Annotated in this window: 60 protein-coding genes (2 of these 60 running past the window's edge); 55 read left to right on the top strand and 5 right to left on the bottom strand. The window is 40.8% G+C overall.

What is annotated here, in order from left to right; genetic code table 11:
• Positions 1–1,996: the 5' portion of an AAA family ATPase gene (locus tag IGJ17_RS09615; protein WP_429961298.1), read on the bottom strand. It extends 266 nt beyond the left edge of the window; only the first 1,996 of its 2,262 coding nucleotides appear in the window; its start codon is at positions 1,994–1,996; the stop codon falls past the left edge of the window.
• 271 nt (positions 1,997–2,267) lie between these two features.
• Between IGJ17_RS09615 and IGJ17_RS09610 the strand changes: the two genes are divergently transcribed.
• The 7 genes from IGJ17_RS09610 (at position 2,268) to IGJ17_RS09580 (ending at position 8,417) form a co-directional block, all read left to right on the top strand.
• Positions 2,268–2,459 (top strand): hypothetical protein, encoded by a 192-nt coding sequence (locus IGJ17_RS09610; protein WP_005235564.1) that lies wholly within the window; start codon positions 2,268–2,270, stop codon positions 2,457–2,459.
• A gap of 160 nt (positions 2,460–2,619) precedes the next feature.
• Entirely contained in the window at positions 2,620–2,886 is a 267-nt protein-coding gene (locus IGJ17_RS09605) for a phosphocarrier protein HPr (RefSeq protein WP_003126335.1), read from the top strand.
• Positions 2,886–4,613 carry a phosphoenolpyruvate--protein phosphotransferase gene (gene ptsP / locus IGJ17_RS09600; RefSeq protein WP_008378209.1) on the top strand — a complete coding sequence of 576 codons (1,728 nt, stop codon included), beginning with the start codon at positions 2,886–2,888 and terminating at the stop codon, positions 4,611–4,613. Before IGJ17_RS09605 ends, ptsP begins: the two co-directional genes overlap by 1 nt.
• Positions 4,614–4,878: 265 nt before the next feature.
• A complete protein-coding gene (locus IGJ17_RS09595) occupies positions 4,879–5,889 on the top strand; it encodes a glycosyltransferase (RefSeq protein ID WP_005235568.1) in 1,011 nt (336 codons plus the stop codon).
• Positions 5,890–5,920: 31 nt separating this feature from the next.
• Positions 5,921–7,153 (top strand): glycosyltransferase family 4 protein, encoded by a 1,233-nt coding sequence (locus IGJ17_RS09590; protein WP_005235570.1) that lies wholly within the window; start codon positions 5,921–5,923, stop codon positions 7,151–7,153.
• 74 nt (positions 7,154–7,227) lie between these two features.
• A complete protein-coding gene (locus tag IGJ17_RS09585) occupies positions 7,228–8,103 on the top strand; it encodes an NAD(P)-dependent oxidoreductase (RefSeq protein ID WP_005235572.1) in 876 nt (291 codons plus the stop codon).
• Positions 8,104–8,186: 83 nt separating this feature from the next.
• The gene (locus IGJ17_RS09580; RefSeq protein WP_005225886.1) at positions 8,187–8,417 is read left to right on the top strand and encodes a YkuJ family protein; all 231 of its coding nucleotides are present in this window, start codon (positions 8,187–8,189) and stop codon (positions 8,415–8,417) included.
• A 68-nt stretch (positions 8,418–8,485) separates the two neighbouring features.
• On the opposite strand, the gene IGJ17_RS09575 is transcribed toward IGJ17_RS09580, so the two are convergent.
• Positions 8,486–9,427 (bottom strand): GIY-YIG nuclease family protein, encoded by a 942-nt coding sequence (locus tag IGJ17_RS09575; RefSeq protein WP_086332433.1) that lies wholly within the window; start codon positions 9,425–9,427, stop codon positions 8,486–8,488.
• 320 nt (positions 9,428–9,747) lie between these two features.
• On the opposite strand from IGJ17_RS09575, the gene fabT reads away from it, so the two are divergent.
• The 24 genes from fabT (at position 9,748) to IGJ17_RS09455 (ending at position 28,441) form a co-directional block, all read left to right on the top strand.
• Entirely contained in the window at positions 9,748–10,188 is a 441-nt protein-coding gene (gene fabT, locus IGJ17_RS09570) for a fatty acid biosynthesis transcriptional regulator FabT (protein WP_008378199.1), read from the top strand.
• Between the two features lie 9 nt (positions 10,189–10,197).
• Complete coding sequence (locus IGJ17_RS09565; RefSeq protein WP_086332432.1) at positions 10,198–11,160, top strand: beta-ketoacyl-ACP synthase III; 963 nt, start codon at positions 10,198–10,200, stop codon at positions 11,158–11,160.
• Between the two features lie 52 nt (positions 11,161–11,212).
• Positions 11,213–11,437 (top strand): acyl carrier protein, encoded by a 225-nt coding sequence (locus tag IGJ17_RS09560; RefSeq protein WP_005225890.1) that lies wholly within the window; start codon positions 11,213–11,215, stop codon positions 11,435–11,437.
• A 123-nt stretch (positions 11,438–11,560) separates the two neighbouring features.
• Positions 11,561–12,484, top strand: a complete 924-nt coding sequence (fabD, locus tag IGJ17_RS09555) for an ACP S-malonyltransferase (RefSeq protein WP_042890931.1) — start codon at positions 11,561–11,563, stop codon at positions 12,482–12,484.
• A gap of 9 nt (positions 12,485–12,493) precedes the next feature.
• A complete protein-coding gene (gene fabG, locus IGJ17_RS09550) occupies positions 12,494–13,231 on the top strand; it encodes a 3-oxoacyl-[acyl-carrier-protein] reductase (RefSeq protein WP_086316198.1) in 738 nt (245 codons plus the stop codon).
• A 12-nt stretch (positions 13,232–13,243) separates the two neighbouring features.
• Positions 13,244–14,482 (top strand): beta-ketoacyl-ACP synthase II, encoded by a 1,239-nt coding sequence (fabF, locus tag IGJ17_RS09545; RefSeq protein WP_016610185.1) that lies wholly within the window; start codon positions 13,244–13,246, stop codon positions 14,480–14,482.
• The gene (accB, locus tag IGJ17_RS09540; protein WP_016612188.1) at positions 14,483–14,965 is read left to right on the top strand and encodes an acetyl-CoA carboxylase biotin carboxyl carrier protein; all 483 of its coding nucleotides are present in this window, start codon (positions 14,483–14,485) and stop codon (positions 14,963–14,965) included.
• A gap of 4 nt (positions 14,966–14,969) precedes the next feature.
• Positions 14,970–15,398, top strand: a complete 429-nt coding sequence (gene fabZ / locus IGJ17_RS09535; protein WP_005225895.1) for a 3-hydroxyacyl-ACP dehydratase FabZ — start codon at positions 14,970–14,972, stop codon at positions 15,396–15,398.
• Between the two features lie 7 nt (positions 15,399–15,405).
• Positions 15,406–16,770, top strand: coding sequence for an acetyl-CoA carboxylase biotin carboxylase subunit (locus IGJ17_RS09530; RefSeq protein WP_005235585.1), 1,365 nt, complete (start codon positions 15,406–15,408; stop codon positions 16,768–16,770).
• A gap of 12 nt (positions 16,771–16,782) precedes the next feature.
• Positions 16,783–17,652, top strand: coding sequence for an acetyl-CoA carboxylase, carboxyltransferase subunit beta (gene accD, locus IGJ17_RS09525; protein ID WP_429961297.1), 870 nt, complete (start codon positions 16,783–16,785; stop codon positions 17,650–17,652).
• Positions 17,645–18,430 (top strand): acetyl-CoA carboxylase carboxyl transferase subunit alpha, encoded by a 786-nt coding sequence (locus IGJ17_RS09520; protein WP_005235587.1) that lies wholly within the window; start codon positions 17,645–17,647, stop codon positions 18,428–18,430. The genes accD and IGJ17_RS09520 overlap by 8 nt, the downstream gene beginning before the upstream one ends.
• Before the next feature lie 190 nt (positions 18,431–18,620).
• Complete coding sequence (locus IGJ17_RS09515; RefSeq protein ID WP_005235588.1) at positions 18,621–19,466, top strand: transporter substrate-binding domain-containing protein; 846 nt, start codon at positions 18,621–18,623, stop codon at positions 19,464–19,466.
• A 22-nt stretch (positions 19,467–19,488) separates the two neighbouring features.
• On the top strand, positions 19,489–20,178 hold the full coding sequence (locus IGJ17_RS09510; RefSeq protein WP_005225900.1) for an amino acid ABC transporter permease: 690 nt from the start codon (positions 19,489–19,491) through the stop codon (positions 20,176–20,178).
• A 16-nt stretch (positions 20,179–20,194) separates the two neighbouring features.
• On the top strand, positions 20,195–20,920 hold the full coding sequence (locus IGJ17_RS09505) for an amino acid ABC transporter ATP-binding protein (RefSeq protein ID WP_016612186.1): 726 nt from the start codon (positions 20,195–20,197) through the stop codon (positions 20,918–20,920).
• Positions 20,921–21,280: 360 nt separating this feature from the next.
• Positions 21,281–21,805, top strand: a complete 525-nt coding sequence (locus IGJ17_RS09500) for a YqeG family HAD IIIA-type phosphatase (protein ID WP_008378174.1) — start codon at positions 21,281–21,283, stop codon at positions 21,803–21,805.
• 1 nt (position 21,806) lies between these two features.
• Complete coding sequence (gene yqeH / locus IGJ17_RS09495) at positions 21,807–22,925, top strand: ribosome biogenesis GTPase YqeH (RefSeq protein ID WP_008378172.1); 1,119 nt, start codon at positions 21,807–21,809, stop codon at positions 22,923–22,925.
• A 15-nt stretch (positions 22,926–22,940) separates the two neighbouring features.
• Entirely contained in the window at positions 22,941–23,252 is a 312-nt protein-coding gene (gene yhbY / locus IGJ17_RS09490) for a ribosome assembly RNA-binding protein YhbY (protein ID WP_429961296.1), read from the top strand.
• 12 nt (positions 23,253–23,264) lie between these two features.
• Positions 23,265–23,906 carry a nicotinate-nucleotide adenylyltransferase gene (locus IGJ17_RS09485; RefSeq protein ID WP_429961295.1) on the top strand — a complete coding sequence of 214 codons (642 nt, stop codon included), beginning with the start codon at positions 23,265–23,267 and terminating at the stop codon, positions 23,904–23,906.
• Entirely contained in the window at positions 23,896–24,495 is a 600-nt protein-coding gene (gene yqeK / locus IGJ17_RS09480) for a bis(5'-nucleosyl)-tetraphosphatase (symmetrical) YqeK (RefSeq protein WP_005235599.1), read from the top strand. Before IGJ17_RS09485 ends, yqeK begins: the two co-directional genes overlap by 11 nt.
• A gap of 11 nt (positions 24,496–24,506) precedes the next feature.
• Entirely contained in the window at positions 24,507–24,848 is a 342-nt protein-coding gene (gene rsfS / locus IGJ17_RS09475) for a ribosome silencing factor (protein ID WP_034878521.1), read from the top strand.
• Positions 24,848–25,576: a class I SAM-dependent DNA methyltransferase gene (locus IGJ17_RS09470; protein WP_016612181.1), complete on the top strand. Its 729-nt coding sequence runs from the start codon at positions 24,848–24,850 to the stop codon at positions 25,574–25,576. The genes rsfS and IGJ17_RS09470 overlap by 1 nt, the downstream gene beginning before the upstream one ends.
• 27 nt (positions 25,577–25,603) lie before the next feature.
• Positions 25,604–26,770, top strand: a complete 1,167-nt coding sequence (locus tag IGJ17_RS09465) for a nucleotidyltransferase (protein ID WP_086332427.1) — start codon at positions 25,604–25,606, stop codon at positions 26,768–26,770.
• Between the two features lie 79 nt (positions 26,771–26,849).
• Positions 26,850–27,572: a YebC/PmpR family DNA-binding transcriptional regulator gene (locus IGJ17_RS09460; protein WP_005225911.1), complete on the top strand. Its 723-nt coding sequence runs from the start codon at positions 26,850–26,852 to the stop codon at positions 27,570–27,572.
• A gap of 209 nt (positions 27,573–27,781) precedes the next feature.
• Entirely contained in the window at positions 27,782–28,441 is a 660-nt protein-coding gene (locus IGJ17_RS09455) for a hypothetical protein (protein WP_034872543.1), read from the top strand.
• Positions 28,442–28,503: 62 nt separating this feature from the next.
• Here IGJ17_RS09455 and helD read toward each other — a convergent pair whose 3' ends face one another.
• On the bottom strand, positions 28,504–30,786 hold the full coding sequence (gene helD, locus IGJ17_RS09450; RefSeq protein ID WP_429961294.1) for an RNA polymerase recycling motor HelD: 2,283 nt from the start codon (positions 30,784–30,786) through the stop codon (positions 28,504–28,506).
• Between the two features lie 140 nt (positions 30,787–30,926).
• Here helD and IGJ17_RS09445 point away from each other — a divergent pair, with 140 nt between their 5' ends.
• The 12 genes from IGJ17_RS09445 to rbfA all read left to right on the top strand — a co-directional run bounded on the left by IGJ17_RS09445 (position 30,927) and on the right by rbfA (position 41,410).
• Complete coding sequence (locus tag IGJ17_RS09445) at positions 30,927–31,799, top strand: aminoglycoside 6-adenylyltransferase (RefSeq protein WP_086332425.1); 873 nt, start codon at positions 30,927–30,929, stop codon at positions 31,797–31,799.
• Positions 31,769–32,266 carry an ASCH domain-containing protein gene (locus tag IGJ17_RS09440; protein ID WP_005235615.1) on the top strand — a complete coding sequence of 166 codons (498 nt, stop codon included), beginning with the start codon at positions 31,769–31,771 and terminating at the stop codon, positions 32,264–32,266. Before IGJ17_RS09445 ends, IGJ17_RS09440 begins: the two co-directional genes overlap by 31 nt.
• 88 nt (positions 32,267–32,354) lie before the next feature.
• Positions 32,355–32,531, top strand: a complete 177-nt coding sequence (locus tag IGJ17_RS09435) for a 2-hydroxymuconate tautomerase (protein ID WP_005225916.1) — start codon at positions 32,355–32,357, stop codon at positions 32,529–32,531.
• Positions 32,532–32,842: 311 nt separating this feature from the next.
• The gene (gene thrS, locus IGJ17_RS09430; protein ID WP_005235617.1) at positions 32,843–34,783 is read left to right on the top strand and encodes a threonine--tRNA ligase; all 1,941 of its coding nucleotides are present in this window, start codon (positions 32,843–32,845) and stop codon (positions 34,781–34,783) included.
• A 174-nt stretch (positions 34,784–34,957) separates the two neighbouring features.
• Entirely contained in the window at positions 34,958–35,392 is a 435-nt protein-coding gene (locus IGJ17_RS09425; protein ID WP_008378150.1) for a DUF4234 domain-containing protein, read from the top strand.
• The gene (locus IGJ17_RS09420) at positions 35,377–35,730 is read left to right on the top strand and encodes a DUF2752 domain-containing protein (protein ID WP_034695542.1); all 354 of its coding nucleotides are present in this window, start codon (positions 35,377–35,379) and stop codon (positions 35,728–35,730) included. The genes IGJ17_RS09425 and IGJ17_RS09420 overlap by 16 nt, the downstream gene beginning before the upstream one ends.
• 207 nt (positions 35,731–35,937) lie before the next feature.
• A complete protein-coding gene (rimP, locus tag IGJ17_RS09415) occupies positions 35,938–36,411 on the top strand; it encodes a ribosome maturation factor RimP (RefSeq protein ID WP_008378146.1) in 474 nt (157 codons plus the stop codon).
• A gap of 21 nt (positions 36,412–36,432) precedes the next feature.
• Positions 36,433–37,647, top strand: a complete 1,215-nt coding sequence (gene nusA, locus IGJ17_RS09410) for a transcription termination factor NusA (protein WP_008378144.1) — start codon at positions 36,433–36,435, stop codon at positions 37,645–37,647.
• 16 nt (positions 37,648–37,663) lie between these two features.
• On the top strand, positions 37,664–37,960 hold the full coding sequence (rnpM, locus tag IGJ17_RS09405) for an RNase P modulator RnpM (protein ID WP_005225922.1): 297 nt from the start codon (positions 37,664–37,666) through the stop codon (positions 37,958–37,960).
• Complete coding sequence (locus IGJ17_RS09400; RefSeq protein ID WP_005235626.1) at positions 37,953–38,255, top strand: YlxQ-related RNA-binding protein; 303 nt, start codon at positions 37,953–37,955, stop codon at positions 38,253–38,255. The genes rnpM and IGJ17_RS09400 overlap by 8 nt, the downstream gene beginning before the upstream one ends.
• A gap of 12 nt (positions 38,256–38,267) precedes the next feature.
• Positions 38,268–41,027, top strand: a complete 2,760-nt coding sequence (gene infB / locus IGJ17_RS09395; protein WP_061054241.1) for a translation initiation factor IF-2 — start codon at positions 38,268–38,270, stop codon at positions 41,025–41,027.
• Positions 41,028–41,059: 32 nt separating this feature from the next.
• On the top strand, positions 41,060–41,410 hold the full coding sequence (gene rbfA / locus IGJ17_RS09390) for a 30S ribosome-binding factor RbfA (protein WP_005225925.1): 351 nt from the start codon (positions 41,060–41,062) through the stop codon (positions 41,408–41,410).
• 51 nt (positions 41,411–41,461) lie between these two features.
• On the opposite strand, the gene IGJ17_RS09385 is transcribed toward rbfA, so the two are convergent.
• Positions 41,462–42,040: a phosphatase PAP2 family protein gene (locus IGJ17_RS09385; protein ID WP_005235629.1), complete on the bottom strand. Its 579-nt coding sequence runs from the start codon at positions 42,038–42,040 to the stop codon at positions 41,462–41,464.
• Positions 42,041–42,162: 122 nt separating this feature from the next.
• Between IGJ17_RS09385 and truB the strand changes: the two genes are divergently transcribed.
• From truB to iadA, 4 genes are all read left to right on the top strand, one after another.
• Positions 42,163–43,089, top strand: a complete 927-nt coding sequence (gene truB / locus IGJ17_RS09380) for a tRNA pseudouridine(55) synthase TruB (protein ID WP_016610162.1) — start codon at positions 42,163–42,165, stop codon at positions 43,087–43,089.
• 2 nt (positions 43,090–43,091) lie between these two features.
• Positions 43,092–44,045 carry a riboflavin biosynthesis protein RibF gene (gene ribF / locus IGJ17_RS09375; protein ID WP_008378129.1) on the top strand — a complete coding sequence of 318 codons (954 nt, stop codon included), beginning with the start codon at positions 43,092–43,094 and terminating at the stop codon, positions 44,043–44,045.
• A gap of 239 nt (positions 44,046–44,284) precedes the next feature.
• On the top strand, positions 44,285–45,976 hold the full coding sequence (gene yfcC, locus IGJ17_RS09370; RefSeq protein WP_429961629.1) for a putative basic amino acid antiporter YfcC: 1,692 nt from the start codon (positions 44,285–44,287) through the stop codon (positions 45,974–45,976).
• Positions 45,977–46,006: 30 nt separating this feature from the next.
• Positions 46,007–47,191 (top strand): beta-aspartyl-peptidase, encoded by a 1,185-nt coding sequence (iadA, locus tag IGJ17_RS09365; RefSeq protein ID WP_016620344.1) that lies wholly within the window; start codon positions 46,007–46,009, stop codon positions 47,189–47,191.
• Positions 47,192–47,327: 136 nt separating this feature from the next.
• Here the strand turns inward: iadA and IGJ17_RS09360 are convergent, their stop codons facing one another.
• Entirely contained in the window at positions 47,328–48,194 is an 867-nt protein-coding gene (locus tag IGJ17_RS09360) for an aldo/keto reductase (RefSeq protein WP_005235638.1), read from the bottom strand.
• 117 nt (positions 48,195–48,311) lie between these two features.
• On the opposite strand from IGJ17_RS09360, the gene IGJ17_RS09355 reads away from it, so the two are divergent.
• The 8 genes from IGJ17_RS09355 to IGJ17_RS09320 form a co-directional block, all read left to right on the top strand.
• Complete coding sequence (locus tag IGJ17_RS09355) at positions 48,312–48,959, top strand: hypothetical protein (RefSeq protein WP_429961293.1); 648 nt, start codon at positions 48,312–48,314, stop codon at positions 48,957–48,959.
• A gap of 1,014 nt (positions 48,960–49,973) precedes the next feature.
• A complete protein-coding gene (locus IGJ17_RS09350; protein WP_429961292.1) occupies positions 49,974–50,672 on the top strand; it encodes a hypothetical protein in 699 nt (232 codons plus the stop codon).
• A gap of 144 nt (positions 50,673–50,816) precedes the next feature.
• Positions 50,817–51,143 carry a hypothetical protein gene (locus IGJ17_RS09345; RefSeq protein ID WP_086373025.1) on the top strand — a complete coding sequence of 109 codons (327 nt, stop codon included), beginning with the start codon at positions 50,817–50,819 and terminating at the stop codon, positions 51,141–51,143.
• Positions 51,144–51,148: 5 nt separating this feature from the next.
• Complete coding sequence (locus IGJ17_RS09340; RefSeq protein WP_429961291.1) at positions 51,149–51,688, top strand: hypothetical protein; 540 nt, start codon at positions 51,149–51,151, stop codon at positions 51,686–51,688.
• Complete coding sequence (locus IGJ17_RS09335; RefSeq protein WP_429961290.1) at positions 51,648–52,916, top strand: hypothetical protein; 1,269 nt, start codon at positions 51,648–51,650, stop codon at positions 52,914–52,916. The genes IGJ17_RS09340 and IGJ17_RS09335 overlap by 41 nt, the downstream gene beginning before the upstream one ends.
• 225 nt (positions 52,917–53,141) lie before the next feature.
• Positions 53,142–54,353: a DNA (cytosine-5-)-methyltransferase gene (dcm, locus tag IGJ17_RS09330; RefSeq protein WP_086373022.1), complete on the top strand. Its 1,212-nt coding sequence runs from the start codon at positions 53,142–53,144 to the stop codon at positions 54,351–54,353.
• A complete protein-coding gene (locus tag IGJ17_RS09325; protein ID WP_429961289.1) occupies positions 54,354–57,101 on the top strand; it encodes a Z1 domain-containing protein in 2,748 nt (915 codons plus the stop codon). It begins immediately after the preceding gene.
• Between the two features lie 28 nt (positions 57,102–57,129).
• A protein-coding gene (locus tag IGJ17_RS09320; protein ID WP_429961288.1) for a hypothetical protein crosses the window boundary here: on the top strand, positions 57,130–57,671 show its start. 1,399 nt of this gene lie beyond the right edge of the window; only the first 542 of its 1,941 coding nucleotides appear in the window; it begins with the start codon at positions 57,130–57,132; its stop codon lies beyond the right edge, outside the window.

The following is a 57,671-nucleotide window of genomic DNA, read 5'->3' as shown; positions in this document are numbered from 1 at the left end:
GCAGTTTTTGTTGGCTAAGGGTTTGATTGACTTCATGCAGCATGAGAGACACGATCGATAACAAGTTTTCCTTGCTTAAAGCTTTAAATTCGATGATGCCGTCAAAGCGGTTGAGAAACTCTGGTGTAAAGTAATTATTCAATTGATTCAAAACGGAACGAGTGATACCTTCACGCGCCGCACCGAAGCCAACGTTAGCTTCAACTTTGCCGGTTCCGGCATTACTTGTCATGATGATCAAGGTGTCCTTAAAGCTGACGGTACGTCCTTGAGCATCGGTCAAGCGACCATCATCGAGAATTTGCAAGAACATATGCAATACATCAGGATGGGCTTTTTCTACTTCATCTAATAGAATCAAGCTGTAAGGATTCCGACGAACTTTTTCAGTCAATTGACCTGCTTCTTCATAGCCAACATAGCCTGGAGGAGAACCAATCAATTTGGATACACTGTGTTTCTCCATGTATTCTGACATGTCGAAACGAATCATTGATTCTTCAGAACCAAACATTTCATAAGCTAATTGTTTTGCTAATTCGGTTTTCCCGACACCGGTTGGACCGACGAATAGGAAAGAGCCGATCGGACGGTTTTGTTTGCCTAAACCGACCCGATTTCTGCGGATCGCTTTTGCAACTTTGTCGATTGCTTCGTCTTGACCAATAACTTTAGCTTTCAAGTCATCCGCAAGATTCCTCAACTGGGTTTGTTCTTTTTCTTTTAATTCCCCAACAGGGATATTTGTCCGTTCTTCAACAATTTGTTCCATGTCTTTTTCGGTGATGACAGGCGTTTCTTCTTCGCTGATTTGACGTTCTTTCATTTTTTGAAGCTTGTTGATTTGATCGCGATAGTAAGCAGCTTTTTCAAAATCTTCTTCTCGAGAGGCAGCTTGTTTTTGTTCTTCCGCTTCTTGTAATTTCTTTTCGATCGTTTTTGGATCAACGATTTGGATCGTCAAGTTTTTCTTCGAACCTGTTTCATCTAGCAGATCGATCGCTTTATCAGGCAAGAATCGATCTTGAATGTAACGGTTAGAAAGGGTAGCGGCAGCTGCGATCGCTTCATCCGTATATTTCACATGATGGTAATCTTCATAACGCGGTTGTAGGCCTTTTAAAATACGAATGGTTTCTTCCACAGAAGGTTCATCCACACGTACTGGTTGCAAACGCCGTTCTAAAGCGGCGTCTTTTTCGATAATGCGGTATTCATTTAACGTCGTTGCTCCGACCATTTGTAGTTCTCCACGGGCAAGAGCTGGTTTTAAGATGTTTCCAGCATCCATATTTCCGTCGCCGGCTGCACCAGCGCCAACGATTTCATGGACTTCATCGATAAACAAGATCACATTTTCCGCTTGCTTGATTTCTTCGATCAATTTTTGGATGCGTTCTTCAAATTGGCCACGAATACCTGTGCCTTGAACAAGCGACGCAACGTCCAAACGAATAACTTCTTTTTCCATCAATTTTTGTGGCACATCACCATCAACGATTTTTTGGGCTAACCCTTCAACGACGGCAGTTTTCCCAACCCCAGGTTCACCAATCAATACCGGATTATTTTTGGTTCGGCGATTAAGGATCTCGATCACGCGTTTGATTTCTGAATCACGACCGACCACTGGATCGACTTCACCATCACGAGCCATTTGAGTGATATTGATGCCATATTCTCCCAGCAGACCCGCAGGTGCTTGGTTATTGCGTGGTGGTTGCCCGCCAACAAAACCGTTACCGCCAGTTTGTGTCGGTGGGGTTTGTTCATAAGGGGTATTTCCTTGCTGCATTTGACGAGACATTTGACGGAATAAATCATCAAGATTGCCAAATCCAAAAGGATCTTGCGCCATTGCAGCTGCAGCATTCCCAGATTGTGCTTTTAATTTTTGGTAACAACTTTGACAATAATCGAGTTGTTTTCTTTGACCATTGACATTGGCATATAAATGAATTGAAGCTTCATTTTTGCCGCAATTTTGACAAAGCATAGATTCACGACCTTTCATATTTGTTCCAACAACCCTATTTTACGGCGCATTTGATTGCTTGTAAAAGAAAAGGGGCTGTGGGCAAAGTAACGGTCACCTTCAAGGTAATGTGTTATTGACCTTTACTGACCATAATTCTATTATACTAACTTTTTGTCAGACTGCAAGAATTTTACCTTTAAAAATTTTCCCTTCGATTTCACTTATAGAAGCGGTCTTTTAAATAAAAAGTAATTCCTATATAATAGAAAGAAAGAGGTGAGAATAGACGTTGGAGAACAGAGATTTTGCTGCAGAAGTAGTACGTTTACGCAATGGAGAGATCCAAGAATTGATTGTCCAACAGCCGGAATTTCTGGCGTTTAGAGATGTCTGGCTCCAGTTGGAAGACCGGTCTTCTTTTGTCGGAGAAGCGGGGTTAAATGGGAAGATCATCTACCGTTACGTGCAAGAAAATAAATAGGACATTTATTTCAATCGTTTATTTAAGAGAAAACGGTTGTCTATCGAGGAAAAAAATGGTAATCTTAACAGTTGAAAGGGCGATTTTTTTCGGGTATCATTGCATGCATGGAAATTTTGCCTTCACACAAAAAAACGTATCATAAAGGAGATTGATCAATATGGAAAAGAAAGATTTTCACGTAGTTGCTGAGACAGGGATTCACGCACGTCCAGCTACATTATTGGTTCAAACAGCAAGCAAATTCAACTCTGATATCAACTTAGAGTACAAAGGTAAATCAGTAAACCTTAAATCAATCATGGGCGTAATGTCATTAGGTGTTGGCCAAGGTTCTGATGTAACTATCACTGCTGAAGGTGCTGACGAAGCAGATGCAATCGCTGCAATCGTAGAAACAATGAAAAAAGAAGGTTTGTCTGAATAATGGTTGAGATGCTAAAAGGAATTGCTGCTAGTGATGGTGTAGCCGTTGCGAAAGCCTACCTGTTAGTACAACCTGATTTATCTTTTTCAAAAGTATCAGTTGAAGATACTGCAGCAGAGGAAGCACGCTTAGATGATGCGTTAGCGAAGTCAACAGCGGAATTACAACAAATCCGCGACAAAGCAGCGCAAACTTTAGGTGAAGCAGAAGCACAAGTATTTGATGCTCATTTAATGGTTCTTTCAGATCCTGAGATGATCGGTCAAATCAAACAAAACGTGACAGATAACAAAGTCAATGCAGAAGCTGCATTGAAAGAAGTTACTGACATGTATATTGGTATGTTTGAAGCAATGGATGACAATGCTTACATGCAAGAACGGGCAGCTGACATCAAAGATGTTGCTAAACGTATCTTGGCGCATTTGTTGAATGTGACTTTGCCTAATCCTTCAATGATCAACGAAGAAGTAGTCGTTGTTGCGCATGACTTGACACCAAGTGATACCGCACAATTAGACCGCAACTTTGTTAAAGCTTTTGTAACAGATATCGGTGGACGTACTTCTCATTCCGCAATCATGGCACGTTCTCTTGAAATCCCAGCAATCGTTGGAACGATGGAGATCACTGCAAAAGTGAAAGCGGGCGACATCTTAGCTGTTAACGGCATTATCGGTGACGTTATCGTCAACCCGACAGATGACCAAGCGGCTGAATTTGTTGAAGCTGGGAAAGCCTACGCAGATCAAAAAGCAGAGTGGGAAAAATTAAAAGATGCTGAAACAGTTACGGCTGATGGCAAGCACTTTGAATTAGCTGCGAACATTGGTACACCAAAAGATTTAGAAGGTGTCCACAACAATGGTGCAGAAGCAGTCGGTTTATACCGGACTGAATTCTTGTACATGGATTCTCCTGATTTCCCAACAGAAGAAGACCAATATAAAGCGTATAAAGCAGTTCTAGAAGGAATGGCTGGAAAACCAGTGGTTGTCCGCACAATGGATATCGGTGGCGATAAAGAACTTCCTTACTTAAAATTGCCTCATGAAATGAATCCTTTCTTAGGCTATCGTGCATTGCGTATCAGCTTGTCTGAACTTGGGGACGACATGTTCCGTACCCAACTTCGTGCGTTGTTACGTGCTTCTGCTCATGGTAACTTACGTATTATGTTCCCAATGGTGGCAACATTGAAAGAGTTCCGTACAGCGAAGAAAATGTATGAAGAAGAGCGTCAAAAATTGATTGACGAAGGCGTTGAGATTTCTAACGAGATCCAAGTCGGAATCATGATCGAAATTCCAGCAGCAGCTGTCTTAGCAGACAAGTTTGCGAAGGAAGTTGACTTCTTCAGTATTGGTACCAATGACTTGATCCAATACACAATGGCTGCAGACCGCATGAATGAACGCGTGTCTTACTTGTACCAACCATACAACCCATCCATCTTACGCTTGATCAAAAACGTGATCGATTCAGCGCATGCTGAAGGCAAATGGGCTGGTATGTGTGGAGAAATGGCCGGCGATCAAACTGCTGTGCCACTTCTAGTAGGTATGGGCTTAGATGAGTTCTCAATGAGTGCAACATCTGTTCTGAAAACACGTAGCTTAATGAAACGTTTGTCAACCACTGACATGCAAGAATTAGCAAAACGTGCTTTAGAAGATTGCGATACAATGGAAGAAGTTGTAGAGTTAATCGAACAGTATGTAAAATAATCATTTCTAGGCAACAAGCAATTTTTGCTTGTTGCCTTTTTTTGTTTTAAGAAGACATTTTGTTTGATTTGACTTGCAACAACTTACTACTTTTTTCAGAAAACGAACAGTTTTGTCATATCTTGGAATTAAGCTATGATTCCCTGAGCTTTTCCCGTATCATGGTTAAATGGGGAACAAAATCTAGGACCATGGTAGGAGTATCTCTGCGATCGCCTATGGTATACTAATATCAGATATAAGCATTTCCAAGGAGGAATCATCTTTGAAAGTACTTCTTTATTTTGAAGGAGAAAAATTATTAGCTAAATCAGGTATCGGTCGCGCATTGGCCCATCAGCAACGAGCGCTGACATCTGTCGGGATTCCTTTTACTCTTGATAAAAATGATGAGGATTATGACATTCTTCACATCAACACGTATGGAATCAATAGTATGCATATGGTCAATAAAGCCAAAAGACAAGGAAAAAAAGTGATTTACCATGCCCATTCTACAGAAGAGGATTTTCGAAATTCATTTATCGGTTCAAATCAGCTTTCGCCATTATATAAAAAATATTTGATCAATCTTTATTCCAGAGCCGATCAATTGATCACCCCGACCCCTTATTCGAAAGAACTTTTGGAAGGGTATGGTATCCAAGTGCCGATCGAAGCGATCTCAAACGGGATCGATCTTGACAAATATCAGCCGGATCATGAGAAAGAAAAAGCCTTTCGTGAGTATTTTCAGCTTTTACCTGATCAAAAAGTCATTATATCGGTCGGTTTGTTTTTTGAACGAAAAGGCATTCTTGATTTTGTAGAGATAGCTAGACAATTGCCTGAATATACGTTTATCTGGTTTGGTCATACACCAATGATGACGATTCCTAAGCAGATCCGCGACCTTGTCAATGAAGACCATCCAGAAAATGTGCTGTTTCCCGGCTATATCAAAGGAGACATCATCGAAGGGGCATATTCAGCGGCTGATCTGTTCTTCTTTCCTTCCTATGAAGAAACAGAAGGGATCGTGGTCCTTGAGGCGTTAGCCAGCCACCAAAATGTGCTTGTTCGGGATATTCCAGTATATAAAGGGTGGCTAAGCAATGGGCACAATGCATACATGGAGAAAACCAATCAAGGGTTTATCGAGAAAATCAAAGGAATCGTAGATGGCACGTTGCCACAGTTAAGTGAAGCGGGTTATGAAACGGCCAAGCAAAAGAGTATTGATGAAATCGGATATGAGTTAAAAGAAGTTTATACAAAAGTGATGAATACGGAATAAAGAAACTAATGTAAAGTTTGGAGGTACCGTTTTGAAAATCGGATTTTTTACAGACACCTACTTCCCCCAGGTAAGTGGTGTGGCGACATCGATCAAGACATTGAAAGAAGAGCTTGAGAAAAAAGGCCATAAAGTGTATATCTTTACTACGACCGATCCCAATGCTGATCTGGACGAAGAAGATATCATTCGCATGCCAAGTGTCCCGTTTGTGTCCTTCAAAGATCGGCGAATCGTAGTGCGCGGCATGTTGTATGCCTATTTGATCGCCAAAGAGTTAGAGTTGGAATTGATCCATACCCATACCGAGTTTGGCTCTGGGATGTTAGGGAAAATGGTGGGGCGCAAATTGCAAATTCCTGTGATCCATACCTACCATACGATGTATGAAGACTACTTGCACTACATCGCCAATGGGAAGGTCTTACGGCCGTCTCACGTGAAATATCTTTCGCGGCTATTTGCCAACCACTCGACAGGTGTTGTTTGTCCAAGTGAACGAGTCATCGATACGCTGAGGGGGTATGGTGTGGTTTCACCGATGCGGATCATCCCCACAGGGATCGAAGTCGAGAAGTTTCGTCGACCGGACATTACATCTGAAATGAAAAAAGAATTGCGGGAGAAATTAGGCATCACTGAGGATCAACCCATGCTGCTTTCCCTCAGTCGTATTTCTTATGAAAAGAATATCCAAGCGATCATCGATGGGATGCCGGAAATTCTAACCAAGATTCCTGATGCGCAATTAGTGATCGTTGGGAAAGGTCCGCATAAAGAAAAATTAGAAGAAAAAGTGGTGGATATGGCGCTAACTGACCATGTTCAATTTGTCGGCGAAGTGGCGAATGATAAAGTGGCGATCTATTACCACGCTGCCGATTACTTCGTCAGTGCCTCTACTTCAGAAACACAAGGACTGACATACACGGAAGCAATGGCTGCTGGGACCCCATTAGTCGTTGAAGGCAATGATTACTTAAACACCTTGATCGATGATCCATCGTTAGGCGTCACCTTTGAGAGTGATCGGGATTTCGCAAAAGCATTTATTGATTATTATGAACAAAAGATTCCTGCTGATCCCGAAGTTCTTTCTAGGAAGATGTACGAGATCTCGGCATTACGCTTTGGTGAGTCGATGCTGTCTTTCTACCATGATATGGTTGCCTATTATGAAACCGAACGCATCGAGAAAGAAACCGAGCAGACGTTAGAAAAATTCAAAGTAAAATTAAAGGCATTTCGCCGAACGATCGATTAAACAGAAAATTTTCGCAAGTTCATGTTTTTAGCGTATACTAAAGACATGAACTTTTTTATTTTGGAGGGATCTGCATGAAATTAGGATTTATCGGTACTGGTGTCATGGGTCAAGCGATGGTTGGTCATCTCTTAGCTGCAGGACATACAGTGAATGTTTACAATCGGACGAAAGCAAAAACAGATGAACTCGTTGCGAATGGAGCAATTTGGTGTGACACCCCAACAGAAGTTGCATCAGAAAGTGAAATCATCTTTACAATGGTTGGGTATCCATCCGACGTTGAAGAGGTTTACTATGGGCCTCAAGGGATTTTTCAAACGGCTGTGACGGGCAAAACATTGGTGGATTTTACAACCAGCACACCTGATTTGGCAGAACGAATCTACCAGACAGCGAAGGAAAAAGGAGCAGCGAGTATTGATGCGCCAGTTTCTGGTGGTGATCTTGGTGCGAGAAACGCCACGCTAACGATTATGGTTGGTGGCGATGAAGAAGCTTACCAACAAGTAAAACCACTTTTTGAAGTATTAGGAAAGACGTTTCAACTTCAAGGAGGGGCTGGAAAGGGTCAGCATACGAAAATGGCCAATCAGATCATGATTGCCGGAACCATGACGGGGATGACAGAAATGCTGGTCTATGCGAACCAAGCGGGTCTAGATTTACCACGAGTGATTGACACCCTTTCTGGCGGTGGTGCAGCCAATTGGTCCATGACGAATTACAGTCCACGTATCCTAAAAGAGGATTATTCACCAGGTTTTTTTGTCAAACATTTCATCAAAGATCTGGGGATCGCTCTGGATGAAGCCAAGAAGATGGGATTGGATTTGCCAAGCACCACTTTAGCTAAAAAATTGTATGATCAGTTGGCTGAAAAAGGCTATGAAAATGACGGAACGCAGGCGCTGATTAAACTTTGGTGGCAAGATGGAAAAAAATCTTAAAATGACAAAAAAAATACGAAAAATCAATGCAAGATAGAGGATGTTTTGATACAATATAACGGACAGAAAAAGGAGGCTTACGAATGAAAAGTTCGCAATTAGTCGCTATCATCAAACGTTTAGAAGCGATGGTCGAAGCGCAAGACAATGAAGTTCAAGTACGTCGTTTTGAAAAAGAAGGCGTCGAAAAATGTACCGTTACTTATGACAATTCGACAGAAACGTTTGAATTAACGGAAGCAGAATCAAGTCAATCTTATCAATTTGATAATGTTGATATTGTAGCCATGGAAATCTATGATTTGATCCAATAAGAATGAGTGGGACGTTCGTCGTCGCTTTCTCATTTCTATACAGCAAGCCTACTTAGGCTTGCTGTTTTTTATTTTTCTGCTGCTTTTTCTTGGCGATACAGGTGATTAAGGATGATCCCTAATGGATCGAGATCTTCCGGGGCTAAAGGAAGCGCAGCGCTTGATGGCGGAAGTGGCTGGAATGTTTCTTCGGGAGAAAGAATGTTTGTTTGGATCAACTTACCAAAGCTGACTTGATAGTATTTGAGTTGAGTCGTCTGTGATACTGGCTCCTCTAAGTCAAGGGGAATCGAAAAAATCACTTCCGGTTCTTGAATGAACTGATTGACCCTCACGATTTCTTGGTAAAAGCTTTCTGCTAAATGGATCTCTCGCTGCAGTACACTAGCTTGTTCAAACAATAAGTGATCAATCAGGTATGCCAAGCGTTTTTTAAGGAGTGAAAAACAGTCGGTCTTCTTTCCTGCAAAAAAACAGCCGATCTCTCGCCACTTCTCTTCCAAGGAATACGCCTCCATTTGAGGGAGTTGCTTACGTAAGGTTAATAGCGTCAGTTCGTTGACAGTCGGCAATTGAAACGTTTCTGACAATAATTGAAACAACACAGGCAATTTTTTTGTTTGTCGAAAGGGGCCATAACTGCCAATTTGTGGTGTTTGAGTGATCGTGAAGCTATGATTCGTCAAATCAACAAAGCAATAGTTCGCTGAATGGTTCATTTGGCGGTTGTAGATAGGATGAAAAGCTTGGATCAAACGACATTCAAGTAATAGTGCATCCAATTCGGTATCTGTTTCGATAGTTTCAAAATCAACGACATTATAAACAAGTCGAAGTACCTTATTGGCATGCTGCTGGTTTTTTCGGAAGTAGGAAACGACACGCTGCTTCAATGATTTGGCTTTTCCCACATACAAGACTTCGTTGTGTTGATCTTTCATTAGATAAACGCCAGGCTTTTCAGGCAGTGCATTTGCTTTGTTTTTTAGAAACTCTTTGTTCGGATTCATCGATCTTTCCTCTCCTTCCTTCAAAGAGTAGCAGATGAGAGCGGAGAGAGCAACGTTTGCTGGCCGTTGACAAGAAAAAAATAGGAATAGAGTGGAGACAACGCAATGATAAACTTTGACATTCAAAGGAAATTTCTCTATAACGGAAACGGATTGTTTTGTCAACTCGCAGCTTTTAGAATCTTAGAAAATCAGTTCTCAAATAAAAATGTGCTTAAAAATAAAAAAAGTTCGAAAAAATTCTTGCATTTCTCAATAACTTCCGATATAGTTTGACTATCAAATGATTTGATTATCAAAGTATTCGGATGGTGAAGGTTATGGAACCCAATTTAGAAACAGTTAATGACTACTTAGTCAGCGTCTTTAATGACATCTTAGTGATTGAAGAATCTGAATTGAAAAAATCTCAATTCAAAGACCTTTCAATTACCGAAATGCATACCATCGAAGCCATCGGGATGTACAAAAAAAAGACCACGACTGAAGTTGCCAAAGAGCTTTCGATCACTGTTGGGACTTTGACCATCGCGATCAATCGTTTGGTGAAAAAAGAATATGTAGAACGGATTCGCAGTGAAGATGATCGGCGAGTCGTCAAACTAGGTTTGACGAAAAAAGGAAAACTCCTTTATCGTGTTCATCAGCATTTTCATCGTGAGATGGTGAAAGGTGTCTTGAGTCAGATGTCTCCTGAAGAGGAACAGGCACTGTTGAAAGCACTGAAAAATCTGCATGACTTTTTACAAGATTATAAGTGAGAATAATGGATGAATATGTTTGGAAAAATTACCGCGACTGCAAGTTATGTTCCAGAAAAAATCGTAACAAATGATGATCTATCAAATTTGATGGATACTTCAGATGAATGGATTCATTCTCGCACGGGAATCAAACAAAGAAGAGTCGCTGTTGGCGAAAACACTTCTGACCTTTGTATTCGCGTCGCTCAAACGCTCTTGCAAGATGCTCAGCTTTCAGCAGAAAGTCTGGATTTTATCTTGGTAGCGACGATCACACCGGATTTCAATACACCGGCGGTTGCTTGCCAAGTCCAAGGGGCGATTGGGGCAGTCAATGCCTTTGCTTTTGATATCAGTGCAGCATGTGCTGGTTTCGTTTATGCATTGTCTATGGCTGAAAAACTGATTCGAACAGGCTCTAAAAAAGGATTGGTCATCGGTGGAGAAGTACTTTCAAAGGTCTTGGATTGGAACGACCGTTCGACGGCTGTTTTATTCGGAGATGGTGCCGGTGGTCTATTGCTGGAAGCATCTTCAGAGCAGCATTTGCTCAAAGAGTCTTTAAAAGCAGATGGGACGCGAGGCATGTCCTTAACATCTGGTTTTCGGACGAATGAGAATCCTTTTTCACAAAACGTTCCGGCGTATAGTGCTTGTATGCAAATGATTGGACGAGAAATCTTTGATTTTGCGACGCGTGATGTGGTCGCCTCGATCAATGATCTGATACAAGATGAAGCAATTGATTATTTTTTGCTTCACCAAGCAAATTCACGCATTTTAGACAAAGTTGCTCGCAAGCTGAAGCAACCCCGTGAGAAATTTTTGCAAAATATGCAAGATTATGGCAATACTTCGGCAGCCTCGATTCCGTTATTGCTAGATGAAGAAATCAAACGAGGTACACTGTCCCTTGGCAGTGGTCAAAAAGTGGTGTTCTCAGGTTTTGGCGGCGGATTGACATGGGGAACTATGTTAGCCACCTTATAACTTGTTCACGAAACAAAATTACTATTGAAAAACACATTGGAGGAATATACACATGGTATTCGAAAAAATTCAAGAAATCGTAGCAGAAGAATTAGGAAAAGAAAAAGAAGAAATTAAATTGAACACGAACATCCAAGAAGATTTAGAAGCAGACAGCTTGGATCTTTTCCAAATCATTAACGAGATCGAAGATGAATTCGATGTGAAGATCGAAACAGAAGATGGTATCACAACCGTTGAAGATCTAGTTAAATATGTAGAAAAACAACAAGCATAAAACAAAGGCTAGGCAGACAGCCTAGCCTTTCCTTTTTAAGAACGTGTTTTTGCTGATTCATAGACGAACTGCAAGAAGCCATGTTCTCCAACAACAACGAACAAAGTAATGAAGGAGTGCAAGATGAAGACAGCCTTTTTATTTAGCGGTCAAGGTGCACAGTACCCCAAAATGGGGGAAGAGCTCTATCACCAAGAAGCAATCGTTCGTGAGACGTTTGAACAATCCAGCACTATTCTAGGATATGATATGGCCGAGTTATGCTTTACTGAAAACGAACGTTTAAACCAGACGGAATATACACAGCCTGCCATTTTAACAGTAAGCACGGCTTTTTGGCGACTTTTGGATGCGCAAGGAATCGAAGCAGATGCTGTTGCTGGCTTAAGTTTAGGTGAATATACAGCCTTAGTCGCTAGTGGTGCGCTTGATTTCCAGACCGCAGTCGCATTGGTGCAAAAGCGCGGTCGGTATATGGCAAGTGCGGCGCCTGCAGGTGTTGGGAAAATGGTCGCTGTGATGAACACACCCGCTGAAACGATTGAAGAAATCTGTAAAGAAGCAAGTCAAGTCGGGATCGTGACACCAGCGAATTACAATACGCCGCAGCAGATCGTTATTGGCGGTGAAGCGCCGGCAGTGGATAAAGCGGTGGAATTGTTACAAGCTGCTGGAACCAAACGGGTGATTCCTTTAAATGTCAGCGGTCCTTTCCATACTGCTTTGTTGGAACTGGCATCGCAGCAATTAGCACAGGAATTAGCTCAAATTACCTTTGATGAGTTGCAAGTACCTGTCATCAGCAATACGACCGCGCAGCCGATGCAGCAAGACCAAATCAAGGAACTGTTGACGCTGCAAGTGAAATCACCAGTGCGTTTTTACGAAAGCATTGCGACACTGAAGGAACTTGGCATCCAACAAGTCATCGAGATCGGACCAGGAAAAGTATTGAGCGGTTTTATGAAGAAAATAGACAAAGAAATCCAGACTGCGCGTGTAGAAGATAGCCAAACGTTGGCAGATACACTAGCCCGATTCAACTAGGAGGAATTTATGGATCTGCAAAATAAAAACGTCTTTGTAACTGGTAGCTCGCGAGGGATCGGTTTTACTATCGCGGAAGCCTTTGCCAAAGAAGGAGCGAATATCGTTTTAAATGGACGAAAAGAAATTCCCCAGTCACTGATCGATCGCATCACCAGCTACGGCGTGAAATGTGTAGCAATCAATGGGGACATTTCTGATTTTGATCAAGCGGCAGCCATGCTTTCGGAAGCAGAAGCGGCAGTCGGACCGATCCACATTTTAGTCAATAATGCCGGGATCACGAATGACAAATTATTGTTGAGAATGAAACCGGAAGATTTTGATTCCGTGATCAAAATCAATTTGACTGGTACCTTCAATATGACGCAGCACGCGCTGAAAATAATGATGAAGTTGCGAGAAGGCCGCATCATCAATTTGACGAGTGTGGTCGGCTTGACGGGAAATATCGGGCAAGCCAACTATGCGGCAAGTAAAGCTGGCGTGATCGGTTTTACGAAATCTGCCGCTCGTGAAGGTGCCGCTCGGGGGATCACCTGCAATGCGATCGCCCCAGGTTTTATCGAAACAGAGATGACTGAAGTGCTGTCGGATAAAGTCAAAGAACAATCATTGGCAAATATTCCGTTACAGCGTTTTGGTTCCACACAGGATGTTGCGCAAACAGCAGTCTTTTTAGCAAAAAGCCCCTACATCACTGGTCAGGTGATCAGTGTAGACGGCGGGATGGCAATGCAAGGGTAGGAGGAAGAATAGATGAATCGAGTAGTAGTTACAGGATACGGCGTCACTTCTCCAATCGGAAATGACCCAGAAACATTTTTAGCAAGTTTACAAAACGGGACCAACGGCATCGGCCCGATTACAAAATTTGACGCAGAAGCAACAGGGATCTCAGTTGCCGCTGAAGTCAAAGATTTTCCGTTAGAAAAGTACTTCGTTAAAAAAGATACGAAGCGGATGGATCTTTTTTCCATTTATGGAATTTATGCGGCGTTAGAAGCGATGGAAATGGCGAAGTTAGATACAGAAACCATTGATGTGGATCGTTTTGGCGTGATGGTTGGTTCGGGGATCGGCGGCTTGCCAACGATTCAAGACCAAGTGATTCGAATGCATGACAAAGGAGCAAATCGGGTATCACCAATGTTCGTACCGATGTCGATCGTAAATATGGTTGCCGGCAACATTGCGTTACGGGTAGGTGCGAAAGGCATTTGTACGACGACTGTTTCCGCCTGTGCTTCTGGTACCCATTCAATCGGTGAAGCTTTCCGAAACATCAAGCATGGCTATGCAGATGTCATGATCGCTGGTGGTTCAGAAGCGACGATCTGTGAAATCGGTATTGCTGGTTTTGCTTCTCTGACGGCGTTAACCACTGAATCAGACCCTGACAAAGCTTCCGTTCCGTTTGATAAAAATCGTAGTGGATTTGTCATGGGTGAAGGCGCTGGCGTCTTCATTTTAGAATCATTGGCGCATGCACAAAAACGTGGGGCAACGATTTTAGGTGAAGTCGTAGGGTACGGTGCGAACTGTGATGCCTACCATATGACTGCGCCAAACCCTGATGGATCAGGTGCTGGAAAAGCAATGAAATTAGCGATGCAAGAAGCGGCGATTACCCCAGCTGAAGTTGGTTACATCAATGCCCACGGTACAAGCACGCCCGCCAATGACAGTGCAGAAGCGACATCGATCCAATACGGATTGGGCGAAGACTATAAAAAACCATATGTCAGCAGTACAAAGTCAATGACTGGTCATTTGCTTGGGGCGGCTGGTGGAATCGAAGCCATTGCTTCACTATTAGCATTACAACATCAATTTATTCCACCAACCATCAACGTGACAGAACAAGATCCTGAGATCGACTTGAACGTTGTTATCAATCAAAGCCAACCAGCAGAATTGACCTATGCCATGAGTAATTCACTTGGGTTTGGCGGTCATAATGCAGTGATCTTGCTGAAACGTTGGGAGGAAGCGTAATTGGAAACACATGAGATAAAAGAGCTGCTCAGCCAATTCGATCAATCGACGTTAACTGAGCTTCAATTAAAAAAAGAGACGTTTGAACTTTATTTTAATAAAAATACGACAAGTGGGCTACAAAATGCACAATCTACACCTGCGCCTGCTCCTGCAGCGAATGCTGCGCCAACTCCTGTTGTACCAACGCCTGCTGTCTCAGCGACACCTGACACAGTAGAAGCGGCGAAACCTGTCTTAGAGGGCAAAGAAGTTGTCTCGCCGTTAGTGGGTGTCGTTTATTTGAAACCAAGTCCTGACAAAGATAACTTTAAGCAAATCGGCGATCACGTGAAAAAAGGCGATATTCTTTGTATCGTTGAAGCGATGAAAGTCATGAATGAAATCGTCAGCGACGTCGATGGCGAATTGGTTGAAGTCTTGGTTGAAAGCGAACAAATCGTTGAATTCAATCAACCATTATTCCGTGTGAAAGAAGGGTAAAGCAATGAGCGCATTAACGATTCAAGAAATCAAAGAAATCATCCCTCATCGTTATCCGATGCTTTTAGTGGATCGCGTTGAGGAGTTAGAAGAAGGCAAACGGGTCGTTGCGAAGAAAAACGTTACCATTAATGAGCCGTTTTTCCAAGGCCATTTTCCCCATGAACCAGTGATGCCTGGAGTATTGATCGTGGAAGCAATGGCGCAAGCAGGTGCTGTGGCATTATTGTCATTGGAAGACTTTCGTGGGAAAACTGCCTACTTTGGCGGTTTAGACAAAGCAAAATTCAGAAAAAAAGTAACACCAGGCGATACCTTGATCTTAGAAGTAGAAATAATCAAAGTAAAATCTGCAGCCGGCATCGGCAAAGGAATTGCCTATGTTGATGGGAAAAAAGTGGCGGAAGCAGAATTGACTTTCATGATTGGATAGGTGAGACATGTTTTCTAAAGTATTGATCGCAAACCGTGGCGAAATCGCCGTACGTATCATTCGCGCTTGTCGCGAATTAGGTATTCAAACGGTCGCCGTTTATTCAGAAGCAGATAAAGAAGCGTTGCACACAGAGCTTGCCGATGAAGCGATTTGTATCGGACCTGCCAAAGCAGCTGACTCTTATTTGAATGTACAGCAGATCCTAAGCGCTGCGATCGTCACAAAGGCTGAGGCGATCCATCCCGGCTTTGGCTTTCTTTCAGAGAATAGCCGCTTTGCTGCGATGTGCGAGGAATGCAATATCGTCTTTATTGGGCCAAAGAGTGAGACTATCGATGCAATGGGAAACAAAATCAATGCAAGACGCTTGATGATCGAAGCAGAAGTACCGGTCATTCCCGGAAGCAAAGGCGCGATTTCTGATGTGGAAGAAGCTTTAACGATCGCTGAAGAGATTGGTTACCCGGTCATGCTCAAAGCAGCAGCCGGCGGTGGCGGTAAAGGGATACGGAAAGTCGCCGATAAAGAAGCGTTACCACATCATTTTGCTTCGGCACAGCAAGAGGCGAAAGCGGCATTTGGCAACGATGAAATGTACATTGAAAAAATCATTTATCCTGCTCGACACATAGAAGTGCAAGTGTTAGGTGATTCTTTTGGTAATATTATCCACCTTGGTGAACGCGATTGCTCGCTGCAACGCAACAACCAAAAAGTGTTGGAAGAATCTCCTTCTGTGGTGATTTCTGAAAGCAAACGAGCAGAGCTAGGAGAAGCAGCGGTACGTGCCGCACAAGCGGTAGGGTATCGAAATGCCGGCACGATCGAGTTTTTAATGGCAGACACTGGGGCGTTTTATTTCATGGAAATGAACACTCGAATCCAAGTGGAACACCCCATCACTGAAATGGTGACGAACATTGATCTAGTCAAAAAACAACTCGAAGTTGCTAGTGGCGAACCGCTAGGCTTGACACAAGCAGACATCAAGATGACAGGTGCGGCAATCGAATGTCGGATCAATGCAGAAAATCCAGCCTTCAATTTTGCACCGTCACCAGGCAAGATCAACAATTTATTTCTGCCTGGTGGAGGCTTGGGTGTACGGGTAGACAGTGCCATGTATTCCGGCTATACGATCCCGCCTTATTATGATTCCATGATCGCTAAAGTGATCGTTCACGGCGAGAACCGTTTTGAAGCATTGATGAAAATGCAGCGGGCGTTAGCTGAATTAGTGACCGATGGTGTCATTACGAATGCAGAATTCCAAATGGACTTGATCAGTCACCCGAAAGTGATTGCGGGAGACTATACAACCGCCTTTTTACAAGAGGAATTTTTGCCAAATTGGACACCTGAACAATAGGAGGGAAGTTGAGTGGCTTTATTTAAGAAAAAAAACTACATTCGCATCAATCCTAATCGAGGTCAGCTGCCAACGAACGAACCAGTCGTCCCAGATAATCTTTGGGCGAAATGTCCTAGTTGCAAACGAACGCTTTATACGAAGGAGATGGGGGCAGAAAAAGTCTGTCCCCACTGCGGGTATAATTTCCGGATCAGCGCCTGGGAACGGATCGCTATCACGATTGATGAAAAAAGTTTTGAAGAATGGGACACAGATGTTACCACAAAAGATCCCCTTGATTTCCCAGGGTACCTGGATAAAGTCGCACAAATGCAAGAAAAAACTGGTTTGCATGAGGCTGTTCTAACGGGAGAAGCCAAAGTTCGAGGATTGCCGTTAGCAATCGGTGTCATGGATGCGAATTTCATCATGGGCAGTATGGGAACGGTCGTGGGGGAGAAAATCACCCGTTTGTTTGAACGTGCGATCGAAAAACAGCTACCAGTTGTTCTTTTTACCGCTTCGGGTGGGGCTCGGATGCAAGAAGGGATTTTGTCACTGATGCAAATGGCGAAGATCTCCGCGGCAGTAAAACGCCACAGTAAAGCTGGCTTGTTTTATCTAACGGTTTTAACGGACCCGACCACCGGTGGCGTTACCGCTAGTTTTGCGATGGAAGGGGATATCATCCTGGCAGAACCGCAAGCATTGATCGGTTTTGCTGGACGACGTGTGATTGAACAAACCATTCGTCAGGAACTACCTGAAGATTTTCAAAAGGCAGAGTTCCTGTTAGATCATGGCTTTGTCGATCAAATCGTTCCACGGACGAACTTGCGGGAGAAAATCCACCATTTGATTTCTTTGCATACGCGGAAAGGATGTAATCGCAATGACTAGAGCAGCCCACGAAATCGTTGAACTCGCTCGCAGCAAAGACCGCTTGACGGCACTGGATTACTTTGAAGGCATTTTTTCTGAGTTTGAAGAGTTTCATGGAGACCGTCTGTTTGGCGAAGATGAAGCCGTTGTTGGCGGGATAGCTTGTTTAGATGGCAAGCCAGTGACCGTGATCGGTATTCAAAAAGGCCGTAATCTACCTGAAAATTTACGCAGAAACTTTGGCTCACCACATCCTGAAGGCTATCGAAAAGCGTTACGCTTAATGAAGCAAGCAGAAAAATTTCAGCGACCTGTGGTCACATTGATCAATACAGCAGGGGCGTTTTGTGGTATTGGCGCGGAAGAACGGGGAGAAGGTGAAGCGATTGCCCGTAACTTGATGGAAATGTCCGATTTAACGGTGCCGATCTTGGCAATCATCATTGGTGAAGGCGGCAGCGGCGGTGCTTTAGCACTGGCTTTAGGGGATGAAGTGTGGATGATGGAACACTCGATCTATGCCATTTTATCTCCCGAAGGCTTTGCTTCGATCCTATGGAAAGATGGTAGCCGGGCCAAAGAAGCTGCTGGTTTAATGAAGATCACTGCCCAAGAACTATTTGAATTAGGCGTTATTGAAAAAGTGATTGCTGAAACCCATGAAGAGGCCTTTTTACCGAAAGAGCAATTGATGGAACAGATGAAAGCGGCAATTTCAACGAAACTCGCTGAACTTTCTACGTTGCAAACAGAAGAATTGCTTGAGGCAAGGTATCAGCGTTTTCGCCGATTTTAACAACTAGGATATCCACTCTGATTAGAGAGAGGGTATCCTAGTATTTTTTTATTAAAAGTGTTATTGAATAAATCGTGCAAATGACGAAGTTTTTAGTTTAAAATTTAATTATTCTGTGCTATTATGTATATATTCTGAATATAAGAAGATTATATTGCATAAATATTTGTTTTGAAGAGGAGCGTTTTTAATGAAAAAATTATTTGGAGCACTTGTTGTATTGACGGGGATTTTGGTTTTAGGAGCTTGTGGAAATGGCGGCTCATCGAGTACTGGCAGTTCTAGTGCCAGCGGTTCGGCGGATAACCAATTGGAAGCCATCAAAGCAGCCGGTGTGTTAAATGTGGCAACTTCTGCTGACTTTGCCCCCTTTGAATTTCATGCCTTGATTGATGGCAAAGATACGATCGTGGGCGCAGATATCGATATGGTCAATGAGATCGCTGATCGTCTTGGTGTCGAAGTGAATATTTTGGACCTTGATTTCAATGCTGTCTTGACTGCTTTGCAACAAGGAAAAGCCGATATCGCTGTTTCAGGCATCTCAGCAACTGACGAACGTAAACAGACTTTTGATTTCACCGATAACTATTTTACACCAGAACAAAAAGTAGTTGTTAATAAAAACAATGAGTCGGCATTTGATTCAATCGAAAGCTTGTCTGGCAAAAAGGTAGGCGCTCAAAAAGGCTCGATCCAAGAAATGATCGTTCAAGACCAATTAGCGGATTCGCAATTGGTTTCCATCGCCAAAGTTCCGAATCTAGTCAATGAATTGAAACAAGGATCGATCGACGGTTTGGTGCTTGAAAGTGCGGTGGCTGAATCGTATGTTGCACAAAATGATGACCTCGTGATCACTGATGTAGCATTAGAAGCGTCTGAAGGCGATTCTTATGCAATTGCTTTACCTAAAGGGAGTACCGAACTACAAGAAGAGCTAAACAGTATTTTGAAAGAATTGATTGAAGATGGTACAATCGATGAGTATGTACAAAAGAACACAGATCTAGCCAACGAAAATGCGGCGCAATAGATAGAACGGAGTAGACACAATTATGGATTTATCCTTTTTAGCGATATATTACCCTTATTTTCTTTCTGGTGTGGTGATCACCATCGTGATCTCTATCATCACCGTGATCTTTGGAACGATTCTAGGGGTGATTTTTGCCCTAATGAAATTATCAAAAGTGACGCCTTTGCGCTGGTTTGCTAATGCGTATATTGAAGTCATCCGCGGCACACCAATGTTGGTGCAGATATTGATCGCTTTTGGTCTTTTGCAAGGCATGTTTGCCTTGCCGACAGTCTCGATCGGTGTGTTGAGTCTTGATTTTGGGCGGTTATTTCCTGGGATCATTGCGCTCTCGCTTAATTCTGGGGCATATGTTGCTGAGATCGTCCGAGGGGGAATCAATGCCGTTGATTACGGTCAAACAGAAGCGGCTGGTTCTTTAGGGCTGCGGCCTTTTCAAACGATGCGTTATGTCGTATTGCCACAAGCACTACGCAACATCTTGCCGCCACTAGGCAATGAATTTATCGTTTTGATCAAGGATTCCTCTTTGCTTTCAACGATCGGCATCTACGAGCTGATGAACAGTGCGCAGATCGTTGTCACCAGTTCTTTCCAACCATTAACGCCTTTCTATGTGGCGGCGGTCATTTATTTCATCTTGACGTTTACGACTTCGCGACTATTGAGTTTATGGGAAAAGAAACTAGGAAAAGGCTATCGTCGTTAAAAGGAGAAGACAAGCTATGATGTTAGATATTCAAGAGTTACACAAAACCTTTGGCAGCAATCAAGTGCTGAAAGGGATCACAACGACGATCGAGCAAGGAGAAGTCGTTGTGGTGATTGGACCATCTGGTTCAGGAAAAAGCACGTTCTTACGCTGTTTAAACTTACTAGAAGTACCGACAAGCGGAAAAATCTTTTTTGAAGGAACCGATATTACCGATCCAAAGAATGATTTGTATAAGATGCGGGAAAAAATGGGCATGGTTTTTCAAAATTTCAATCTTTTCCCGAATATGACGGTTTTAGAAAACATTACTTTGTCCCCGACGAAAGTCAAAAAGGTAGCAAAACCAGCTGCTGAAACACTAGCAAAGCAACTATTGAATGATGTAGGTCTGCCTGATAAGGCAAACTCCTATCCACAAAGTCTATCTGGTGGACAAATGCAACGGATCGCTATTGCACGTGCCTTGGCGATGGAACCGGATGTGATGCTCTTTGATGAACCGACTTCTGCGTTAGACCCTGAAATGGTTGGCGAAGTATTGTCTGTCATGCAGCGTTTGGCTCAGCAAGGAATGACGATGGTCATCGTCACTCATGAAATGGGCTTTGCGAAGGAAGTCGCGGATCGGATTTTATTTATGGATCAGGGAATCATTATGGAGGAAGGAACGCCAGAACAGCTCTTTGATCATCCGAAAAACCCGAGAACCATTGATTTTTTAAGTAAAGTATTGTAAAATGCGAGAAGCTCGCAGTTGCAAATGACAATTTTGGACTTTTTCTAAGCATCCTTTCAGTAAAAGGATGCTTTTTTGACGGAAAAAAAGACTACTTTAAAGAAGTGATGGAACAAACTGTTGTTTCGACACCTTCGTTTTTCAGTTCTTTTACAAGAAACCTGCAGAAACTAGCGCACTTGCTAGTATTCAAAAAGATTCTATTGTATAATTACAGGTTGAAGAGGTCTGATCCTTTTAGAAACTGCCTGCTTGCTTGTCAACAGCTAGTACGGTTTCTTTTTAAAGATCGACTATGTGGATCGATGACTAGTCGCCGACTTTTAACATGCGAAGAAATCAGATAGTAAAGGAGATTCTATGTTTTCAAATTATAAACCGACTTGGATGGTCGATGCGATTTATAAAATCACCCCTAGCCAACTAAAGGCACAGGGGATCAAAGGGATTTTGACCGATCTTGATAATACCTTGATTGCTTGGAATAATCCTGATGGAACCGAAGAATTAAAAAACTGGTTATTGGAAATGAAAAACGCTGGCATACCGGTGATTGTCGTTTCTAACAACAATAGTGAACGCGTGGCACGGGCTGTTGCGCCTTTTGGTTTAAAGTACGTACACCGCGCATTAAAACCTTTTTCAAGAGGGATCAAACAAGGGTATCAGCAATTAGGCTTGAAAAAAGAAGAGGTTGTCATGATCGGCGATCAGATTATGACGGATGTACGAGGTGCCAATCGTGCTGGTGTTCGCAGCATTCTAGTGAAACCAGTGATCCCAACGGATTCTTGGAAAACCCAGTTTAATCGAGCAGCAGAAAGAAAAATCATGAACTATTTATTGAAACACAACCCAGAGTTAAAATGGCGTGGAGGAATTTAATATGACAGAAGGAATCGAAGAAATTCACTGTATCGGCTGCGGGGCATTGATTCAAACAACAAATCCTAACGAATTGGGGTACACCCCGCAATCTGCATTAGAAAAAGGACTTGAATCAGGAGAAGTCTATTGTCAACGCTGCTTCCGCTTGCGCCATTACAATGAGATCCAAGATGTCGCGCTGACAGACGATGATTTCCTACGTTTGCTGAATGAAATCGGGGAAAAAGACGCCTTGATCGTTAATGTCGTCGATATTTTTGACTTTAATGGTTCATTGATCCCAGGACTGCACCGCTTTGTTGGTGATAATCCTGTTTTATTAGTGGGCAACAAGGTGGATATTTTACCGAAATCTTTGAAAAAATCGAAAATGACCCAATGGATGAAGGAACGGGCTTACGAAGTCGGTTTAAGACCCGTCGATGTATTGTTGACGAGTGCCAAGAAACCGGGTGAAACCCAAGCGTTGCTACAAGCGATCGAAACGTATCGTGAAGGTCGTGATGTGTATGTGGTTGGTGTGACGAATGTTGGAAAATCAACATTGATCAATCAAATCATCAAACAAACAGCAGGGATCAACGAGCTGATCACCACTTCGCGATTTCCTGGAACTACATTGGATAAAATTGAGATTCCATTGGACGACGGGCACTTTTTGATCGACACACCAGGAATCATTCATCGTCATCAAATGGCACACTATTTAGGTAAAAAAGATCTGAAAATCGTGGCACCAGCCAAAGAAATTAAACCGAAAGTGTATCAATTGAACCCTGAACAAACCTTGTTCTTAGGGGGACTTGCCCGTTTTGATTTCATACAAGGAGAACGAAGTTCGTTTGTTGCCTATGTAGCGAATGATGTAGCGATCCATCGGACCAAATTAAGTAAAGCCGATGAATTTTATGAGAAACATGTTGGTGGGCTGCTGCAGCCGCCACGAGCAGATGAAGTGGCGGATTTTCCTGAACTCGTCCGTTTCGAATTTTCAATCAAAGAAAAAACCGATATCGTTTTTGCTGGACTTGGCTGGATCACGATCACCAAACCATGTGTCATCGCCGGGTGGGCGCCAAAAGGTGTCGATGTGCTTAGACGTAAAGCATTAGTATAAGGAAGAAGGAAGATTATGGACTTACGAGGAAAACAAAAAAAATTTTTACGAAGTGAAGCGCACCATCTAAACCCGATTTTTCAAATCGGCAAAGGCGGCTTGAATGACGCGATGATGGCGCAAATTGAAGAAGCACTAGAAAAACGAGAATTGATCAAAGTCTCATTACTCCAAAATACCGATGAGGTTGCTGACGAAGCAGCTGAAACGATCCTTGAGAAAGTTGGCTGTGAAGTGGTTCAGATCATCGGACGAGTGATCGTTTTATTCAAACCGTCTAGTAAAGAAAAATACCAAACGATTTCAAGCAAAGTTCGTTCAATTTAGGAGGGAGAAGGCATGCAAGGACAAACATTTGGAAAGGTACAAACGGTTTTAGAGACACAAACACAAGAACTTGTACCGAAAAAGCAAGTGGGCATTCTTGGTGGAAATTTTAATCCAGTACACTACGCACATCTGGTCATGGGTGAGCAAGTAGGGCAAGCATTAGGGCTGGATAAAGTTTATTTAATGCCTGAGTATTTACCGCCTCATGTTGATGAGAAAAAGACAATTCCCGCTGAGCATCGTTTAGCGATGTTGAAGTTGGCGATCGCCGATAATCCGCGATTTGCTGTAGAGACCATTGAGTTGGAACGAAAAGGTAAGAGTTATACGGTTGATACGATGCGGGAATTGACAGCTAAGAATCCAGATACTAATTATTATTTTATCATTGGCGGGGATATGGTGAACTATTTACCAAAATGGCATCAAATCGATGAGCTGATGGAATTGGTAACTTTTGTGGGGGTTCGCCGCCCGGAAGTGCCGATCGATAGCCCATACCCGATTATTTGGATCGATATTCCTCTAATGGATGTCAGCTCAACAACAATTCGTAAAAAAGTGCAACAAGGTTGTTCGGTTCGCTACTTATTGCCTGATAATGTGTTACACTATATTCAAGAAAAGGGGTTGTACTTGGATGAAGAGTGAACACTACACACAAGCAGAACGGGAACTTTTGATGCAAAAGGTCCAAATGCAGATGAGTCAAAAGCGCTTTGAGCATGTGTTAGGTGTCGAAAAAACGGCCGTTGCCCTTGCGGAAAAATATGGCGCTTCACCGGTCAAAGCCAGCATCGCTGCTTTGACTCATGATTATGCCAAAGAACGCAGCGATGAAGAATTTCGATTAGTCATTCGTAGAGATGGATTTGAATTGGATCTCTTGAACTGGAACAATGCTATCTGGCATGGACTCGTCGGTGCTGATTTCGTTCAACGAGAATTAGAGATCGATGATGATGAAATCTTACAAGCGATCCGTTTGCACACAACCGGAGCTGCCAAGATGAGCCTACTAGATAAAATCATCTATGTGGCAGATTATATCGAACCCGGGCGTACGTTTCCTGGAGTCGTTGAGGCTAGGGAAATCGCAATGATCGACTTAGATGCCGCTGTTGCTTACGAAACGAAACATACCTTGCTTCATTTGATCGAAACAGAAGCAGTTATCTACCCAAAAACGATCGAAACCTACAATTTTTGGGTAGCCAAATATAGGAGGGAATTACCATAGATAGTCAGAAAATATTAGAAATTGCTGTAAAAGCCGCCGATTCAAAACATGCCGAAGATATTATGGCATTAGATGTGCGGGAAATCTCTTTGCTAGCAGATTACTTTGTGATCTGTTCAGGAAATAGTGAACGTCAAATCAATGCGATCATTGATGAAGTCATCGATAAAGAAGAAGAAAGTCAAGTATCTGTTCGCCGTGTCGAAGGAAAAGATGGTGGAAAATGGGTCTTGATCGACTTAGGTGACGTAATCGTTCACGTATTCAGTGCCTCAGAACGTGCTTTTTACAACCTAGAAAAATTATGGTCTGATGCGCCGCTTGTGGATCTTAATGAATGGGTCGTGGCGTAATGGCTTACGAAACCTTCGCATTTGTCTATGACGAAGTAATGGATTCCAGTCTCTATAAAAAGTGGCTGGATTTTTCTTGTCGTCATTTAGGAAAAAGAAAACAGCTGTTAGAATTGGCTTGTGGAACCGGTGCGTTAGCCGTTGAATTTGCCAAGGCTGGTTTTGATGTGACTGGGTTAGATCTTTCAGAAGAGATGCTGATGATCGCTAGTCAACGGGCTGAAAAAGAAGAGGCGGCTGTGCAATTTGTTGCGGGTGACATGCTGGATCTCGTAGATATTGGCACCTATCAAGCTATTACTTGCTATTCTGACTCTCTTTGCTACATGGAAGATGAGCAGAGTGTGCAGCAAGTGTTTGATGGTGTTTACAGTTGTTTAGAAGAAGATGGCGTCTTTTTATTTGATGTGCATTCCTTATATCAAATCAATGAAGTGTTTCCTGATTATAGCTACCATTACCAGACGGATGAATTTGCCTTTCTTTGGGAAAGCTATCAAGGAGAAAAAGACCATAGCATTGAACATTTCTTGACCTTTTTTGTTGCACAAGAGAATGGGTTGTTTGAACGCTTAGATGAGCTTCATCAAGAAAGAACCTATCCTCTCGAAAGCTATTTAAGAATGTTAGAAAATGCTGGTTTTGCTAATGTTGAATGCTACGCTGATTTTATCGATACAAAACCAAATGAAAAAAGCCGTCGCTGGTTTTTTGTCTGCCATAAGTAACCGTTATGTAAAACAGGAGGGATGTCGATGAAGGCTTGCGGACTAGTCGTAGAATATAACCCTTTTCACCATGGCCACCAATACCATGTGGACAAAGCCAGGCAAGAAACCAACGCTGATGTCATTGTAGCCGTGATGAGTGGGAATTTTTTACAGCGTGGCGAACCAGCAATCATCGATAAATGGCAACGAGCCCAAGCGGCATTGCAAAATGGCGTCGATTTGGTCGTTGAACTGCCATCCGCTTGGGCCGTCCAGTCTGCTGATTTTTTTGCAGCGGGAGCGATTAGGATCTTACAAAATCTGCAATGTGATTCTTTGTGTTTTGGAACAGATGCGAAACAACCCTTTGACTATGCAAAGTTCGCTCAGTTTGAAAAAGAAAATCAGCGGATGATCGATGACGCATTTCAACGCATAGCTAGGCAAAATGCTACCTATAGTCAAAAAATGAGTATGGTCCTCAGTGAGCTTTATCCTGAGTACCATGCAGAAAAAGACCAGCCGAATCATCTGTTGGGTATGGCGTATGCACGGGAAGTGTTGTGTTATGAAAAACCAATGAGGCTTGTTCCCATCCAACGAATTGCGGCCTCTTATCATTCAGAACAATTTGAGCATCCAACGATCGCTAGTGCCACAGCCATTCGTCAAGGTCTCAAACAAGGTGAAGCTGTTGTGGATTTTGTTCCTGAAGCAACACAAAAATTTCTTTCGCAAACAACAGTCGACTGGGAAACCTTTTGGCCGTATCTTCAATACCAGATCATTTCTGCCCCCCTCGAAAAATTAGCTGCTATTTACCAGATGGAAGAAGGACTAGAATATCGACTAAAACAATATGTGACTGCGGCGGATTCGTTTGCAGATTTTATCAAGTTGTTAAAGACAAAACGCTATACCCAAACGAGACTGCAGCGTCTTGCTTGTTATGTATTGTTCCAAGTGACAAAAGCTGAAATGAAGGAAGCCCAAGCACATCCCTTTATTCGAGTCTTAGGCTATACAAAGCAAGGGCAGCACTATTTAAAAGAAGTCAAAAAAGAGCTGACCCTTCCGCTGATCGCTAAATTCGGTAAGAAAGAAGCACAGCGCTACGGCTTGTCATTGCGGATCGACCAGATCTATCAGCAAGGGAATCCTCAAATCACAGAACAAAATTTTCGAAGAATTCCGCTTTTTATTGATAAATAAGTGAAAATTACTTCACAGAACGCCATTTGACAAGTATAATGAATAAGGATTTTTAAAAACAAGAAAGCGAAGTGAAATCATGGGTCGTAAATGGGCAAATATCGTAGCGAAAAAAACTGCTAAAGATGCAAACAATAGCCGAGTTTATGCAAAATTTGGAATCGAAATCTACGCAGCAGCAAAATCGGGTGATCCTGATCCTCACGCGAACCAAAAATTACGCTTTGTTATCGAACGTGCGAAAACCTACAATGTGCCAAAACACATTATTGACCGTGCGATTGAAAAAGCCAAAGGTTCTGGCGATGAACAATACTCAGAACTTCGATATGAAGGATTTGGACCAAATGGATCAATGGTGATCGTCGATACTTTGACAAACAACGTCAACCGTACCGCAGCCGATGTTCGGGCCGCTTTTGGTAAAAACGGCGGGAATATGGGTGTTTCTGGGGCAGTTGCTTATATGTTTGATAACACAGCATTATTTGGCTTTGCTGGTGACGATGCTGATGAGATCTTAGAATACTTGATGGACAAGGAGATCGATGTTCGTGATGTTGTTGAAGAAGATGGACAAATTATCGTTCACGGTGAACCAAGTGACTTCCATGCCATTCAGGAAGCCTTGAAAGAAAAAGGAATCACCGAATTTTCAATTGCTGAAATGCAAATGATTCCTCAAAATGAAGTAACCTTGACTGGCGATGATCTAGAAAAATTCGAAAAAATGATCGATGTATTAGAAGATCTTGAAGATGTTCAAAATGTCTATCACAATGTGGCAGACGCTGAAGAATAAGACATACTGGCAGCCTAGAGGTGATCTGGCTGCCAGTTTTTGGTGTTTTTTTCATCAACCTTCCGTTGTTTAGTCAAGTGAAAAAACAAGAGAGCGAGAAGCACTTCTCTTGAAAATTCTTCAATATTCATCGTCTTTTCAGTTGGTTTCCAGACATTTTATATGTTATGATTTACTACATAAGCAAACAACTCGTTAGGGGGGCAGACATGGAAGAAAAAATCGTTTTAGAGCCATTTAATCGAATCTTAAGTGGTTTTGAAAAGCTAGCAGAAGTGTCTGTATCGATTTCTGACTGCTCGGCTCTTTGTCGGAAATATCAAAAGTATGGGGTGGAAGGGTATCGTCTAGGCGATTATCGTGGTTCTTCTTATTTGAATCGTTATTTAAATGTCGTCGTTGATCGCGCACCCTTGTTAATTTATAAAGAGCGATTCTTGATTCCTTTGGTCTTTCGCATGTCGGAATACTCTGAACGGCTCTTTATCGATGATTATCGAATGGAAGGGTTCTTCTTGCTGTTGGATTGGCTTTTAGAACACCGACCAGAAAAAGCAATTATTGATTATAAGCGAACGCGTGCTTTACCTCACAGAAAAGAATTGGTAATCGATAGTTCTTATGTGCTTTTTCGATTGACGGAAATTCTCGACGGTGCTGGTTTTCCTCTTAGTCGCTTTACAACGATCGAGGAATTTAGTCAATGGAATCGTACCCATCGTTTGATCGATAATGGCAGTATCGGACGTCATACAAAATTATTTGTTCCAGAAGATCCGGAACACGTTTCTGAGCTGCAGATGATTTTAACAATCGTTGGGATGCGTTATCCAGAAACCCGCTTATTTATTGGCGAATTAAAAGGCTAAAAAACATCACAATCGGCTGGTTTCATTTGAGAATCAGTCGAAAGTGATGTTTTTTTGTTAGGTTATTCGTCAATCCGTGATGCTTCTTGAAACTGATAAGTGGCAGGATCAGCTTTCACTAGAAGCGGCAATTCTTCTTGGGTAAGGACGGTCAACTGATGCATCGCCCGTGTCGCCATTGTATAAAAAATCAATTGGTCTTGTTCAGTCGCGAAAGTGGCACCTGGTGTCCAGACAAATACTTGGTCAAACTCTAGCCCTTTTGCTAAAAAGGCCGGGAAGATCATGACATTGCGTTTCATGAAGTCTTCTTCAGAGGTGATCAGCTGCACTTGTTCCTGCATTGTTTCTGTCAGCTGGGCATATAACTGCTGGCAATCCTTTGCGGTTTTACAAATGATCGCGGTGCGCCAACGCTGATTCTCCGCTGCCTTTCGAATACTGGTTTCTAGGAAAGCCAGATTTTCAGATTCAGTTCCTTTAACAATTGTTGGTACCGCACCTTTACGAGCCGTCAATTCCACTTGATCACTGCCAACTAAAAATTGATTGGCGAAATCTGTGATTTCCTTAGTCGAACGATAGCTGGTTTTCAATTGATAACGTTTCACGCTTTCGTGGGGGAATAATTCTGCTAATGCTCCGACGATCGTTTCATTGCCATAAACTTTTTGGTTCAAATCGCCGCACAGGGTGATACCAGCCTTTGGATAAAGCTGACGCAGCAGAGCCACTTGTGCTGGTGGAAAATCCTGCATTTCATCGATAAAGATAAACCGAGCTTTTTCTTCGACGTGAACAGGATAAAGCTGTTTGATCAGTAAGAAAAACAAAACGGCGTCTTCTTGTTTGATTTGTCTTTGGCGCATTCCTTGGCGAATGTTGGCAATACTTTGCTGCCAAGCCGCAGCCTCGATGCCAGTTTCTTTGACTGCAGCAGACTCAACCGATTGTAAAAAGTGTAAGTATTGCTTGGCTTGGTTGATAAACTGAAAGTTTTTCACTCCCCGCGTCAAGGAACGGAACTTCTTACGGACGATCTGCTGTCTGAGTTTCTTCCGCAAACGGTGTTCGTTTTCTTCGCTGTATTCTTGATGAGGATCGTTGGTAAATACTTGTTGCAATTGCTCTTCGGTCGCTTCTTTGACCCAGTCTTTTTTGGCTTCATCTTTTTCCAAGCCGCCGATTTTTTTTAATAATTTTGTTTGAAGCAGTTGGGTTCTTTGGTAAATCGGCAATTCATGATTGGTTTCTTGGTACCAGCGGCGAATCTGTTCTTTTGTCAAATAGGTTTGCCCTTGGATTTTTAGATCACGGAACAAGGGGCCGATCGGTGCAATCGAACGGACATAACGGTTGATTTTTTCCACCAAGAAAAGACTACTTTTGATTTTTTCAATGGCATCATCGTCGCCGCTTAAAAAGTTCTCTTCTTGTTGGGTTTCTTTTGTTACTTCATAGCCAGTCAGAATCAATTGGATAAAGTGGTGGAAGGTTCTTGTGGGCACTTCACTTTCCCCTAATGAAGGCAGGACCATGGATATATAGTCAGAAAACAAATGATTGGGTGAAAACAGCAAGACTTGTTTTTCGTCCAGCCATTTGCGATTCCGGTAAAGTAAAAAGGCGACCCGCTGCAATAAAGCAGAGGTTTTCCCACTTCCAGCAATCCCTTCGATCAGTAAAAATTTATTGGTGGTATCACGAATAATTTGGTTCTGTGCTTTTTGGATCGTTGAAACGATGTTACGCATTTGAGAAGAAGAGGCCTCATCCAAGATTTCCAATAAAAATTCGTCATTGATGATCTCCGAAGTATCGACCATCGATAAGATCTCACCATTTTGAATTTTAAACTGGCGTTTTAAGAGCAGCTCTACCGTAAAACGGTCGGTGTCTGTTTCGTAGAATGTTTCACCAAGTTCTCCTTCATAGTAAAGATTAGCGATCGGTGCGCGCCAGTCAATGACGATCGTTTCTTCCTCTTTGTCTCGTAAAGAAGCGATCCCTAAATAGAGGGTCTCGGTTTCTTGCTCTTCTTTGAAATCGATTCGAGCAAAGTAGGGATTGCCTGCCATCGTTGTTAGGGTTTTGACGCGTTTTTCTTGTGATTCTGCGGTTTGATACTTGATCAGCAGTTCTTGTTCATGCTGCTGGTACTCGATAACTGATTCATAAAAGGCTTCACTGTCGCCTCCGCGAATTTTCTTATCGGCGATTTCTTTTAATTGATCATCCATTTTAGCGGCTAATTCTTGTTTTTGCTGCGAAAGGATCGCTTGTTCTCTGTGGATCAGAGCAATGGTCTCATTGATATGTTGTTGTTCTTTTTGACGTTCGTTCACGAAGGATCCTCCTTAAAAAAATTGCGACATAAAATTATAGCATATTTTCCCTGTGAATGTCGTGGAAAAAAAGAAACTATGCTAATATTTATAAAAAGAGCTTAGGTGTTCAAAAACGAAACGAAATAGAGGTGGAAAAGGTGAGAGAAGAAGCAGAATTGCGCCAATTGATCCTGTCTGTTGGGAAACGTGTTGGGGCACGTGCCATCGGTTTATCTGGTTCACGGACCGATCCACAGGCGCCAAAAGATATTTTGCAGGATTTTGACGTGGTCTTCGTGATGGAGGATATTCAGCCTTTGGTCGATGATTCTTCATGGTTAGAAGCCTTTGGATCAATCATGATCAGGCAAACACCGGAAGCTAGCACGATTTATCCACCCAGCTTGGGTGGTTGTTTTACCTACTTAATGCATTTTCAAGACGGAGCACGAATCGATCTCATGCTTTGTCCTCTTGCACTGGTCGATCGTCTTGCTAAAGAACCAGGCTTGCAGCCGCTGCTTGATCCAGACCAATTACTAAGTTTTGCTAATCAAGCAAATCATTCGCATTACTGGATCAAGCGCCCGACCCAAGCCGCTTTTCAAGAACACTGCAACGAATTTTGGTGGGTAAGCACGTATGTCGTGAAAGGGCTGCTTCGAAAGCAACTAATTTATGCTACGGATCATTTATACACCATTTGTTGGCAAGAATTGTTATGGATAGAAGATTTGTTTGTTGCCCATGCTCAGCAATTTCAGGTGAGTACTGGGAAAAATCATAAATACCTGCAGTCGTTTCTAACGGAAAAGGAGTGGCGGGAATTGACCTCATTGCTTGATTTTTCCACGATCACTGCTTGCGGTCAGTCCCTTTTGAAGATGCAAAAACGATTTGATAAGCAAGCAAAGAAAATCAGCGAGAAATTAGGGTTGGCCTATGATTGGCAAGAAGCTGAGAATGTCCAAACATATACGAAGTATTGGAGTGAAAAAAATTGGCAGATGAGACCAGAGAACCAAAAATAAAAGACAGTCAGATTCAAGCGTTTTGGCAGCGGTTTTTAAAAGCAAATCCAAGAAATCAATCTTCTCTGACCTATGAAGATGCTTGGTCCTTTGGTGATACTTCAGAAATGGCGGATGAACTGGCAGCACTTGTTTTAGCTGGCAAAAAGACAGCGACGACCTCCGCCGCTGCGCTCTATGAAATCGAGCAAGAAGCATTGCCACAATCAGAAACGTATAGTGTCCTTTTAGATGGTTCGGATGTACCAAGAGCTGTTCTTTATTTAGAGTCAGTGTCGATCGTGCCATTTGATGAAGTGACAGCAGCGTTTGCCTTTTTAGAAGGGGAAGGAGATCGCACTTTGGCTTATTGGCGCCGTGTTCATGAAGCTTTTTTTCGACGAGCTTATGCCTCAGCGGGGTTGTCTTTTCACGATCAAATGCTATGCGTTTGTGAAAAGTTTTCTGTCGTGTATCAGGAGGAATAAAGACACGTTTTTCTTTGGAAATCATGGGAATAGCTTTTGTCTTTTTGAAAAAGGTGTATAATCAAAAGCAAACAAAGGAGGAAATCGTATGCCATTTATTCATGTCGAACTAGTTGAAGGGCGTTCGCAAGAACAACTGACGAATATGATGAAAGAAATCACTGAGGCGGTCCATAAAAATACGGGTGCCCCTAAGGAGCATATCCATGTCATCATCAATGAAATGAAGCAAGGAACCTATGCTGTGAATGGCGATTGGAAATAATTCTCTTGCTTTTTCTTGTAGGTAGTGGTTTAATTGAGCCATAATCGATCAATAAAAAAGACACCTGAGTTTGAGAGTCTTCGATAAGAGAGGGAAATCTTGGCTGAAAATTTCCTGGAAGAAAACCAAAGGATGACCACTTTTTTTAGACCTCTGTCGAAACGGAGGCGGTTGAACCGTTATCTCATGAAGAGGAAAACAGACTTTTTCTGTTTTCGAACAATAGGTGGAACCACGAGTGATCGTCCTAGTATCGTAACCGATACTAGGACTTTTTTATTGATTGAAATCATTCAAAGGAGGACATTCATATGTCATTATTTATTACATTTCCTGATGGCGCAAAAAAAGAATTTGCTGTTGGGGTAACAACTAAAGAGATTGCTGAAAGTATCTCGAAAAGTCTTGCAAAAAAAGCCTTAGCTGGAAAAGTCAATGGACAACTGATCGATCTTTCACGTCCGATCGAAGAAGATGCAACGATTGAGATCGTGACACCCGATCATGAAGACGCCTTAGGTTTACTTCGTCATTCGACAGCTCATTTAATGGCTCAAGCCATGCGCAGACTCTATCCATCGATCCATTTTGGAGTAGGACCTGCAATTGATTCTGGTTTTTACTATGACACAGACAATGGGGAAAACCCAGTAACTGCGGAAGATCTACCAGCAATCGAAGCAGAAATGATGAAAATCATTAAAGAAAATCTGCCAATTGAACGACGTGTATTAACAAAAGAGGAAGCTTTGGCTCTTTTTGCTGAAGATCCATACAAAGTTGAGTTGATCACAGAATTACCAGATGACGAAACGATTACTGCCTATCAGCAAGGAGAATTTGTTGACTTATGCCGCGGCCCTCATGTCCCATCGACAGGTCGTATCCAAGTGTACAAATTGTTATCAGTAGCCGGAGCCTATTGGCGTGGAAGTTCTGATAATCAAATGATGCAAAGGGTATATGGAACAGCCTTTTTCGATAAGAAAGACTTGAAGGAATTTATTCGTTTACGAGAAGAAGCAAAAGAACGCGATCATCGTAAATTAGGGAAAGAATTAGAATTGTTTATGTTGTCCCCTGAAGTCGGCGCGGGTTTGCCTTTCTGGTTGCCAAAAGGAGCAACGATCCGTCGTACGATCGAGCGTTATATCGTGGATAAAGAAGTTAGCCTTGGGTACCAACACGTATACACACCAATCATGGCAAACGTGGATTTATACAAAACATCAGGGCACTGGGATCATTACCACGAGGACATGTTCCCACCAATGGATATGGGGGATGGCGAAATGCTGGTTCTACGACCAATGAATTGCCCACATCACATGATGGTTTACAAAAATGACATCCATTCGTATCGTGAACTACCAATTCGGATCGCTGAATTAGGAATGATGCACCGCTATGAAAAATCAGGGGCACTATCAGGGTTGCAACGGGTTCGGGAAATGACCTTAAATGATGGTCATACATTTGTTCGTCCTGATCAAATCAAAGAAGAATTCAAACGGACACTGGATCTTATGGTGGGCGTTTACGAAGACTTTAATATTACTGACTATCGTTTCCGTTTAAGTTATCGCGATCCACAAAACAAAGACAAATATTTTGATGACGATGCGATGTGGGAAAATGCGCAAACAATGCTAAAAGCGGCCATGGATGAATTAGAATTGGATTATTTTGAAGCTGACGGTGAAGCAGCTTTCTACGGACCTAAACTAGATGTCCAAGTGAAAACAGCTTTAGGTATGGAAGAAACCTTGTCAACGATCCAATTGGATTTCTTATTGCCTGAACGGTTTGATCTAACATATGTTGGTGAAGATGGCGAAAACAACCACCGTCCAGTGGTGATCCACCGCGGCATCGTTTCAACGATGGAACGTTTTGTGGCTTATCTGACGGAAGTCTATAAAGGCGCATTCCCAACGTGGTTGGCGCCGATCCAAGCATCGATCATTCCAGTTTCAGTCGAAGCTCACAGTGACTATGCTTACGAAATCAAAGAACGCTTGCAGGCACAAGGACTGCGGGTAGAAGTGGATGACCGCAACGAAAAAATGGGGTATAAGATCCGCGCATCACAAACCCAAAAAATTCCTTATCAAATTGTTGTTGGGGATCAAGAAGTCAATGATGCGACAGTCAATATCCGTCGCTACGGCAGCAAGGAGACCCAAGTCGAAGAATTGAATCTGTTTGTTGATGCAATGGCTGCTGAAGTGAAAAATTATAGTCGAGCATAGCTTTTGGTTCAAAGAAAACGAATGATTTTATAGTATAGGCACCTGCTTTCAGCAGGTGCCATTTACCTTTTTTAATCTATATAAAATAAAATAATTAGATTTTTTTTGTTTTTGTGAATAAAATCGTGTATAATTAGTATGTGATAAAAAGGAATAAACTAGAAGGAGTTTGTGATGAATTATAATTACGGAGTTAGAAAGAAATCGGTTGTATCGGTCATTTTATTAACATTTATTACTTGTGGCATTTATACATTCTTTTGGATGTACCAAACAACCAAAGAGCTGGCAGAATACAGCGGGGATAATCGTCTTTCGCCAGAGACGTCGATTTTACTCACGATCCTTACTTGTGGATTGTATCAAATTTATTGGTGGTACCGAATTGCGGATATCTTTATGAGTGCACAACAACGAGCGAATATGCCTCGTCTGAGTGACAACAAAATTCTTTTTGTCGTCTTGAGCCTGTTTGCTTTTGATTTCATCAACATGGCGATTTTACAAGGTGATATGAACCAAATGTGGGAAGCGGCTGATCAAAATGCCATGACCTCATCTAACAATACAAACGATTCGTCTGATTCAGATGATTGGGTAGATTATTGATTTGTCCGTTTAAATGGTTAACGGGGTTTCCTTGTCCAGGTTGTGGCATGACGCGCGCCTACTTGCACTTATTTCAGGGTGATCTTGAAGGTGCGCTGCATTTTCATCCCTTGTTTTGGTTAGTGCCGATCGTATTCGGAATCGTTTTATTCAAAAAAAATCCGAAAATCAGCAAACTTTACTACAGTCACAACCTGTGGGTGACATTGACACTTTTGGTACTAGTGGTTTATGGTGGTCGGCTCTGGCTTCATTTCCCACATGACGCGCCAATGGACTTTGATCCAGAGAGCATTTTCCCACAACTACTACGTCGGATTGGTCAAGTGATTCACTAACAGCCATTCACCCAAGCATTAAAAATCTTTAAGAAAATGCTTTGTTTTTTTCTGAAAGCGAAGGGAACATGCGACAGTAGTTGAATCTTTATGAAAATTGTGTTATATTTACAATGTAATGATACTTAGAGTGAGTGAGCGGTTTTTTCGCTCACTCTTTTTAATGGAATGAAGTTCGTTTCGTTGAGAAATAAAGGAGGCGATGTTGTGAGTACGGTAGTGGAAACTGTTACAGATATAGTGACCCCTATTCTGGATGCGCAAAAATTTGAATTAGTTGAAGTAGAATTCGTGAAGGAAGGGAAAAATTGGTTTCTTCGTGTGTTCATTGATAAAGAAGGCGGAATCGATATCGAGGAATGTGCCTTTGTCAGTGAACAACTTAGTGAACAATTAGACCAATGCGAACCTGATCCTATTCCACAGGCCTATTTCTTGGAAGTTTCTTCCCCTGGCGCCGAGCGTCCATTGAAGAAAGAAGCAGATTATCAACGGGCAGTCGGCGAGTACATTCATGTTTCTTTATATCAACCGATTGATGGAGAAAAACAGTTCGAAGGCTTTTTACAGTCATTCGATGAAAATCAGCTAGTTATGAAGACCCGAATCAAAACCAGAGAAAAAGAACGAACGATCGACCGGAAAAATATTGCCAAAGCTCGTTTAGCCATTCAATTTTAAACACGGAGGAATGAAAGAATCATGAGTAAAGAAATGTTGAATGCATTGGATGCATTAGAAGCAGAGAAAGGCATTTCAAAAGAGATTGTCATCGATGCCTTGGAAGCGGCATTGGTTTCAGCGTACAAACGTCATTACGGGCAAGCACAAAATGTGGAAGTAGAATTTGATCAGAAAAAAGGCAATATCCACGTCTATGCAGTCAAAGAAGTGACAGAAGAAGTCATGGACTCGCAACTAGAGGTTTCATTAAAAGAAGCGATGACAATCAACCCCGCTTATGAAATCGGCGACAAAATCCGCTTTGAAGTAACGCCTAAAGACTTTGGTCGTATTGCGGCGCAAACGGCAAAACAAGTCATTTTGCAACGGGTCCGTGAAGCGGAAAGAAACATTATCTATAACGAATTTAGTGCGTACGAAAAAGACATTTTGCAAGGAATCGTTGAACGCCAAGACAATCGTTATATCTATGTAAACTTAGGCAAAATTGAAGCCGTGCTTTCAAAACAAGACCAAATGCCAAATGAGTTTTATCAACCCCATGATCGGATCAAAGTATTCGTTTCTCGTGTTGAAAATACTTCAAAAGGACCTCAAGTATTCGTTAGCCGCAGCCATCCAGATTTGCTGCGCCGATTATTTGAACAAGAAGTGCCAGAAGTATATGATGGTACTGTAGAGATCGTAAGTATTGCTCGTGAAGCAGGGGATCGTGCCAAAGTTGCTGTTCGTTCCTTTGATGCCAACGTCGATCCAGTCGGCACTTGTGTTGGCCCTAAAGGTCAACGGGTTCAAGCGATCGTCAATGAACTAAAAGGCGAAAACATGGACATCGTGGAATGGAATGAAGATCCAGCGATCTTCATCGCCAATGCGTTGAATCCAGCAGAAGTCAGCGACGTTATTTTTGATGTTGATAATCCGAAGGCTTGTACTGTTGTCGTGCCTGATTACCAACTATCATTAGCGATCGGTAAACGCGGACAAAATGCTCGCCTAGCAGCCAAATTGACTGGCTTCAAAATCGATATCAAATCAGAAACAGACATGGAAGAATTTTATGCGAAGCTGGATGAAGGCGACTATATCGATGAGTATGATGCCAATGCTTCAGAAGCTGCTGAAGAAATCAGTACAGAAGCAACAGAATCTGCAGAAACAGTTGATGAAGCGATCCTTCCATCAGACATGACTGCGGATGATTATGAAAATGTTGAGTTTGACGAAAAATAGTTGAGGTGAGATCGTGATGAAAAAACGAAAAATTCCTTTACGAAAATCAGTGATTTCAGGCGAAATGCTACCTAAGAAAGAAATGCTTCGTATCACTCGTTCAAAAGAAGGCGTTGTTTCCATCGATCCGACAGGAAAAATGCCAGGTCGGGGAGCTTATATAGCGATCGAACCGGCTGAAGCCCAGAAAGCATGGGATAAGCGTATCTTGGATCGAGTGCTGGAAACGAAATTGACAGATGAATTTTACCAAGAACTATTGGACTATGTAACGCACCAAAAAGCGCGAAAAGAGTTATTTGCAAATGAATAAAACCAAAGCATTAAATATGTTAGGACTAGCCATGCGTGCTGGGAAATTAGTAACTGGTGAAGAAATGACTTTAAAAGAGATTCGCAATGAGAAAGCTGCTTTAGTCATTATCGCCAGTGATGCTGGTAAAAATACACAAAAGAAAATTAAGGACAAAAGTTCTTATTACGAAATTCCGCTCCTAGATGCATTTTCTGCTGATGAAATCAGTGCGGCCATTGGGAAACCAAGAATGGTCATTGGCATCTTAGATCAAGGATTTGCAAGGAAGGTGCAGGAATTAATATTAGGTTAGGAAGGTGATTGCATGGGAAAAAAAAGAATTTATGAACTTGCAAAAGAATGGAATAAGTCGAGCAAAGAGGTTGTTGAAAAAGCACAATCTTTAGGCTTTGATGTCAAAAATCATATGGGCGCGATCTCAGATGGAGAGGCGCAAAAATTGCAGCAGTCATTAGGCGGCAATCCAAATGGTAAAACATCTGCAAACTCAAATCCCGCAAATCAGAAACCAGCCAACCAGCCGGAAAAACAAGAACAAAAGAAATTTAAAACGCAAAGAAATAATCCTAACTTCCAAAACCGTCATAACAATCAAAGTCAACAGCGAACTACGCAAAGCAATAACCGTCCTGCTGGTCAAGGACAAGTAGATCGCACGAACAGTCAAGGAAGTAACAGACCAAATAACCAAGGAAGTCATAATCGAGTGAATAACCAAGAGAATCGTAACAATCAAGGGCAACAAAACCGCCCAACAAACCAAGGACAACAAAACCGTCCGAATAATCAAGGGCAACAAAATCGCCCAACAAACCAAGGACAGCAAAACCGTCCGAATAATCAAGGGCAACAAAATCGTCCGAACAATCAAGGACAGCAAAACCGTCCAAACAACCAAGGACAACAAAATCGTCCGAACAATCAAGGACAGCAAAACCGTCCGAATAATCAAGGGCAACAGAATCGCCCAACAAACCAAGGACAACAAAACCGTCCGAATAATCAAGGGCAACAAAATCGCCCAACAAACCAAGGACAGCAAAACCGTCCAAATAACCAAGGGCAACAAAACCGTCCGGCCGCTCAATCTGCAGGAAATACGCAAGGGGCAGACCGTAACAATAACCGTCCGCAAGGATCGAATGATTCTCGTGGAGGAAATCAAAACCGCGGCAAGTCAAACTACGGTGGACGCAACAATAATTTCAACAATAACAATCGCAACAAATTCAATAAAAAAGGCAAAAAAGGCCGTCAGCAGACGGAAAAGAAACCGCCAGTTCCAGCACGTAAATTCCGTGAGCTACCAGAAGTATTGGAATATTCAGAAGGCATGAACGTAGCGGATATCGCGAAAAAAATCTACCGTGAACCAGCAGAGATCATCAAGAAACTCTTTATGATGGGGGTTATGGTCAATCAAAACCAACCTTTAGATAAAGATACGATTGAACTGCTTGCTACCGATTACGGAATCGAACCACAAGAAAAAGTTCAAGTGGATATCGCAGACATCGATAAATTCTTCGAAGCAGAAGAACAAATTGAAGATAATTTAGTATCACGACCACCTGTTGTGACGATCATGGGTCACGTTGACCACGGGAAAACAACATTGCTTGATACTTTACGTCATTCACGCGTAACAAGTGGTGAAGCTGGAGGAATCACCCAGCATATTGGCGCTTACCAAATCGACATCAATGGCAAACCAATTACTTTCTTAGATACTCCTGGACACGCGGCCTTCACTAGTATGCGTGCACGGGGAGCAAGTATCACCGATATCACGATTCTTGTTGTCGCAGCTGATGATGGAGTGATGCCACAAACAGTGGAAGCGATCAACCATGCGAAAGCAGCAAAAGTGCCGATCATCGTTGCAGTAAACAAAATCGATAAACCAGGTGCTAACCCACAACATGTGATGCAAGAATTAAGTGAACATGAGTTGATCCCAGAAGCTTGGGGTGGCGATACGATCTTCGTTGAAATCTCAGCGAAATTTGGGCAAAACATTGAAGAATTGCTTGAAATGATCCTCTTAGTAGCAGAAGTCGAAGATTTGAAAGCTGATCCTACCCAACGGGCGATCGGTACAGTCATTGAAGCGCGCCTTGATAAAGGAAAAGGTCCTGTAGCAACACTATTGGTTCAACAAGGGACTCTTCATGTAGGTGATCCAATTGTTGTAGGGAATACTTTCGGTCGTGTTCGCGTAATGACGAATGATTTAGGTCGTCGTGATAAAGCAGCTGGACCTGCTACACCAGTCGAAATCACAGGATTGAATGATGTGCCTCAAGCAGGTGATCGTTTCGTTACTTTTGAAGACGAGAAAACAGCTCGAGCAGCGGGTGAAGAACGTGCAAAACGTGCTTTGATGGAGCAACGCGCATCAAGCAGTCGTGTGACATTGGATAACTTGTTTGAAAGTCTAAAAGAAGGCGAACTGAAAGAAGTAAATGTCATCATCAAAGCAGACGTACAAGGTTCAGCTGAAGCATTAGCTGCTTCATTGAAGAAAATCGATGTTGAAGGTGTGCGAGTGAACATCGTCCATTCAGCTGTTGGTGCAATCAATGAAAGTGATGTAACGCTAGCAGCAGCAAGTAATGCCATCATCATCGGATTCAACGTCCGTCCAACACCGCAAGCCAAACAGCAAGCGGAAGCGGAAAAAGTCGATATTCGTTTGCATCGCATCATCTACAAAGCGATCGAAGAAATCGAAACTGCGATGAAAGGGATGCTTGATCCTGAATTCGAAGAAAAAATCACTGGTCAAATGATCGTTCGTGAAACATACAAAGTATCTAAAGTGGGCACGATCGCAGGTTGCTACGTAACGGAAGGCAGTATTCGCCGTGACAGTGGCGTCCGCGTGATCCGTGACGGCATCGTTATCTATGAAGGCAAACTTGCCAGCTTGAAACGCTTCAAAGATGATGTCAAAGAAGTGAAGCTAGGGTTTGAATGTGGCGCGATGATCGAGAAATTCAACGATCTTAAAGTTGATGACGTGATCGAAGGCTATGTCATGGAAGAAGTACCGACAAAATAACGGAATGACAACTATACAAGGAGGCTTTTTGAATGGCTAACTATCGAGATCGCCGAGTGGCACAAGAAATCTTAAAAGAAGTCAATCAAATTCTTCGTAAAAAAGTTCGTGATCCTCGCGTGCAAGATGTGACGATCACAGATGTACGAGTAACTGGAGATTTACAGCAAGCAACGATCTTTTACAGCACCCTAACGGACTTAGCTTCAGATAAGCAAAAAGCCCAAGCAGGACTGGAAAAAGCAACTGGCTTGGTTCGTCGTGAATTAGGTCAAGCGTTAACGCTCTATAAAGTTCCAGAAATCCAATTCGAATTGGATGAATCAGTACAATACGGGAATAAAATTGATGAAATGATTCGCGCATTGCACTCAGAAGAATAAAAAAAAGAGCAGCTTCCAATCGAAGCTGTTCTTTTTTATTTGAAAAGAGCATCAGGTATTCATCAGTAAAGTTACCAGTCCAGCAACACCTGTCCCCAAGAGCCAGCCTCCGATCACATCTGTTAAAAAATGGATCCCTAAGTAGACTCTGCTAAAGCCGATCATAAAGCTTAACAAAACTGCCAGCAGAGTCATCGGAAGGACTGCTGAGGGAACCAATTGTCCAAGATTCAAGGCGATCGTTCCGTACATGGCAGCGGATGTGGCAGCATGGGCACTAGGAAAGCTGTGATCTTTTTCTTCAACTAAACGATGATCGATCGGACGATCTCGTCGGACGATCCGTTTGATCAGGTAAGCAGCTGCTGATACTATGAAGATACTGACTGCTGTTTTTGGTGCAAGATCCGCCCGCGATGATGGAAAGACAAACAATAGTAAAGCGATCGCAACTGTCGGAAAGGCTTTTCCTAAATTGGTAAAAAAGTGCATCATGCGCGTCAAAGAAGGCGTACGGCTTTGGATGATCTGCAAAGCAAACGCTTCTTCCCAACGCTGCATCGTGCCGAGCTGAATCATGATCAAAAAGATGGCAAATCCAATAAATGACCCTATCGTTAAAACAACCATTCTAGGACCTCCTTATATGCTTAGTTTATCATGTAATGAGAAGGAGCGAAAAGGATTTTGTCGTGCAATGAATTTTTTTTATATGTTATAATAAGCAAGTTGAAGTGAAATGGAGGAATACGATGGACGGGATTTTACCATTATGGAAAGAGCGTGGACAAACAAGTCACGACTGCGTGTTTAAATTACGAAAAATATTAAAGACAAAAAAAATCGGACACAGCGGCACACTAGATCCTGACGTGGATGGTGTCTTGCCCATTTGTATCGGAAAAGGAACGAAGATCGTCGAATACTTGGTTGATTCTGGAAAAGTCTACACCGGGGAAATCACCTTGGGCTTCAGTACCACTACAGAAGATCGGTCGGGGGATATCGTTGAACAACAAGCACTAACTCGTCCGTTTACGAAGACAGAAATCGATCAGGCAATGAAACAGTTGACGGGGACGATTACCCAGATCCCGCCGATGTATTCGGCGGTCAAAGTCAATGGCAAACGACTTTACGAATATGCTCGCAACAATGAAACTGTCGAGCGACCACAGCGCAAAGCAGAAATTTATTCCTTCAAACGAATTTCAGAGCCGGTTTTTCATGAGGACAATACGCAAAGCTGGCGTTTTGAAGTTTCTTGTGGAAAAGGGACTTATGTTCGCACGTTAGCGGTCGACACAGGAAAATTGCTGGGTGTACCCGCGCATATGTCTGATTTGACTCGCTTAAAAAGCGGTGGTTTTTCTAAAGAACAATCTTACACGATTGCAGAGGTGCAAAAGGCAGTCGATGAACAACGTGTTTCGGAACTACTGCTACCGGTGGAATATGGGGTATCGGAGTTTGTTCAAGTGACGATCGATGCGGACCTCTGGCAGAAAGTAAAAAATGGCATGCGCTTGCCTTTCAGCGTGTTTGGATTACAAGAGCGCCCAGAGGAATTAGTGGCGATTTTTTATCGAGAACAATTGATCAGTATCTATAAAGCTCATGACAAATACCAAGATATGATGAAACCGGTAAAAGTCATCCGTACAGAAATAGGAGAATGAACATGGAAATCATTGAAATGAGACACCCTTATGATCACGAAACGATTCCTGATGAGGAGATCGTCTTAGTGTTAGGCTTTTTCGATGGCGTACATCTAGGTCATCAGAAAGTCATTGAAACAGGACGAAAGATCGCAGAAGAAAAAGGGTTAAAATTGGCATTAATGACCTTTAATCAACATCCCTCGATCGTTTTCCAAAAAGTCGATCCTGAAAAAATGCAATACCTGACCAGCTTGGCTCAAAAGGAAGCGCATATGGAAAAGCTTGGAGTAGATATTCTTTATATCATTGAGTTTACTTCTGCTTTTGCAAATCTGGCACCACAAGTGTTTGTGGATGAATACATGATCGGTCTGCATGCAAAAGTTGTTGTTGCTGGATTCGACTATACCTACGGCAAGAAAGAGATAGCCAACATGGCGCTGTTACCAACATATGCAGAAAATCGTTTTGAAGTTGTGACTGTCGCGCAAGAATCGTTTGATGAAGAAAAGGTTAGCTCCACACGCATTCGCTCTGCCCTACAAAATGGCGATATGGCACAAGTCAATCGCTTGTTAGGGTATATTTATGAATTTGAAGGAACCGTCGTTCACGGTGATGCTAGAGGACGAGAACTTGGGTTTCCAACCGCGAATATCAAAGTAAAGAGCACCGTTCGGTTGCCAAAAGAAGGCGTCTATGTGACGGAAATCAAAGTCGGTGACAAGTGGTATCCATCGATGGGATCGATTGGTCACAATGATACGTTTGGTCAGGGGCGCCAGTTAACAGTTGAAATCTATATTCTCGATTTTCACCAAGATATCTATGGTGAAACCGTGGCGATCCGCTGGCATCATTTCTTACGTGATCAAGTCGCTTTCAATGGCGCACAAGCGTTGATCGAACAATTAAAGCAAGATGAACGAGACACTGAAACTTATTTTGATGGGCTTTCTGAAGAAAACTAAGCATTCGTAGTGAAAAGAAGCGTTTCTGGCTTCTTTTCACTTTTTCTTTTTCTTTCTTTTTATAACGTAGTTTATTTGAATTCTAATGCTTTCCCCATGAGGAAAAAACGTTTTTTCGATATACTAAAAAATAGGCAAAAATGATAATTTATGCAGAATGCTGCAAAGGGAAAGGGAGAGAAAAAGTGACAATTGGAAAAAAAGCGAAAAAGGGGAAAGAAAAGAAAGATTTAACTAGAATGAAAACGCCTCATACGTATGTCATCATCTTTGGGGTCGTATTGTTGGCGTGGTTGCTGACTTTCTTAGTTCCCGCTGGAAAATTCAGTACACAAGAAATCGAGTATACCGATGCAAATGGGGAAATAAGTACCAGAACGGTCTTGATGCAAGATTCGTTTCGTTATGCCTACCCGTTAGATAACGAATACGTCTATCAACAGTTGAATCAATTGGAAGACGATCCACAAGAGTTGGAAGAATTAGATGTCGATCCTGAGGCTTTAGCAGCTGTTCTAGCTGAAGGACCTAAAGAGTTGTCCCAGAGTCAATTAGATGAGGTGGGACTGACCGATGACACGCTTTACAGTCTTTACGGCGAAAAAATTTATGATACTTCTGAAAAACTGCACAAAACAGCCAAGGTTTGGGGAACTGATGACTTTAACGGTTTCGGCTTCTTAAATTTTGTTTTTGAAGGATTGGTTTCTGGTGATAAATACGGCTCAGCAATTGGGATCGCAGCACTGATCCTAGTGGTCGGTGGTGCGTTTGGTATTATCATGCAAACCGGAGCGATTGATGCGGGGATCTTTGCATTTATCAGCAAAACTCGTGGATTAGAACGCTTGGCATTGCCGCTGTTGTTCTTTGCTTTTTCATTTGGGGGCGCTACCTTTGGGATGGCAGAAGAAGTCATTCCGTTTTCGATGGTCATGGTGCCTTTCGTGATCGCATTGGGGTATGATTCGATCGTGGCGGTCACCGTCACCTATGTCGCCTCCCAGATTGGAAATGCCACCTCGTGGATGAGTCCGTTTAGTGTGGCAGTAGCTCAAGGGATCGCAGGTATTCCCGTTCTTTCAGGCGCAACGTTCCGAATCATCATGTGGGTCGTGGTTACCGCACTATCCGCAGGGTACCTCATGATCTATGCCGAAAGAATTCGCAAGAATCCTGAGAAATCACTAACGTATCAATCGGATGCGTATTTTAGAAATCATCTTGAAAAAACCTCCAGTGAGCAAAAACCATTTTTATTAGGTCATAAATTGATCTTGGTTGAAATGCTGGCGGTTTTGATCTGGATCGTATGGGGTGTGACGCAGAAAGGCTACTATATTCCCGAGATTGCTTCTCAATTCTTTGTTATGGGCTTAGGGGCAGGAATCATAGCGGTTCTTTTCAAATTAGAAAATATGGGCTTGAATGATGTGGCGAGTGCCTTTCAATCTGGTGCCTCAGAATTGGCAGGAACTGCAATCGTTGTAGGGATGGCCAAAGGGATTCTTCTGGTTCTCGGCGGTTCTGATGCCAATGTGCCGTCAGCGTTGAATACGATTTTGCACAGCATCGGCGGATTGTTAAGCAATGTTCCAGCTTTTATTGGTGCCTGGTTCATGTACATTTTCCAAAGCTTCTTCAATTTGATCGTGACTTCAAATTCAGGTCAAGCTGCATTAACCATGCCGATCATGGCGCCATTAGCCGATCTTTTAGGTGTCTCTAGACAGATCGCTGTCTTGGCTTATCAATTAGGCTCGGGCTTTATGGATGCCTTCACTCCAGTATCGGCAAGTCTGATCGGTGTCTTAGGTGTCGCAAGAATCGAATGGGTGAAATGGGCGAAATTCCAGATCAAAATGCAAGGTTTCTTATTTGTATTAGGAACGATTTTTATCTTTATTGCGGTCGCAATCGGCTTGCAATAAGAAGTAATCAGCCACAAGGAGGAAGCACTTATGAAGGTGATACGACAAGCAGAGGTTTACGCTCCTGACTATTTAGGAAAAAAAGATATTTTATTAAATGAAGACAAGATCATTGCTATTCAAGATTCGATTGAAGGAGGATTCTCAGGTGTTCCTCTTGAAGAAATCGATGGCACAGGGTTACTCGCTGTGCCCGGCTTTATTGACTGCCACTTTCATATCTTAGGAGGTGGCGGGGAAGGCGGCTTTCAAAACCGGACACCAGAAGTGAAATTGAGTCAATTAACCTCTGCAGGAGTAACGACAGTGGTTGGCTGTTTAGGTACTGACGGAGTAGGCAGAGATATGACTGCCTTGATCAGTAAGGCGCGTGGACTAGAGGCGGAAGGCATCACGACTTATCTTTATGACGGTTCGTATCGATTGCCTTTGGCGCCCGTCACGGATTCCATCATCCAAGATTTTTTGACTATCGATAAAATTATTGGTATCGGTGAAATTGCCGTTTCTGACCATCGTTCTTCACAACCAAGTTTCGAAGAATTTACCCGCGCGGTTGCGGATGCTCGTGTTGGTGGGATGCTTTCTGGAAAAGCAGGTATCGTAAACGTCCACTTAGGTGGAGGAAAGAAAAAATATGAGCTGCTTTTACGAACCATCGAAGAGACAGAGATTCCAATCAGCCAATTTTTACCGACACATGCCAATCGGACCAGCGAGCTTTTCGAAGCAAGTATTGCTTTTGCAAAAATGGGTGGAACGATTGATTTTACGGCGAGTGAAGATCCTGATTTCTGGGAAAAAGAAGACGATGAGGTTCGCTTCAGTAAAGGATTGAAACGTTTGTTAGCAGAAGGGATCGGCCTGGATCAATTTACCATGACCTCTGATGGGCAAGGCAGCCTCCCGTACTTTGATGAAAACAATCAATTCATAGGTCTGGGTGTCGGCAGTTCGCGAGCGCTGATGGTAGGCATTAAAGAAGCAGTCCAAAAAGAGCAGATTCCATTGGAGATCGCCATTCGAGCAATCACTTCCAATCCAGCGAAAGTATTGAAGCTTGATCAAAAGGGACGTCTTGCAGCAGGGATGGATGCTGATATTTGCTTGCTGAACAAAGACTCATTAGCAGTAGAAACGGTTCTAGCAAAAGGCAGAACAATGGTAGAAGAACAAGAAGTAAAAGTGTGGGGTACCTTTGAACAACTAACATAAGAAGAATTCAGTTTTAACAGACTAAGAAACGGTTGTTTTTCTAAACAGAGTTGTAGAAGAAAATAAGCAGCCCGATCCATGACCAGCATTTACTGGACTTGATCGGACTGCTTTTTTCAATTAAACGCAAGTATTCTTAAGCTTGCAACTCATCCAATTTCTTCATGTCTTCTTCAGAAATTTCAAAGTCAACTTTGGCATTGTCAGCAATGTATTCTTCATGAACGGATTTTGGCAATGGCAGAATGTCTTTTTGTAGCAAGTAACGAATTGAAAGTTGTGGAATAGATTTTCCATAGGCTTCAGCAATCGTCTTCACTGCATCGTTATCGAGTAAACGACCAGTAGCGATTGGTGAATAGCCTTCCACTAAAATTTCGTGCGCTTTGCAAAATGTCAATAGTTCTTCATTTGTGCGGCCAATATGGTAAATAAACTGGTTGACCATCGGTTTCACATCGCAATGGTCAAAAATATTTTGCAAATCTTTTTGATCGAAGTTGGAAACACCAATCGATTTTACTTTTCCACTTAAGTAGGCTTCTTCTAATGCTTTCCAAACATCGATGTTTTCAAGATAAAAATCTTTGTTTTCTGGATTGTTTCCCATGATTTTCCAAGGACGAGGGGCATGGATCAAAATCAAATCGATATACCCTAAGTCAAGTTTTTTTAGAGAGGCATCAATGCTATCAACCGCTTCTTGGTAGGTCTTTAACTCAGCAGGTACTTTCGTGGTAACAAAAATTTCATCGCGGGCAACGCCTGAATCGCGCACAGCTTTCCCAACCGCTTCTTCGTTTTTGTAAGCTGCCGCTGTATCGACATGTCGATAACCATTTTGAATGGCAAATTTTGTTGCGTTGTAAGCATCTTCTGGAGAAGATTGCCAGGTTCCAAGGCCAATCTTAGGAATTGCCAGTTTGTTCTGCAAGGTAAATGTTTCTTGTAATATCACGTATCTCAACCTACTTTCATCGCTTTTTTTTGTTACATCTTCCATTATAAAACGTTTTCTTGTTTGGAACAAATCAGACGCTGAAACTTTTGAGGGAAATTGACTTTCAAAAGGATCTTTGATACATTATCAGCAACCTAAACACAGAAAGATGTGGAAAAAATGGATTTTGTTAAAGAAGATTTTGCCTATTATCGGCGCTCTTTTGAATTGATGTATCGCAGTTATTTCCGTAGAAGAATGATTGCCCTTGGTGTGGCGATTTTGATTATCTTAGGTTATTTACTTTTGTTACAAGAAAGTTTGCTTTTAAATATCATTTTGCTAGTTATATTGCTAGGCATAATGGCGTGGTTGGTTTCACTTTATCAGCGAGCGAGTGAGGTCGTACTTGCTTTCGAAGAAGAAAATCAGGTGCCGCAAATTCATCAACTGACAGAATTTGAGGATCATTATGCGTTCCAAATGAATGATGGAACAACGATGCGCGTGAAGAAAAACGGCAATCGCAACTTTCCTTCCAATAATAAGCAGTACACGTTGATGGCAGGCTATAAAAAAGTTTTCTTTGTGCAACAACCCTTGATGATTTTTTATTATGACCTCTTGGAGATGAAGTATGATGAAGCGTATCGTTTGAAACGAAACCGCCAAAACGGGTTCAATAGTTGGTCGCGTTATTTCAGTTTTCGCTCCTTTAAGGGATCGATTGGCAATGTCTTTCAATTCTTGCTGGGAAATATTTTCTTCTTATTTATTGCGTATCGGTTGATCCGCTATCTGATCGATATTTTGCTGCACATTTTATAACTGTTACCAAGGTGAAGATTCTCATCGTTTTCATAGACTGGTGAAAAAGATGATAGGACTTAATTTTTTTAAAAAGGTATACTTAAGTCAGATAAGACAAGCAATTGTCTTTCATGAATAAGAGTCCTGCTCTTGTTAAGTAAGCCGTCAACAACAGCTTATCTATTGTGGCGCTAACAGTTTGGGGGAAGTGTTAGTTCTTGTAACAAACAGATTTTTTTCTGGGCGGGATAAGAACAAAAGCGGTATTTTACCGTACTTAATAAGAGTAGTGCTCTTTATTTTTTCTATGAATATTTGAAGACATCACTTCTTGGAAGTGGTGTTTTTTCTTGCTTAAAAATAGTCCAAGTGATAGGAGAATTCTAAGAACTATGCTACAATGAGTGCCGGTGCTCTCAGCGGTGGGAGCAAAAAAGAAGGTAGAGGAGAATTACTTAGGAATGCCTGAAGGTCAAACAATAAACGATCCATCTACAAAAAGCGCGCAAAATATTTCTGCGTATATACATATACCTTTCTGTGAACACATATGCTACTACTGTGACTGCACGTCTTTTAGCCTTTCAGAAGAATAGAAGAGTTGCCCAAATTTCATAGATAATGAAAGAGAAACGTTGATAAATCAGTGTTTCTCTTTTTTGTAGTTAGAATATTTCTCTAAAAATTTGGAGACTTGAATCAATGTAGATGGTCTATAATTGTGCATGATTTTCTCAAAGTGGCACGGAAATGTGGCACGGATTTTTTTGGATAAGTGAATCGTATTATTACAATTGAGAATAGAAGAGGAATAGTTAACTATTAAAATCAGAGAGGAGTGAGTTTCAAAAAAATATTTAGATTTTCTTAGTCAGATATTTATAGATATTATGTATTGCATACACACTGTTATGATATAATTTTATTAAATAAAACTAGTTGTATTTAAACAATATGTTGAACTGTATCATGAATACTGGGATTAGAAATTTTTAATGCAAAAATACCCAATACTATATCAAGGGGTTAACTATGACTAAAAATTCTTTTATTATTCAATATCTGAGAAAATCAAAATTAGGAAATGAATATTTAGCTGGATATCTAAATATAATTTTGAAAAGTTTAATAAATTATAATAAAGTAGATTCTTTTGAAATTAATATTAGAGGGGGATGTTGGTCAAAAAAACTTAATACAGCTACTGAATTAGTAAAAAAAGTATTTGATAGTGTTGATTTATCTAATACTTCGATTTTGTTACATAATCAGTATTCTGGCTATAGTAGACAACCTACACTTAAAGCGATTAGTTTATATATTAGTAGTTCTTGTAGTTATGGCACTGGAAATCCAGATCATTCTAAGGAAATTCTTGTAAAATGTAATGATGAAACAGTTTTCTATTTGGTAGGTTCTTCAAATTTCTCTAAAAATACTTATATGACTAAAGACAGAAATATTAATCAATCAGATATTGCTTTCATTAAAGTTAGTGATTCAACAAAGTCTCTATTACATTCTATACTTAATCATAACGATAATAGATTACTTAGCATTTTTGCAGAAGAGCTAGGTATTTCTAATGACAATTTATCTGATAGTCCTGATACTCAAAATGATTTCTACTTAACATATATAGGAGAAAGTGATGTAGATATAGTGACAGCTCCTTATATTGGCTCAGATGATATATTGAGCGAGTATACTAGTGAATTTTTTTCAGAATAGAGAAAAGTTTTAGATAATGAGCCAAAAGTTGTTCAGAATTAATGAAAGTAAATAAGAGACGTCGATTTTCAAAATAAATTATTATTTAGGGTGTTTAAAATTCAAATTGAAAATAGAAAGCGTTATCTTTTGGAGGTGAATCACATGACTAAATACACTGATGATGAAATTAGAAATATGTCCAAAGTGACAATCAAAATAGCTGCGGACTATTTAGGAATTTCAACTAACATGTTGACCTTTGGAATGCGAAATAACTTATTGCCTATAGGGTTTGCTATTCGTAATGAAGAAAGTTATCGCTCTAATTGGAGCTATTCAATTGTTCCAGAGAGACTAATTGCCTATAATCATGGAAAAATTAATGAAATTCAAATAGAAAATATCGAGAATAGTATTAACACTATTGTTAGTCAATTTGAAGAAATGAAACGAGATTTGGTTTTTCTATTAAGCGAAAACGACGAATAGGAGGTATGAAAGAATTTCAAGCTCTCCTCATGGGAACGACTCATAGTATTAGTGAAGTTGAATATGCTAGTGAAAAGCAGCAAGTCGTTATTAATGGAGTTTTCGCAAAAGAAAAAACTAATTTGGATGTTACTGAAATAGAAAGTGAAGTAAGCAACCGTAATATTATTTATTTAGAGAAGGAGGAAAAATGGATGCCTGAACAGCCGGCTTTAATTAAAACTCGAAAAGAACTATATGATGAAATATGGGAAATATCTATTGCTGGGGTTGCAAAAAAATATGATATTCCATATGGACATATGATTAGGCAACTAAAAATAGCTGAAATCCCTGTTCCACCTTCAGGTTACTGGATGAAGCTATCTAGTGGAAAAAGTGTTTCAGTTCTTGAACTGACAGGTGATCCAGAAGAAAGTGTATCAATTTATAAAACTACCCCTGGTGTGAAGTCTCGAAAAAAGTCTTCTCTAAAAATTACATCTACTAATGAAGAGTGGACAAATGCTTCTGAAAATTCAGGAATTGAAACTTCAAAAACATGAAACAATGGAATACTGTGGAAAAACATATAATATTTATAAAAGGTCAAATCTTTATGAAGAAGTATGGAAGCAGCCGATTACAAAAATTGCAAAAATTTATTCAGTGTCAGATAGTGCCATTCATAAGATATGTAAGGCTCTAAATGTACCCACTCCCCCAGCAGGATATTGGTCACGAGTACGAGCTAGAAAAACAGTGAAAAAAATGCCTTTACCAAAAGGAAATTACCGAGAGCAAAAAACAGGACTACGTTCTGAGACCATCAAATTAAGACAAGAAGAAGATGGAATCCTAAAATTTTTAGATGATGAGAATCGAACACTAGTTTTGGCGATAGCAGATCAAATAATTTTACCTCATGAAGACTCTCGTATGCATTCAAAAATCATTGCTCATAGAAAAAAAGTATCAAAATGGCAAAAGGAGTTAAAGAAGAGTGAAGCAAAAGGCTGGGGAAAAAGAAATTTATCAGATCCACCTTTTTTTGCAGATACTGTTTCAGAAGAATCTCTGCCAAGAGTTTGTCGGATTTTTGATGCATTGATAAAGGCACTGGAACCTTTAGACTGTAAACTTACAGATGATTTAAAAATTAAGGTGAATCAGGAGACAGTACATATTTCTGTCACAGAAGTTAAAGAAAAAATTCCTCATACTCCTACAGAAAAAGAAAATTTGGAACTCCTGAAATATGAAGATAGGCATAATAGCAATTCCTATATATCAAAACCAAAAATTAACAAATATGATTATCTATTTAATGGAAGAATTAGTTTTATGATTCATGGTAGAAAAACGTTTAGAGATTGCAAAGCTTATGTTGTTGAGGAGAAGCTAGGGGATATTGTACTAGCTTTATATGAAGTTTCTGATGTGCTTCGACAAGAACGAGAAAAGCGTGAAGAAGAAGCTCGCCAAAGAGAAATTGAACGTCAGAAAAAGGAAGAACAGAGAGAACGTTATAATTTAGAAGTGGCAAATACAGAAGCCTTAGTAAACAAAGCTGAAGACTATGAAACTTCGTGTAAAATTCGAGCTTATGTTTCAGCTCTGGAGAAATCTGGTGAGTTAGATGATGAAACAGCAACATGGATTCAATGGGCAAAGCAAAAAGCAGATTGGTATGATCCAACTGTTGCATCAAGTGATGAGTATTTTGGAAAACGAAAACATGAGGAAAGCTCTGAATCAAAAGTATTGAAGAAATCTGGCTATTCTTGGTGGTAGAAAATAATTGAATTCTATTTAATTGACTTTTATGAGATGTTTACGGAGATGTCAATTGAACTAAATTTCAATATTTAAGGTAGTAGAGTTGGTATTCATTTTTTCTTCTAATTGTATAATTACTTGGTGTTAATCTGTTATACTAATGTAGTTGAATGTTGTATGTAATGATTTTTTGAAAGATACTAAATTTCGCTATATAGCTTTATAAAGGTGGATTTATTAATGAGAAAGTATACTGTAATTGAAAGTTTTTCAGGTATTGGTGCCCAAAGGCAAGCTTTGGAAAATTTACAAGAGAAATTTATTTTTGATTTTGAAATTGCTAACACAATGGAGTGGGATATTAATGCCATGATGGCCTACCAAGTAATCCATCACGATTCTAAAACTCCTAACTATTTTTCTGATAAGGCAGATGCTATTTCATGGATTAAAGATCATAATCTTACCTTGAGTACAACAGGTAAAGAAAAGTCAACTATTCGGGCAATAAAAGCTCTGCCCATCGATAAATTGAACTTTATTATACACAGCATAAAAAATACAAAAAACTTGACGGATATCTGCAATGTTGATATCAGAAAATTTCCTCAAAATATTGATATTTTTACATATTCATTTCCTTGTCAAGACTTATCAATTGGAAGTTTTTGGTATAACAAAGATAACAAGGGAATTGAGAAAGATAGTGGATCAAGGTCTAGTTTATTATGGGAAGTTGGAGAGATTCTATCTAAAATGAATAGGAACCAACTCCCGAAATTTTTAGTTATGGAAAATGTTACGCAAGTGCTTGCAAAAAAGCATCAAGGCAATTTTGAAGCATGGAAGAGAGAGCTAGAATCTTTAGGGTACAAAAATTATGAGCCATGGGAACTAGATGCTTTAGACTTTGGAATACCCCAACAAAGAAAACGAGCATTCATGTTAAGTGTTCTTTGTGAAGAAACTTTTTTTCAACAAATTTCTGATTGGAGACCCCGAACTGTTGAAAAAGTAAGTGAATTGAAGAATTACCTGAGATTAGATAAAAAATACTTAGAAGAACAAGTTGCTGTCACACCTAACTTTACTCAAAGTCGTGAAAAAATCTTTCTTGAAAATAATAAAATTGTTATAGATGGGAAGATAAATCACAATATTGTTAACACTATTAGTACAAAACAGGATAGAAATCCTAATGCTGGTGTGATCTTATATGATGGAATTAATGGTAATGACACAATGCGGTATCTTACCCCTCGTGAATGTTTTTTATTAATGGGATTTCCCGAACAGAAATTCGAAAGATTGAAAACATTTAATAAAGAACATGATGTTTTCTTTAGTGATTCGCATCTGTATAGAATGGCAGGCAATTCTATTGTTGTTCCTATATTGGAAAGTATATTTGAGTTAATTATTAAAATTGATAAAGAGATGAGGGGAAACTAAATGAATTATGTCGATAGTAAATATGATGGGTTAAAAAACTTTATTCAAAGACAACTAGATAGTGGTAAAAACTATCAAATGCTATTAAAACTTGAAGGTTTTAATTATCCTAAAGATATTTATCTCAATATGTTATTAGACACGCAAGCATTACCTGAAAACGAGTTTACTCTTAAGACTTGGGAAGAATTTGTAACAATTTATAGAGAAGAAAATAAAGAGTACAGTGAAAAATTTATGGGGGAAAATATTCTTAACCAATCAACAGTTCCTACTGTAAGTAGTTCTACTTGGCAAATATATAAGAGTAATTTATTGAAAAAGGGCTTTAAGGAAAAGGCTATAAGTGAAATTCAATATTCTTCTTACGGTGTAGTACAAAGACTTACTGACATGGGGCGTGGAACTAAAGAGTCTATCAAAGGATTGGTTATTGGGGACGTACAATCTGGAAAAACAGCTAATATGGCAGGTCTAATTTCTTTGGCTGCTGATAATGGTTGGAATGTTTTTATTGTTCTTAGCGGATTGATAGATAGTTTACGAGCGCAAACAAAAGATCGAATAATAAAGGATTTGACGACGGATGGTTCCATGGCTTTAAATTTTAAAGCAATAGAGAAACCGAAATTTAGAAATGGAGCTATCGAAGCGGAATATAACTTGGATAACATAGATTTGTCTCGTAACTCAAAAGTACGATTATTAAATGTATGTTTGAAAAATAAATCTAATTTAAAAAATTTGATTGCTTGGTTGAATAGCAACGAGAATAAGGCTAAACAGATGAAAATAGTTCTAATTGATGATGAAGCAGACCAAGCAAGTATAAATACAAATGATATTACAGAAGAAATAGACCCAACTACAATTAATAGATTGATAAGAGAAATAGCTAATTCATCTAAATTTAAAGCTGTAAATTATATTGCATATACTGCCACGCCATATGCACCCGTTCTTAATGAAAGTGGAATTGATTCCCTTTATCCAAGAGATTTTATTGTTGCATTGAATTCTTCAACTGATTATATGGGACCAGTTCAATATTTTGGTTTGCAAGTCCCTGCTCAAAATCCGTCCCTAAGAATGGTTCGTTCAGTTACGGATGAAGAAGTGAGTAGTGTATTTTCTTATTTGACTGGAAAAAATGAAATATGTGAAAATTTTACTAATTTAAAAACTGCAATATACTGGTTTTTGATTAGCGTTGCGGCTCTTAGATTTAGAAAATACGATGATCCTTTGTCAATGTTAATTCATACAGGAGCAAAAACTGCTAGCCATAAACTAATGATTAATATTGTACAGGAAATTCTTTCTGATTTTTATGATAATTATGATGAAAGAATTAATGAACTTAACGAGTTGTTTTATGAAGAAATAAGGTCATTTGATAAAAAGGATTTTAATAATGCTATGCCTGATTATTCAAACGAAGACATCTGTGACTATCCTAGTTGGAGTGAAGTTAAAGAGGGGTTAGACTATCTTAAAGGTCTTAAGAAAGATGAATTTATTACTCACATAAAATTGGGAGACGATAAAAAACCGATTTATAAAAAAGGTATACACGTAGTGGAAGATAATAGTTCAAAGAAATATGATGAGTCTGCAAGATTGATTTACCCTGATAAAGATGATAAAGAAATTTCTGGTATGAAAAATAAATCATTTATTGTTATTGGGGGAAATACTTTGTCTCGAGGATTGACAATTGAAGGTTTGGTGTCAACCTATTTTTTACGACCAACGAAGCTAGGTGATTCTTTAATGCAGATGGGACGTTGGTTTGGCTATAGACCGAACTACGAATTATATCCTAGAGTGTGGATTGATAAAGAAACGCAATTTAAATTTGAATCTATGACACAAATCAATGAAGATTTGAAGGATGAAATTGAAAGTTATGCTGAAAAAGGATTTAGTCCTTCGGAGTACGCACCTAGAATTATGAATAGCCCAGACTATAAAAGACTTATGGTGACCTCCTTTAATAAGTCACAAAATGCTATTGAAGGAGGAATGGATTTTCGAGGTTTTGACGTTCAAACGTTAAGTTTCCTGAGAGATAAATCTTGTTTAGAGCACAATCTTAACGTAGGTATAGAACTATTAAATAAGATTGGGCAGTCACCTAGGTTTAAAGATAATAATTTATTATTTGAAAATGTTGACACTCAACTAATTATTGATTTCTTTAATGGTTATAGACTATCAGAAAAACAACAAAATCTCCAAAAAGGTACCATGACCTCATTAATAGAGTGGATAGAAGAAAATACTTCAGAAAATAAATTAGATAGTTGGAACATTCTTCTTGTTTCAAAAGGAGAAATTCCTAGATATGAAGATTCTTCAAGAAAAAGCTGGAATATACATGGATATGATCCAGGGTGTGTTTCGAGGTCTCAAATGAAAAATAATCCTTATGAAGATACTGTATATATTAAAGTATTGAGAACTGTTGGTGATCTTGTTTTAGATTTAGATGTAGATCTAAGTGAGAAAGAAAAAAGTGCTAATTCATTAAAAAATGTTTTAGGAGTTCGTCAAAAATATGGATATGATAGAAAGCCATTATTAGTTTTGTATAGAATTGATAAAAATTCTAAGCCTAAAAATGAAGAAAGTACTTCAAGAAAGGCAATGGATGTTGAAGAAGATATTTTAGCATTTGATGTTCTTATTCCAGGATTTACTGAAAAAGTTAACCGTGCGAACTATCTTCAACAGAAATTAGACTAGAATAGTAGGATTTTAGGTGGTGACTTTTTTGAAAATAAAAATTCCAAATCGAGATATACAAAGCATGGCTCAGGATGGAGATGCTATTTTAAGATCGTTACAAAATAACAGTATGCCCATTATTGATTTATTTGTACGTGAGTCAATCCAAAATAGTTTAGATGCTTATTTAAGCCCCGAGTCTCCAGTAGAGGTTCAAATTAAGCATGGAAGTTTCAACGGAATAAGCTTAGGTAATTATTTGGAAAAGTTAGAAGACACGGTCCCAAAAAGTAAATCTGATTTTATCTCTATAACAGATATTAATACGACTGGCCTAGATGGAGCAGTAGTCGGAGATAAGGAAGAACTAGATAAAAGTAATTTTCATAAGTTGATCTTTAACATTGGGAAACAGCAGACTAGTCAGCATGCTGGTGGAAGTTGGGGATTGGGGAAAACAATCTATTTTAAATTAGGAATTGGCATAGTTATTTACTATACCAAAATCCACTCTGGGGAAGAACGGTTACTTGTTTCATTAATTGAGAATCAAAATGATGAATCAACTAGATTATTAAGAGAGAGTGA

The sequence above is a fragment of the Enterococcus sp. DIV1096b genome (assembly GCF_050498765.1).
Classification (GTDB): Bacteria; Bacillota; Bacilli; order Lactobacillales; family Enterococcaceae; genus Enterococcus_D; species Enterococcus_D entomosocium.
This window is presented reverse-complemented; position numbering and strand designations above follow the sequence as displayed.

Coding starts and splice junctions, on each gene's coding strand:
- IGJ17_RS09605 (WP_003126335.1), top strand. CDS start 2,620: ATGGAAAAGAAAGATTTTCACGTAGTTGCTGAGACAGGGATTCACGCA.
- ptsP (WP_008378209.1), top strand. CDS start 2,886: ATGGTTGAGATGCTAAAAGGAATTGCTGCTAGTGATGGTGTAGCCGTT.
- IGJ17_RS09585 (WP_005235572.1), top strand. CDS start 7,228: ATGAAATTAGGATTTATCGGTACTGGTGTCATGGGTCAAGCGATGGTT.
- IGJ17_RS09580 (WP_005225886.1), top strand. CDS start 8,187: ATGAAAAGTTCGCAATTAGTCGCTATCATCAAACGTTTAGAAGCGATG.
- IGJ17_RS09575 (WP_086332433.1), bottom strand. CDS start 9,427: ATGAATCCGAACAAAGAGTTTCTAAAAAACAAAGCAAATGCACTGCCT.
- fabT (WP_008378199.1), top strand. CDS start 9,748: ATGGAACCCAATTTAGAAACAGTTAATGACTACTTAGTCAGCGTCTTT.
- IGJ17_RS09565 (WP_086332432.1), top strand. CDS start 10,198: ATGAATATGTTTGGAAAAATTACCGCGACTGCAAGTTATGTTCCAGAA.
- IGJ17_RS09560 (WP_005225890.1), top strand. CDS start 11,213: ATGGTATTCGAAAAAATTCAAGAAATCGTAGCAGAAGAATTAGGAAAA.
- fabD (WP_042890931.1), top strand. CDS start 11,561: ATGAAGACAGCCTTTTTATTTAGCGGTCAAGGTGCACAGTACCCCAAA.
- fabG (WP_086316198.1), top strand. CDS start 12,494: ATGGATCTGCAAAATAAAAACGTCTTTGTAACTGGTAGCTCGCGAGGG.
- fabF (WP_016610185.1), top strand. CDS start 13,244: ATGAATCGAGTAGTAGTTACAGGATACGGCGTCACTTCTCCAATCGGA.
- fabZ (WP_005225895.1), top strand. CDS start 14,970: ATGAGCGCATTAACGATTCAAGAAATCAAAGAAATCATCCCTCATCGT.
- IGJ17_RS09530 (WP_005235585.1), top strand. CDS start 15,406: ATGTTTTCTAAAGTATTGATCGCAAACCGTGGCGAAATCGCCGTACGT.
- IGJ17_RS09520 (WP_005235587.1), top strand. CDS start 17,645: ATGACTAGAGCAGCCCACGAAATCGTTGAACTCGCTCGCAGCAAAGAC.
- IGJ17_RS09515 (WP_005235588.1), top strand. CDS start 18,621: ATGAAAAAATTATTTGGAGCACTTGTTGTATTGACGGGGATTTTGGTT.
- IGJ17_RS09510 (WP_005225900.1), top strand. CDS start 19,489: ATGGATTTATCCTTTTTAGCGATATATTACCCTTATTTTCTTTCTGGT.
- IGJ17_RS09505 (WP_016612186.1), top strand. CDS start 20,195: ATGATGTTAGATATTCAAGAGTTACACAAAACCTTTGGCAGCAATCAA.
- IGJ17_RS09500 (WP_008378174.1), top strand. CDS start 21,281: ATGTTTTCAAATTATAAACCGACTTGGATGGTCGATGCGATTTATAAA.
- yqeH (WP_008378172.1), top strand. CDS start 21,807: ATGACAGAAGGAATCGAAGAAATTCACTGTATCGGCTGCGGGGCATTG.
- yhbY (WP_429961296.1), top strand. CDS start 22,941: ATGGACTTACGAGGAAAACAAAAAAAATTTTTACGAAGTGAAGCGCAC.
- IGJ17_RS09485 (WP_429961295.1), top strand. CDS start 23,265: ATGCAAGGACAAACATTTGGAAAGGTACAAACGGTTTTAGAGACACAA.
- yqeK (WP_005235599.1), top strand. CDS start 23,896: ATGAAGAGTGAACACTACACACAAGCAGAACGGGAACTTTTGATGCAA.
- IGJ17_RS09470 (WP_016612181.1), top strand. CDS start 24,848: ATGGCTTACGAAACCTTCGCATTTGTCTATGACGAAGTAATGGATTCC.
- IGJ17_RS09465 (WP_086332427.1), top strand. CDS start 25,604: ATGAAGGCTTGCGGACTAGTCGTAGAATATAACCCTTTTCACCATGGC.
- IGJ17_RS09460 (WP_005225911.1), top strand. CDS start 26,850: ATGGGTCGTAAATGGGCAAATATCGTAGCGAAAAAAACTGCTAAAGAT.
- IGJ17_RS09455 (WP_034872543.1), top strand. CDS start 27,782: ATGGAAGAAAAAATCGTTTTAGAGCCATTTAATCGAATCTTAAGTGGT.
- IGJ17_RS09435 (WP_005225916.1), top strand. CDS start 32,355: ATGCCATTTATTCATGTCGAACTAGTTGAAGGGCGTTCGCAAGAACAA.
- thrS (WP_005235617.1), top strand. CDS start 32,843: ATGTCATTATTTATTACATTTCCTGATGGCGCAAAAAAAGAATTTGCT.
- IGJ17_RS09425 (WP_008378150.1), top strand. CDS start 34,958: ATGAATTATAATTACGGAGTTAGAAAGAAATCGGTTGTATCGGTCATT.
- nusA (WP_008378144.1), top strand. CDS start 36,433: ATGAGTAAAGAAATGTTGAATGCATTGGATGCATTAGAAGCAGAGAAA.
- rnpM (WP_005225922.1), top strand. CDS start 37,664: ATGAAAAAACGAAAAATTCCTTTACGAAAATCAGTGATTTCAGGCGAA.
- IGJ17_RS09400 (WP_005235626.1), top strand. CDS start 37,953: ATGAATAAAACCAAAGCATTAAATATGTTAGGACTAGCCATGCGTGCT.
- infB (WP_061054241.1), top strand. CDS start 38,268: ATGGGAAAAAAAAGAATTTATGAACTTGCAAAAGAATGGAATAAGTCG.
- rbfA (WP_005225925.1), top strand. CDS start 41,060: ATGGCTAACTATCGAGATCGCCGAGTGGCACAAGAAATCTTAAAAGAA.
- IGJ17_RS09385 (WP_005235629.1), bottom strand. CDS start 42,040: ATGGTTGTTTTAACGATAGGGTCATTTATTGGATTTGCCATCTTTTTG.
- truB (WP_016610162.1), top strand. CDS start 42,163: ATGGACGGGATTTTACCATTATGGAAAGAGCGTGGACAAACAAGTCAC.
- ribF (WP_008378129.1), top strand. CDS start 43,092: ATGGAAATCATTGAAATGAGACACCCTTATGATCACGAAACGATTCCT.
- yfcC (WP_429961629.1), top strand. CDS start 44,285: ATGAAAACGCCTCATACGTATGTCATCATCTTTGGGGTCGTATTGTTG.
- iadA (WP_016620344.1), top strand. CDS start 46,007: ATGAAGGTGATACGACAAGCAGAGGTTTACGCTCCTGACTATTTAGGA.
- IGJ17_RS09360 (WP_005235638.1), bottom strand. CDS start 48,194: ATGGAAGATGTAACAAAAAAAAGCGATGAAAGTAGGTTGAGATACGTG.
- IGJ17_RS09355 (WP_429961293.1), top strand. CDS start 48,312: ATGGATTTTGTTAAAGAAGATTTTGCCTATTATCGGCGCTCTTTTGAA.
- IGJ17_RS09350 (WP_429961292.1), top strand. CDS start 49,974: ATGACTAAAAATTCTTTTATTATTCAATATCTGAGAAAATCAAAATTA.
- IGJ17_RS09345 (WP_086373025.1), top strand. CDS start 50,817: ATGACTAAATACACTGATGATGAAATTAGAAATATGTCCAAAGTGACA.
- IGJ17_RS09340 (WP_429961291.1), top strand. CDS start 51,149: ATGAAAGAATTTCAAGCTCTCCTCATGGGAACGACTCATAGTATTAGT.
- IGJ17_RS09335 (WP_429961290.1), top strand. CDS start 51,648: ATGCTTCTGAAAATTCAGGAATTGAAACTTCAAAAACATGAAACAATG.
- dcm (WP_086373022.1), top strand. CDS start 53,142: ATGAGAAAGTATACTGTAATTGAAAGTTTTTCAGGTATTGGTGCCCAA.
- IGJ17_RS09325 (WP_429961289.1), top strand. CDS start 54,354: ATGAATTATGTCGATAGTAAATATGATGGGTTAAAAAACTTTATTCAA.